Source organism: Pseudolactococcus yaeyamensis (assembly GCF_054658615.1).
In genome coordinates this window covers 1-57671 of sequence record NZ_BAAGGP010000005.1, presented here as the reverse complement: position 1 = coordinate 57671, position 57671 = coordinate 1, and the positions used below count along the sequence as shown (strand labels likewise).

General features: G+C 37.2%; 54 protein-coding genes (1 of these 54 running past the window's edge). 5 read left to right on the top strand and 49 right to left on the bottom strand.

The features are described from left to right. The 8 genes from ACYQ21_RS02140 to ACYQ21_RS02105 form a co-directional block, all read right to left on the bottom strand. Window positions 1–626, bottom strand: the 5' portion of a protein-coding gene (locus ACYQ21_RS02140; RefSeq protein WP_460054657.1) for a ThiF family adenylyltransferase. It extends 211 nt beyond the left edge of the window; the window shows 626 of its 837 coding nt (coding positions 1–626); it begins with the start codon at window positions 624–626; the stop codon falls past the left edge of the window. 124 nt (window positions 627–750) lie between these two features. Then, window positions 751–1995, bottom strand: coding sequence for an MFS transporter (locus tag ACYQ21_RS02135; protein ID WP_460054656.1), 1245 nt, complete (start codon window positions 1993–1995; stop codon window positions 751–753). A 453-nt stretch (window positions 1996–2448) separates the two neighbouring features. Next, window positions 2449–3291 (bottom strand): Rgg family transcriptional regulator, encoded by an 843-nt coding sequence (locus tag ACYQ21_RS02130; RefSeq protein ID WP_460054655.1) that lies wholly within the window; start codon window positions 3289–3291, stop codon window positions 2449–2451. A gap of 269 nt (window positions 3292–3560) precedes the next feature. Continuing rightward, the gene (locus ACYQ21_RS02125; RefSeq protein WP_460054653.1) at window positions 3561–4979 is read right to left on the bottom strand and encodes an MFS transporter; all 1419 of its coding nucleotides are present in this window, start codon (window positions 4977–4979) and stop codon (window positions 3561–3563) included. Window positions 4980–4996: 17 nt separating this feature from the next. Beyond that, window positions 4997–6220: a tRNA uracil 4-sulfurtransferase ThiI gene (gene thiI / locus ACYQ21_RS02120; protein WP_460054652.1), complete on the bottom strand. Its 1224-nt coding sequence runs from the start codon at window positions 6218–6220 to the stop codon at window positions 4997–4999. 9 nt (window positions 6221–6229) lie between these two features. Beyond that, the gene (locus ACYQ21_RS02115) at window positions 6230–7372 is read right to left on the bottom strand and encodes a cysteine desulfurase family protein (RefSeq protein WP_460054651.1); all 1143 of its coding nucleotides are present in this window, start codon (window positions 7370–7372) and stop codon (window positions 6230–6232) included. Between the two features lie 146 nt (window positions 7373–7518). Beyond that, entirely contained in the window at window positions 7519–9570 is a 2052-nt protein-coding gene (locus ACYQ21_RS02110; RefSeq protein ID WP_460054649.1) for a cation:proton antiporter, read from the bottom strand. A 113-nt stretch (window positions 9571–9683) separates the two neighbouring features. After that, window positions 9684–9980, bottom strand: a complete 297-nt coding sequence (locus tag ACYQ21_RS02105; RefSeq protein ID WP_460054648.1) for a hypothetical protein — start codon at window positions 9978–9980, stop codon at window positions 9684–9686. Window positions 9981–10198: 218 nt separating this feature from the next. Here ACYQ21_RS02105 and ACYQ21_RS02100 point away from each other — a divergent pair, with 218 nt between their 5' ends. Continuing rightward, window positions 10199–10633: a universal stress protein gene (locus ACYQ21_RS02100; RefSeq protein WP_460054646.1), complete on the top strand. Its 435-nt coding sequence runs from the start codon at window positions 10199–10201 to the stop codon at window positions 10631–10633. 63 nt (window positions 10634–10696) lie between these two features. Here ACYQ21_RS02100 and pepT read toward each other — a convergent pair whose 3' ends face one another. The 4 genes from pepT to rplU all read right to left on the bottom strand — a co-directional run bounded on the left by pepT (window position 10697) and on the right by rplU (window position 13052). After that, entirely contained in the window at window positions 10697–11929 is a 1233-nt protein-coding gene (gene pepT, locus ACYQ21_RS02095) for a peptidase T (RefSeq protein ID WP_460054644.1), read from the bottom strand. 88 nt (window positions 11930–12017) lie between these two features. Continuing rightward, window positions 12018–12308 (bottom strand): 50S ribosomal protein L27, encoded by a 291-nt coding sequence (gene rpmA, locus ACYQ21_RS02090; protein WP_003137946.1) that lies wholly within the window; start codon window positions 12306–12308, stop codon window positions 12018–12020. 81 nt (window positions 12309–12389) lie between these two features. Then, a complete protein-coding gene (locus tag ACYQ21_RS02085) occupies window positions 12390–12722 on the bottom strand; it encodes a ribosomal-processing cysteine protease Prp (RefSeq protein ID WP_460054642.1) in 333 nt (110 codons plus the stop codon). A gap of 18 nt (window positions 12723–12740) precedes the next feature. Beyond that, window positions 12741–13052 carry a 50S ribosomal protein L21 gene (rplU, locus tag ACYQ21_RS02080; RefSeq protein WP_031366319.1) on the bottom strand — a complete coding sequence of 104 codons (312 nt, stop codon included), beginning with the start codon at window positions 13050–13052 and terminating at the stop codon, window positions 12741–12743. A 413-nt stretch (window positions 13053–13465) separates the two neighbouring features. Here rplU and ACYQ21_RS02075 point away from each other — a divergent pair, with 413 nt between their 5' ends. The 3 genes from ACYQ21_RS02075 to ACYQ21_RS02065 all read left to right on the top strand — a co-directional run bounded on the left by ACYQ21_RS02075 (window position 13466) and on the right by ACYQ21_RS02065 (window position 15482). Next, window positions 13466–13708 (top strand): hypothetical protein, encoded by a 243-nt coding sequence (locus ACYQ21_RS02075; RefSeq protein ID WP_460054639.1) that lies wholly within the window; start codon window positions 13466–13468, stop codon window positions 13706–13708. 198 nt (window positions 13709–13906) lie between these two features. Then, window positions 13907–14590 carry a response regulator transcription factor gene (locus ACYQ21_RS02070; RefSeq protein WP_460054638.1) on the top strand — a complete coding sequence of 228 codons (684 nt, stop codon included), beginning with the start codon at window positions 13907–13909 and terminating at the stop codon, window positions 14588–14590. A gap of 1 nt (window position 14591) precedes the next feature. Continuing rightward, complete coding sequence (locus ACYQ21_RS02065; RefSeq protein ID WP_460054636.1) at window positions 14592–15482, top strand: sensor histidine kinase; 891 nt, start codon at window positions 14592–14594, stop codon at window positions 15480–15482. 75 nt (window positions 15483–15557) lie between these two features. Here ACYQ21_RS02065 and ACYQ21_RS02060 read toward each other — a convergent pair whose 3' ends face one another. The 23 genes from ACYQ21_RS02060 to ACYQ21_RS01950 all read right to left on the bottom strand — a co-directional run bounded on the left by ACYQ21_RS02060 (window position 15558) and on the right by ACYQ21_RS01950 (window position 37454). Beyond that, window positions 15558–16331: a hypothetical protein gene (locus tag ACYQ21_RS02060; RefSeq protein WP_460054635.1), complete on the bottom strand. Its 774-nt coding sequence runs from the start codon at window positions 16329–16331 to the stop codon at window positions 15558–15560. Then, window positions 16332–17084 carry a hypothetical protein gene (locus ACYQ21_RS02055; protein WP_460054634.1) on the bottom strand — a complete coding sequence of 251 codons (753 nt, stop codon included), beginning with the start codon at window positions 17082–17084 and terminating at the stop codon, window positions 16332–16334. Further along, window positions 17077–17859, bottom strand: a complete 783-nt coding sequence (locus ACYQ21_RS02050; RefSeq protein WP_460054633.1) for an ABC transporter ATP-binding protein — start codon at window positions 17857–17859, stop codon at window positions 17077–17079. Before ACYQ21_RS02050 ends, ACYQ21_RS02055 begins: the two co-directional genes overlap by 8 nt. Before the next feature lie 109 nt (window positions 17860–17968). Further along, window positions 17969–18391 carry a hypothetical protein gene (locus tag ACYQ21_RS02045; RefSeq protein ID WP_460054630.1) on the bottom strand — a complete coding sequence of 141 codons (423 nt, stop codon included), beginning with the start codon at window positions 18389–18391 and terminating at the stop codon, window positions 17969–17971. 34 nt (window positions 18392–18425) lie between these two features. Continuing rightward, window positions 18426–19178, bottom strand: a complete 753-nt coding sequence (locus tag ACYQ21_RS02040) for a hypothetical protein (RefSeq protein WP_460054628.1) — start codon at window positions 19176–19178, stop codon at window positions 18426–18428. Then, a complete protein-coding gene (locus ACYQ21_RS02035) occupies window positions 19178–20104 on the bottom strand; it encodes an ATP-binding cassette domain-containing protein (RefSeq protein WP_460054626.1) in 927 nt (308 codons plus the stop codon). The genes ACYQ21_RS02040 and ACYQ21_RS02035 overlap by 1 nt, the downstream gene beginning before the upstream one ends. 159 nt (window positions 20105–20263) lie before the next feature. Next, window positions 20264–22795, bottom strand: coding sequence for a M1 family metallopeptidase (locus ACYQ21_RS02030; protein WP_460054624.1), 2532 nt, complete (start codon window positions 22793–22795; stop codon window positions 20264–20266). Window positions 22796–23031: 236 nt separating this feature from the next. Further along, window positions 23032–24108, bottom strand: a complete 1077-nt coding sequence (locus ACYQ21_RS02025; protein WP_460054623.1) for a DUF5105 domain-containing protein — start codon at window positions 24106–24108, stop codon at window positions 23032–23034. Between the two features lie 20 nt (window positions 24109–24128). Further along, window positions 24129–24539 (bottom strand): hypothetical protein, encoded by a 411-nt coding sequence (locus ACYQ21_RS02020; protein ID WP_460054621.1) that lies wholly within the window; start codon window positions 24537–24539, stop codon window positions 24129–24131. 20 nt (window positions 24540–24559) lie between these two features. Beyond that, entirely contained in the window at window positions 24560–24880 is a 321-nt protein-coding gene (locus ACYQ21_RS02015; RefSeq protein ID WP_460054691.1) for a phospholipid scramblase-related protein, read from the bottom strand. 15 nt (window positions 24881–24895) lie between these two features. Beyond that, a complete protein-coding gene (locus ACYQ21_RS02010; protein ID WP_460054620.1) occupies window positions 24896–25144 on the bottom strand; it encodes an LURP-one-related/scramblase family protein in 249 nt (82 codons plus the stop codon). 1 nt (window position 25145) lies between these two features. Then, window positions 25146–27491 (bottom strand): transglutaminase domain-containing protein, encoded by a 2346-nt coding sequence (locus ACYQ21_RS02005; RefSeq protein ID WP_460054617.1) that lies wholly within the window; start codon window positions 27489–27491, stop codon window positions 25146–25148. A 48-nt stretch (window positions 27492–27539) separates the two neighbouring features. After that, window positions 27540–28325, bottom strand: coding sequence for a hypothetical protein (locus tag ACYQ21_RS02000; protein WP_460054615.1), 786 nt, complete (start codon window positions 28323–28325; stop codon window positions 27540–27542). A 54-nt stretch (window positions 28326–28379) separates the two neighbouring features. Then, a complete protein-coding gene (locus tag ACYQ21_RS01995) occupies window positions 28380–28955 on the bottom strand; it encodes a hypothetical protein (protein WP_460054614.1) in 576 nt (191 codons plus the stop codon). Next, window positions 28945–29475 (bottom strand): RNA polymerase sigma factor, encoded by a 531-nt coding sequence (locus tag ACYQ21_RS01990; RefSeq protein ID WP_460054612.1) that lies wholly within the window; start codon window positions 29473–29475, stop codon window positions 28945–28947. The genes ACYQ21_RS01995 and ACYQ21_RS01990 overlap by 11 nt, the downstream gene beginning before the upstream one ends. Window positions 29476–30032: 557 nt before the next feature. Continuing rightward, the gene (locus ACYQ21_RS01985; RefSeq protein ID WP_460054610.1) at window positions 30033–31325 is read right to left on the bottom strand and encodes an adenylosuccinate synthase; all 1293 of its coding nucleotides are present in this window, start codon (window positions 31323–31325) and stop codon (window positions 30033–30035) included. A 697-nt stretch (window positions 31326–32022) separates the two neighbouring features. Continuing rightward, on the bottom strand, window positions 32023–33654 hold the full coding sequence (groL, locus tag ACYQ21_RS01980) for a chaperonin GroEL (protein ID WP_460054608.1): 1632 nt from the start codon (window positions 33652–33654) through the stop codon (window positions 32023–32025). Between the two features lie 36 nt (window positions 33655–33690). Beyond that, window positions 33691–33975, bottom strand: a complete 285-nt coding sequence (groES, locus tag ACYQ21_RS01975) for a co-chaperone GroES (RefSeq protein ID WP_460054607.1) — start codon at window positions 33973–33975, stop codon at window positions 33691–33693. A 165-nt stretch (window positions 33976–34140) separates the two neighbouring features. Further along, the gene (locus ACYQ21_RS01970; RefSeq protein WP_460054605.1) at window positions 34141–35694 is read right to left on the bottom strand and encodes a CHAP domain-containing protein; all 1554 of its coding nucleotides are present in this window, start codon (window positions 35692–35694) and stop codon (window positions 34141–34143) included. Window positions 35695–35725: 31 nt separating this feature from the next. Next, the gene (locus ACYQ21_RS01965) at window positions 35726–36121 is read right to left on the bottom strand and encodes a single-stranded DNA-binding protein (protein WP_460054604.1); all 396 of its coding nucleotides are present in this window, start codon (window positions 36119–36121) and stop codon (window positions 35726–35728) included. Between the two features lie 64 nt (window positions 36122–36185). Continuing rightward, on the bottom strand, window positions 36186–36809 hold the full coding sequence (gene ytpR, locus ACYQ21_RS01960; protein WP_460054601.1) for a YtpR family tRNA-binding protein: 624 nt from the start codon (window positions 36807–36809) through the stop codon (window positions 36186–36188). A 16-nt stretch (window positions 36810–36825) separates the two neighbouring features. Next, window positions 36826–37143 carry a thioredoxin family protein gene (locus tag ACYQ21_RS01955; protein ID WP_460054599.1) on the bottom strand — a complete coding sequence of 106 codons (318 nt, stop codon included), beginning with the start codon at window positions 37141–37143 and terminating at the stop codon, window positions 36826–36828. Further along, window positions 37140–37454 carry a hypothetical protein gene (locus tag ACYQ21_RS01950; protein ID WP_460054596.1) on the bottom strand — a complete coding sequence of 105 codons (315 nt, stop codon included), beginning with the start codon at window positions 37452–37454 and terminating at the stop codon, window positions 37140–37142. Before ACYQ21_RS01950 ends, ACYQ21_RS01955 begins: the two co-directional genes overlap by 4 nt. A gap of 144 nt (window positions 37455–37598) precedes the next feature. On the opposite strand from ACYQ21_RS01950, the gene pepA reads away from it, so the two are divergent. After that, the gene (gene pepA, locus ACYQ21_RS01945; RefSeq protein WP_460054594.1) at window positions 37599–38684 is read left to right on the top strand and encodes a glutamyl aminopeptidase; all 1086 of its coding nucleotides are present in this window, start codon (window positions 37599–37601) and stop codon (window positions 38682–38684) included. Between the two features lie 160 nt (window positions 38685–38844). On the opposite strand, the gene ACYQ21_RS01940 is transcribed toward pepA, so the two are convergent. The 14 genes from ACYQ21_RS01940 to cps2T form a co-directional block, all read right to left on the bottom strand. Then, entirely contained in the window at window positions 38845–40929 is a 2085-nt protein-coding gene (locus ACYQ21_RS01940; protein WP_460054591.1) for a glucosaminidase domain-containing protein, read from the bottom strand. Between the two features lie 244 nt (window positions 40930–41173). Then, complete coding sequence (locus ACYQ21_RS01935) at window positions 41174–42109, bottom strand: glycosyltransferase family 2 protein (protein WP_460054589.1); 936 nt, start codon at window positions 42107–42109, stop codon at window positions 41174–41176. Further along, the gene (locus ACYQ21_RS01930) at window positions 42106–43404 is read right to left on the bottom strand and encodes a DUF6056 family protein (RefSeq protein WP_460054586.1); all 1299 of its coding nucleotides are present in this window, start codon (window positions 43402–43404) and stop codon (window positions 42106–42108) included. Before ACYQ21_RS01930 ends, ACYQ21_RS01935 begins: the two co-directional genes overlap by 4 nt. A gap of 31 nt (window positions 43405–43435) precedes the next feature. Further along, the gene (locus tag ACYQ21_RS01925) at window positions 43436–45067 is read right to left on the bottom strand and encodes a sulfatase-like hydrolase/transferase (RefSeq protein WP_460054583.1); all 1632 of its coding nucleotides are present in this window, start codon (window positions 45065–45067) and stop codon (window positions 43436–43438) included. A gap of 27 nt (window positions 45068–45094) precedes the next feature. Beyond that, window positions 45095–46156 carry an acyltransferase family protein gene (locus tag ACYQ21_RS01920; RefSeq protein ID WP_460054581.1) on the bottom strand — a complete coding sequence of 354 codons (1062 nt, stop codon included), beginning with the start codon at window positions 46154–46156 and terminating at the stop codon, window positions 45095–45097. Then, entirely contained in the window at window positions 46149–46985 is an 837-nt protein-coding gene (locus ACYQ21_RS01915; RefSeq protein WP_460054578.1) for an NAD-dependent epimerase/dehydratase family protein, read from the bottom strand. Before ACYQ21_RS01915 ends, ACYQ21_RS01920 begins: the two co-directional genes overlap by 8 nt. After that, a complete protein-coding gene (locus ACYQ21_RS01910; RefSeq protein ID WP_460054576.1) occupies window positions 46982–48643 on the bottom strand; it encodes a glycosyltransferase in 1662 nt (553 codons plus the stop codon). Before ACYQ21_RS01910 ends, ACYQ21_RS01915 begins: the two co-directional genes overlap by 4 nt. A gap of 13 nt (window positions 48644–48656) precedes the next feature. Continuing rightward, window positions 48657–50537 carry a rhamnan synthesis F family protein gene (locus ACYQ21_RS01905; protein WP_460054573.1) on the bottom strand — a complete coding sequence of 627 codons (1881 nt, stop codon included), beginning with the start codon at window positions 50535–50537 and terminating at the stop codon, window positions 48657–48659. Between the two features lie 19 nt (window positions 50538–50556). Then, the gene (locus ACYQ21_RS01900; protein WP_460054571.1) at window positions 50557–51996 is read right to left on the bottom strand and encodes a glycosyltransferase; all 1440 of its coding nucleotides are present in this window, start codon (window positions 51994–51996) and stop codon (window positions 50557–50559) included. 36 nt (window positions 51997–52032) lie between these two features. Next, window positions 52033–53172 (bottom strand): polysaccharide pyruvyl transferase family protein, encoded by a 1140-nt coding sequence (locus ACYQ21_RS01895; RefSeq protein ID WP_460054570.1) that lies wholly within the window; start codon window positions 53170–53172, stop codon window positions 52033–52035. Between the two features lie 37 nt (window positions 53173–53209). After that, a complete protein-coding gene (locus ACYQ21_RS01890) occupies window positions 53210–54451 on the bottom strand; it encodes an ABC transporter ATP-binding protein (protein WP_460054567.1) in 1242 nt (413 codons plus the stop codon). Between the two features lie 3 nt (window positions 54452–54454). Then, window positions 54455–55255, bottom strand: coding sequence for an ABC transporter permease (locus tag ACYQ21_RS01885; RefSeq protein WP_460054566.1), 801 nt, complete (start codon window positions 55253–55255; stop codon window positions 54455–54457). Window positions 55256–55371: 116 nt separating this feature from the next. Further along, the gene (locus tag ACYQ21_RS01880) at window positions 55372–56316 is read right to left on the bottom strand and encodes a glycosyltransferase family 2 protein (RefSeq protein WP_460054564.1); all 945 of its coding nucleotides are present in this window, start codon (window positions 56314–56316) and stop codon (window positions 55372–55374) included. Further along, the gene (gene cps2T / locus ACYQ21_RS01875) at window positions 56306–57448 is read right to left on the bottom strand and encodes a beta 1-4 rhamnosyltransferase Cps2T (protein ID WP_460054563.1); all 1143 of its coding nucleotides are present in this window, start codon (window positions 57446–57448) and stop codon (window positions 56306–56308) included. The genes ACYQ21_RS01880 and cps2T overlap by 11 nt, the downstream gene beginning before the upstream one ends. Between the last annotated feature and the right edge of the window lie 223 nt (window positions 57449–57671).

Below are 57671 nucleotides of genomic sequence, written 5' to 3'. Positions count from 1 at the left end.
TGATTTTTAATCAAATATGCCGTTTGAGCTAAAACACCATAACCGCACACAAGAATAGGTCCATTAATTTTATTATCAACTTTGGCTTGAGTTATACTTAACATTAATTCATGATCATCAGAGGCATTTATGAGGATATCTGTATCCGTAAGCCCATCAACTAAGCTATTTAATTCTTTGTAGTTAGCTACAAATTTTGTGTGGACCATTATCTGAATTTTTTCGCCATACCTATCATTTAATACATCAACTTTATATTTTCCTATTTCATTTACTAAATAATTTTGTGCCTCTAAATTTTTTTCTTCAACACAGTCACCGTCAATTAAAACAAAATGATTGAATTTCAACTTACCCAGAACTTCAACCAAGTAACTGCCAGCTGTACCTAAACCGATAATAATAATTCTTTGTTCCGAAACTTTTATTTCATAGTCTTGATAGAATTTTTGCGGAAAAGTATTAACAAACATTTCAATTCTTGTTAATGGCTCCACTGTTCCAGAAATCCAGTATCCATAACCTTTGTTTTCTAAAAACAGAAGAATGTCATCTTTTTGCGTTTGTGATATTAATGTGTAGTCATTTACTTCTTCACTAGTTTTTGGTGTGCTAATAAACTGCAAAAATGAAAAAAGGCTTCATTATCATCAGTATTAATTGATGTATTTAAACAATTATTACCATGATATATCTCGATTCCTGATTCTTTTTTCATCCAAATCAATTCTGATTTCAATCTAAATTGTTTCATTTTTTACTCCTTTGATTAGTTGTTAATATTAAGGTAAGTGCCACTAGAGAGAACATAAAGAAAATACACCATGAAATTTTTACATGCCACAAGGTAAGACTTGTAAATATAACTGTCCCAACTGGAATTGATAACATGAACAGGGTATCAAGAAAAGCACCAGTTTGCGCCAATACTTCAGGTGCTAAAGCGTTCAATAATTGTGATGACAATTTAGGATTAATTTTACCTATCACATACCCGATAAAAGCGATAAATATTGTACTCATTAAAGGCGGAAACTGTAAGATATTTATCATTGAAAAAAATATTAAAATAGTCGATACAAGCGAAATTAATGTAGTGAGTGAGAATTTTGAAAAAACATCATTTGGCAATAGACTACTGATAATCACACCTAAAATATAAGAACTTTGCAAGATTAAAACAGAAGTACCAAATTGAAGATTGAAAATTGGCTTATCCAATAAAACAATATTAAAAATTGGCAAAATGGCACTACCTAATACATTAATCAGAATAATACAACCTAATATCCTAGCAAAACCAGTTGTCCCTTCTTTACCAAATATTTGCTTTGTGTTTGATAAAATTGCTTTCATTTTTGAAATAAGAGAACTTTTATTATCCTTACTAACAGCAGAGATAAATTCAAAAGACATCTCTTTTCGTATGACAATCAGTGCAAAAACTGACAATAAAAAAGTTATAGCATTTACAATAGCAACAAGTGAAAAATTTTGATAACTAGCAGTCAGTAGCCAAACCCCCAAAATTTGACCAAGTAAAGAACTGATATAAGTAATAAATTGCTTAAAAGAAAATGCCGACATCATCGCATCTTCTGAAACATTTTTTTGAATGATAGGCATTTTCAGACCACGCTCAAAATTACTAAATATATCAGATATGATATTAATAAAACACACTGCAGAAAAAGCAAGATAGGACATATTCCTTTGAAGTAAAGCGACTAAAATAAATAAAAATGCCTGAATAAAGCCAAGACTAATCGTCCACTTCACTTTTTTCTCAGTCTTATCAGCCTTTATCCCCACAGAGATTTGAAAAAATATAGGAATAAGCATAATCGCATTGGCAACAAAAACCATAAATTTTGGATTGGGTAGTGTTGCAGCAAAGATAACAAAAACAATATTATAGATTGAGGCACCCGAATTATTTAAGAAATCAGAAATTGTTAGCCACCTAAAAACTCTATTTTTTAAAAAAAGGTTCATGAATTCTCCATAGTAATTTGAAAAAGCGATGAATATAAATCACTTCATATTCATCGCCGTTTAATTTTATGCAATGATAGAAATCATAATATCTCCATTGCTATCCAATACATGTTTTTCTTCAAACTTCATATTTTTTTCCTCCTCCCCAACAATAATCTAGCTGTCACTCTTGTTCAGCTCTTGTAAGTCATTTCGAACTAACTTACAAAATAATTATATCACGCCAAACATCCCTATACGAAAAGTTGCTAACTTGCAACACTTTTTGTTATAAACCGTTGCAAGTTAGCAACATTACGTTTTCGCTTTTTAAATTTGATAAAATATGACTATCAATAGTAAAGGAAAGGAATTCTAATCATGATTTTTAAACTACTTAATCTGTTTGGTATTTTAGATTTTTAATTTAAACAAAACACCAGTATTTTAACAAGCTACTGGTATTTTTATTTAGGTATAGTTGACTAGAAGAATCTCAATTCTTTTCGCTAATACTGATGCATCTAATTTTTTTAAAAACTGAATATCCCTTTCAATATCCGTCAAAATCTCTGATTTTTCTTCTTGACGATAGCAAGAAATTTTTTTAAAAATAGAAACAGCAATTCTCTCTACTGTATCGTTTGGTTTTAATAGTACTTCAAGTTTCTTTTCAAACACATCTGCATAGCTAAACTTTCGATGAAGAATCATATGAACATATAGATTTACAACTGTTCGCTTAACGATATGAGCATTGTAAGGTAACTTTTTATAAAATTTATCTTTTTTCAATAAATTTAAACCAAGTTGGTACACTAAATTAATATCTAAAGTTTCCAAAACCATCGCAAAAACATTAACATCAAATACTGTCCACTCTTCAATATCTGTTAAATGTTTATCAATAAACAGACATTCCTCATCTGTTAGCAAATTTTTTCCCGACAAATCTTTGATTGCACACTTAGCCAAAATATTGAAAATCTTTTTCTCTTTTGTTCTAGGTTTTGGTAGAATCAGGGCTTTCAAGCCCTCTATATCTTGAGTAACAATATAAGACTGTAATTTTTCACCAAACCTATGTAAATTACCACCCTCAAAATTTCCGATTGTCAAGAAAAATTCGCTCGCAGTCATATTTAAACCGTTAATCGCATGCATAAAACCGTCTAACAATAACATTTGTGTCCCATTTTCAAATCTTGAAACCTGTGATTTATTCAGATGATCACTTGTGACGTCTCCCATAGTGTAACCCCTAGACTCCCGTACCTTTCGATAGTGAACACCTAAATCTTTAAAATCTAACATCTATCTTTCTCCATTATTTTACTTAACAAATACATATAAAATAGCATAACAGAACGAACACAAGCAGAGAAATAGTAACCGCTATCATTTACTGCCTACTGAAATTATACAAATTTTCAGAATATCTGTCAATTATTTATATCAAAATATTCAGACAATATATCATCAAATCATCTTAAAAATGATGTAATTTATGACTGTGACAAAAAACTGTATGAAATCTGCCCTTTTAAAAACAGATTTCATACAGTTTTAATTACTAATAACTTCTACATAACTGATGCAGATTTTTTCCGCGTCATTAAACGATAAACAGACAGTCCCCAAGCAAAGACGACCAAGGCGAGTGCCACATAGAAAGCCATGTGCATACCGTGAAGAAAGACTTGCGGTTGTGACTTGACATATCCGGACACGCGGTGTCCGATTTGTCCTGACATGGCAACAAATAAAACCGTTGTCGCTAAGGTTGTCCCTAAGACAAAGCCGAGGTTTCGTCCCAAGGCGTTGACTGACCCTGCAATTCCCAGATATTTGGTCTCCACCGTGGACATGACTAAGGCGTTGTTAGGGCTTTGGAAAAAGCCGACGCTGCCACCATGAATAAACAGGATTAACATCACGAGTGGTAATGCTGTGACCTGCCCAATCATGAGGTAGCCGAGTTGGACGATTAAGACACCTGAGATGGCAAAAAAAGTGATGTTTTCCTTGTCAAATTTATCAGACAAAACACCTGCTATCGGGCTGAAAATGAACATGCCAACAGGATAAGCCATCATCACCATCCCTGCAAAACCAGCAACAGCCCCACGGTAATCTTGCAGGTAGAAAGGCATGAGGATATTTACAAAACTACCTGCTGTAAACATGGTCATACTGGTCAAGACACTCATACTAAAGAGCTTGCTACTGAAAATATTGAGATTCAGCAAGGGTTTATCGACTGTTTTTTCTGTATGAATGAACCAAACAAAAAGTGCAATCATGGTAATAAAACTTAGGATAACTGGCAGGGTCATGAAACCTTTGGCTTGCCCCAGACTGACTGCGACGAAAAAGGCCACAATCATCAGAAACATCTGCGTTGCTCCAAGTAAATCAGCATCTTTCACGCTACCTGAGCCCGGATCTTCCGGCAAAGCTTTGCGACCGATGAGATAGGCAACGACGCCCAAAGGCACATTAATCCAGAAAATATATGACCAACTCGCAAATTGCAGAATAAACCCACCAATAGCAGGCCCCGCAATGGCACCAAGACTGACAAACATAGACATGATACTCATGGCTCTGGATCTCAAAGCCGGCTCAAAAAGCTGACTGGTGATGCCGAAACTATTAGACATGGTCATTGACGCACCAATCGCCTGAACAATTCTCGAAAACAGTAGAAAATGTAGTCCCAGATTAATTCCTGCGAGAAGTGAGCCTAGGGTAAAAATCAAACTACCCATACTAAAAATTCTCGTTTTACCGACCAAATCTCCGAGTCTGCCAAATAACAGAATCAAGCCTGAAATAACGACCAGATAAATGGTTACTGACCAAGTCACTTGCCCCATATCGAGGTGCATTTCCCGTGCCATACTTGGCAGGGCAATGTTGACAATTGACCCATCAAGGGTTGACATGAACGTGAAAATACCTAGCGCTAGTAGTCCCGGAAATTTTTCTTTGCTAAACATAACTGACCCACCTTTTTCTATAATAAATCTTGAATGGCTGCCTCAAGCGCATCAACCTGTGTTTCCCCTGTAATCTGACTGACCATCATCCCATCAACTGCTCGTTTGACTAGATTATCAATGTCCATACGCGCCTCGAATTTCTCAGCGTTTTCAAGCTTGGGATTGGTCTTAGGTTGTGGTGGCGCAAAAATCGTACAGCAGTCTTCAAATGGCTGAATGGAAATATTAAAGGTATCAATCTTCTCAGCTAATTCGATAATTTCCAGCTTATCCATGGTCACGACCGGTCGAATGACTGGCGTTGTCGTGACTGCATTGATAGCTGTCATTGAGCCTAATGTTTGACTGGCGACCTGACCCAGACTTTCCCCATTGATAATGACTTGACCATTGCGACGCGCCCGAATTTCATCGACGACACGCATCATAAAACGACGCATGACTGTCATCAAATAAGGCATGGGCACTTTTTCTTTGATTTCTTCTTGAATTTCAGTAAATGGTACTTCGATAAATTGAATATCGCCACCAAAAACAGTCAGCTTGCTGGCTAAATCTTTGGCTTTTTTGAGCGCACCGGGACTGGTATAAGGTGGGCTCGCAAAATGCACAGCCTCGATTTCAACGCCACGTTTCAACGCTAAATATCCCGCTACAGGCGAATCAATGCCACCAGACAACATCAACATCCCTTTACCAGCCGTTCCGACAGGTAAACCACCCGCGCCCTTAATTGTTTCATAACTCAGATAAGCAAAGTCAGGACGGATTTCAACACGCAAATCAATATCTGGCTTTTTCATCTGGACTTTGGCATGTGGTACTGCCATGATAACCGTATGCCCCAACTCGCGGTTTAACTCAGTACTATCCAGCTCGAAGTCATGGTCAGAACGCTTGGCTGTGATTTTAAAGGTCATGCCTTCTTGATAGACTTCAGTCATCAACGCAGCCACTGCTGCTTCAATCGCTGGCATATTTTTATCTACTTTGATGGCAGGCGAAAAATTTTGGATACCAAACACCTTGACTAATTTCTCAGCCAATGGACCATAGGCTGCACCATTAAGGAAGATATGCGCTCGGTCTCGCTCGGCCTTGACTGAAATCGTTGGAAATTCTGTTAAAACCTCCCGAATATTTTTAGCAAGTCGACCGATAAAGCGCATCCGATTCTTGCCCTTGGTTGACAGCTCGCCATAGCGAACCATAATTTCTGAATAATTTAAATTTGTCATGATTACTTTCTATTGTATTTTTTGAAATTTAGCGTGGAGTTGTTTGAAAATCGTCAAAAATTGCTCGATTTCCGCCATGTTATTGGTCTCATCTAGGGAAATGCGGACAGCTGATGTCGCAAGTTTAGGCGATACTTTCATCGCCGTTAGGGTACTTGACGCCAGCCCCGCCTTAGATGAACAGGCACTTGTCGTTGAGATGTAAATCTCGTGTGCTTCAAAACCATGCACCAAGACTTCCCCACGGACACCTTTGAGGCCAAACGTGATGATATTCGGTACAAAGTTATCCCGCTGACTAAAGACGACAACAGCCGAATATTCAGCCAGTGCTGTCAACAAGACTTCTTTCATCGCCGACAACTTCACAAGTTTAGTCTCTGAGTCTGCTAGCACCATACGTAAAGCCTTAGCTGTTGCTGCAATTCCTGCCACATTTTCCGTCGTTGAGCGTTGATTATTTTCTTGACCACCACCTGTTAACAGGGGTTGCAGTTTTTTCCCTTTTTTAATGTAGACAAAGCCCACACCGCGCGGACCATGAAACTTATGTGCTGAAAAAGTTGCAAAATCAACACGTTCAGGTAAAAACTCAAGCACGTCTAACTTACCAACCGCCTGCACCGCATCCACATGAAAAGAAATCGTTGGTTTATCCGCTAACAAGTCACCAATCTGACGAATTGGCTCAATGGTTCCAATCTCGTTATTGACAGCCATGATTGAGACTAAAATCGTTTCTTTTTTGATCAAGGCTGCAAGCACATCGAGTTTAACAAAACCATGGCTATCAACAGGGGCAAAATCCACCTCAAAGCCTTGTGTGGCAAGCCATTCTGCAGATGCTTTAACAGCAGGGTGTTCAACACTTGAGACAATGATATGGTTACCATAGACACGCTTTTCAAATGCCACACCTTTTAAAATCCAGTTATCGCCCTCTGTGCCGCCTGAGGTAAAGTAAATTTCCGATGCTGCTTTGCCGAGTAAGTCGGCAATTTGCTTGCGAGCTGCCTCTAGCATTCGCCCAGCGACTGTCCCTAGATTATGTAAACTAGACGGATTGCCCATGATTTTGGTGGCAACGTCAGTATAGGTTTTCAGGACTGCGGGATTAATTGCCGTCGTCGCTGAATTATCGAAATAAATCATGTTTCTTCCTTTTTATTAAAATTTCAAGCTAATTTCTGTCAAAATAGATATTAACAAGCCTGTGCAAGTTCAGAAATTTACGCTACGTCACATACTGCTTTCACTATTATATTTTGAACTTGAAAATAACTGCGAGTTCGCAGTTTTTATTTGGGTCTATACTCTAGGAAATCATAGAGTAAGTTGGATTGATTATCATTCATTGAATAGTTTTCTAGGGCATTGACATTTTTTCGCATCACTTTGGCTTCTCGCGCTGTCAGCAAGCCTTGCGCCTCATATTCAAAGATAAATTTTCGCTCTAGGTAGTAACCACGCATCATCTCGTCCAAATTATTCGGTCGTGTTTTAGTAATAATTCGGGTAATGAAACCTCCCGTTGCCACTTGCTCTGAGGCGCGCAAGCGTTCTGATTGAAGATAATTAATCAGATCAGCATTGTAGACCCCTTCCAAACTCTCTAAAGCATCCAAAATGAGGCTTGTATTATTGAAATAGAGGTCGCGAATTTCCGTTTTCGAGTCACCTACCAACTTCTGGATATTTTTTCGATTGCGTTTAAAATGAATATTAGTATGTAAAATATGACTTAAAACCAAGCGAATCGCCCGTAGAAAAATGGCGACTGCAAAGGCTAAACTTGAAACAAATCTATGAACAATTGAGCGTTCTAGCTCTTTCAAATACTGTTGGTAAATCCGATATGTCTTAATCGTAATCTCATTATTCCGAAAGGCATTTTCCAGACCTTCATTTTCAAGCCGAAGAATCAAGAGCTGTAAATCATTAAATTCTGCGGTCATTGTCGCTGATTCTTGATTAATAATCAATTTTTGAATTCTCGCCTGATAATTATCAATCGTTGCGATATAGCCAAGTTTATTACGACCTTTTTCGGACTCTTGTTCAAGTTTTTCAACGACGCTGGTCAAAATGGCAATTTTAGCGACATTATCAACCTTTTCTTCTTTTTTAGGCGCAATGATGGGTAACACCAAAATCCCCGTTAAGAAACTGGCAACGGTCACAGATGCTGCAAGAAAGATTAGCAATGAATACTTTTGAGCAACGGCTTCTGGTAACAATAAAATCGTCGCAATAGACACTGTCCCCTTGACACCAGAAAAAGTCAGAAGCAAAATATCATCAACATAACGCACAAATTTCTGACGACGTTTTTTAGCAATCACCGCATAATAGACACTTAAACTCACATAACGTAGCATAAATAAAGTCGCTGTTAAGACTAAAACCGTGAGGAGTAAGCGGAAATTATCATAATAAGCATTGCTAATAATGGGAGTCATGATTTGTTGCAATTCAATGCCTAAAAACAAAAAGACAATCGAGTTCAAAATGAAGGTCACGGCATTCCAAACGGTTTTCGAGACACTTTCGACCTGAGCATCAAATAGCGTGATTTTTTTGAAACCACTAGCCTGCATGACACCGGCGACAACAACAGCAATAATCCCTGAAACATGAAATTCTTCTGCTAGGAAAAAAGCCAGTAAGGGGAGCATAATCTCCAACATCAGATAACCCGTGACATCCTGCGCCGCGACATCTTCCATCAGGGTCAGAACAGTCCGATTCAACCAAGCCACGAGAAAACCAACTAGTGCTCCCCCAATGGCTGACAGTGCTAAGCTACCAACGGCTTTCCCAAGAGAAAACTCTCCTGTGGTCAACGCTAATATCGCAAACTGAAAGGCGATAATACCCGAGGCGTCGTTAAAAAGTCCTTCGCCTTTTAAGACAGCAATAATCCGTTTTTGAAAATCGAAACGCTCAGAAAGCGAACTCACTGCCACTGCATCCGTCGGTCCCAAACTGGCACCGAGGGCAAAACAGGCAGTTAAAGGAATGGCGGCATAGAAATTGTGGCTAATCATCCCGACGATAAAGGTTGTCAAAAAAACAACAGGGAAAACAAGTAGCGTTACCGTGCGGCCATGCTTGATAATCCCTCTGACATCGGCTTCTTCCCCCTCCCTAAATAAAAGGGGACCAATGACAAAGGCCAAAAAAAGCTCCGAATTGAGCCGCAACACATTTCCTGCCCCAAAAACACCTAAAATCAGACCAAAGACAACTTGAATCAAGGGGAGAGGAAGTTTAGGAAAAACCTTATTGATGACATTGGAAACAATGAGTGCGACAAAAAATATAATGACATAAAATACCGTATGAATCACTCGTTTATGCGCTCCTTTCACTCTTTATCTTAGCGAGCAATTACGCTCACTTGCTTGCTAATCTGAATAACTCATCCTAATGTATCACTTTAATAGCACGCTAAAAGCATGCCTTAGTGGTTATTTTTCTCGTCCAATAATTTTTTGAACAAGGCTTTTTTCATGGCTAACTTTTGATCAAATTTTTGAGCTGATTTTTTATCCAAAGTCGCCCGACAGCGTTTAATTTCTAATTCTGATAATTGTCGTCGCAAACGTGCTTTTTGATTATCTCGACTGCGAAAGCGATCTAAAAATGATAATTTAGCTGCCATAGCAGTCTTTAATTCACTTTTATCATGATTTTCTAGATAAAGCTCGCGCATATGTTGAATTCTTTGTTCAAATTCATCATCAGACAACTTTTTCATTTCTTCTCTCCATATGATTGATTGATAAGGCTTATTATAGCACAAAAGGAACCTACACGCCAACGCCAGAACACGCTAGACTCCAAAATCTCCTAAACTAGTTTTTCTTTTACTTTTCCACAAAATGAGCATATAATAAAAGTAGAGGGTATGACTGGTTTCTACCCCATTACCAAGCTCAAAAGGCAACACAAACAGAATACATGGAGGAAAAAGCTATGCTTCAAGAATATAAGAAAATTTTGGTGGGGATTGATGGTTCTGTTGAGTCTGCCAATGCTTTTGATCGTGCAGTTGCTGTCGCACTCAGAAATGATGCAGAACTTTTACTCGTCAATATCATTGATTTGCGCGCCTTCCAGAGCATCTCAACCTACGATACGATGGTCGCCGAAGACACTAAAAAGGGAGCGGAACAACTCATCGCCGACTTTGCCGAAGAAGCAAAAAAAGCTGGTGTCAATCAAGTTCATAGCCGAGTCGAATTCGGCTCTCCAAAAGTCATGATGTCAACGACAATTCCTAAAGAAGAAAACGTTGATCTGATTATGATTGGTGCGACCGGCTTGAGCTATATTGAACGCTTGTTCATCGGATCTGTTGCGCAATATGTTGCCACTCACGCCAAATGCGATATCCTAATCGTCCGTTAAAAATGAAATCAGAACTCGAAAAAAGTTCTGATTTTTTTGATAGAGAGGCACAGATCCTCAGACTTAAAGTTGTGTGCTGTTTAATTTAGCAATCTCAATAATGGTATCAACTGCTGCCTGCATGGTTTGCACGCTCACGAACTCAAAACGACCGTGCATATTTTCACCACCCGCAAAAATATTCGGCGTTGGAATACCCATAAATGAAATTTTAGATCCATCTGTCCCACCACGGACAGGCTCAATTTTCGGTGTGATCCCTAAGTTTGTCATCGCAGTTTCAGCAAGTGTGACAATCGACATATCTTTCTCAATCACTTCAGCCATGTTGTAATATTGATCTTTCAAGACAACATTGACACGGTCTTCATCATAAGTCGCATTCATTTTTTCAGCAATTGCTAGAAGGTCTGATTTCATTTGCTCGAAAGTCGTCCGATCATGGTCGCGAATGATGTAAGTCATCGTCGCAGCTTCTGGCGAACCAGTCAAAGTTGCCAAGTGGTAGAAACCTTGACGACCATCAGTCAGTTCCGGACGTGCTGTTTCTGGCAACTGATTATGGAAATCATTAGCCAACTGCAAGGCATTAATCATCTGATTTTTAGCTGTCCCCGGGTGGACATTACGCCCCGTAATCGTGATGACAGCTGATGCGGCATTGAAAGTTTCGTATTCCAACTCGCCAAGCGGACCACCGTCGATGGTGTAGGCAAAGTCAACATCGAAATCAGCAACGTCAAATAAATCAGCACCTGTCCCGATTTCTTCATCTGGTCCGAAGCCAACACGAATTTCACCATGTTCAATCTCAGGGTGTTGAATCAAGAAATCGGCTGCTGTCATGATCTCAGCAATACCTGCTTTGTCATCAGCACCAAGCAAAGTTGTCCCATCTGTTGTAATTAAGGTTTGGCCTTTATAATTGGCTAGATTAGAAAAGTCTTTAGCATCCAATGCGTAACCACTTGTCCCAAGTGGGATTGGATTGCCATCATAATTTTCGATGATTTGTGGCTTGATACCGTCAGCGTTAAAATCTGCTGTATCCACATGGGCAATCAAACCTATTTTACGGACTGGTTTAGCAGTCGTCGCTGGAATTGTCCCAATGACATAGCCATTGCTTTCTAAATAATGGACATTCTCTAAGCCGATTTCACGCATTTCATCAGCCAACATGGCTGTGAAGTCGACTTGTGACTGTGTCGTTGGAACTGTTGTACTTGTTTCGTCAGAGCGCGTATTGATTTTGACGTAACGTAAAAAACGGTCTAACATCATATTTTCTGTCATCATTTTCCTCATTTCTTAGGTGTTCATACCCCATTTGCATGAAAAAACTTTCAACCCTGAAGTCGAAAGTTTTCATTTTTATGCTTGATTAAGCTTTTTTAGCGACTGGGTAAACAGATACTTTTTTCTTATCGCGACCGAAACGTTCGAATTTTACAACGCCTTCGATTTTAGCGAAAAGTGTATCGTCACCACCACGGCCAACGTTTTCACCTGGATGGATTTTAGTACCGCGTTGACGGTAAAGGATTGAACCGCCAGTCACAGTTTGTCCGTCAGCAGCTTTAGAGCCAAGACGTTTAGATTGTGAATCACGACCATTGGAAGTTGAACCACCACCTTTTTTGTGGGCGAACAACGATAGATTCATTTTCAACATAGGGTTTTTCCTCCTTGATTTAATGTAGGATATTGTTTTGCTCTCAAAATCTAACCAAAACAATTCACTTGATAGATACCCTTAGGTAACTTTGATGAAACTGCTATATTCTGCTTCTTGGGCAATGGCGCTAACACCATTTTCAAAGTTTTGCAATAATATCTGAGCAATCTCAGCTTGTTTGTCGGATAAATCTGACAAGATTTCACAATCGAGAAAGCCACCTTCGACTTCGTCCACCTCAACTAAAGGTTGAAAATGAGCGATTGTCTCCAGCGAATTTACCGTTGTAATCGCAAGACTTGAAACGCCAGCACAAACAATGTCGTGCGCCATTTTGCCATTAAAGGCGTGTCCTGTGATTACAAAACGTGTAATCTGGTCATCTTTTCGACTAAACTTGATGTTAATCATCTGACTAAAATCCCACGATTAAGCGTTGATTTCTTTGATGACAACTTTTGTATACGGTTGACGGTGACCTTGTTTACGGTGTGAGTGTTTTTTAGGTTTGTATTTGAAAGTCACAACTTTCTTTTGTTTACCTTGTTTCTCAACTTCTGCGACAACAGTTGCACCAGATACGAATGGTGCCCCAATCACAGTTTTTTCACCGCCAACAAGTACAACTTCGTCAAAAGTGACAGTAGCACCAGCTTCAACGTCCAATTTCTCAACGTAGATTGCTTGTCCTACTTCAACTTTGACTTGTTTCCCGCCAGTTTTTACGATTGCATAAGTCATTTGCGTGTTTCCTCCTTATATAATATGTTAGACTCGCCTTGGTAGGTGGAATGACTTCACTTAAGTATAGCTCTGGAAATTGCTTTTGTTCAGTTTGAGATAAAATTTTCTTAGACAAGGAAATCCGCCGAAGGCTTGCTAGTGCAAGTCAAGAAGGATTAACGACGGCTAAGGAGATCTTAGCAAAAATGGGCAAAACTGAATTTTAAGGGCTATACTTATACCTAACTTCGTGCGGTTGTACTCTTGAAAGCTATGAAACTCACAAAGACAACGTCATTATTATACCAAAAACAAATGACCTTGGCAAGTATTTTAAAAAATAAATAAATAAAACAGCAGTTTTAAATATCTCTTGTAATTTGTTATAATGGTAGTAATTATCAGTAAATATGAACCTTTAGAAAAACTATTTGAAACTTCAGGAAAAAGATGAAGTTACCTTAACCTTTTTAGAAATCGAAACTATCTTGGATGACGAATTACCAGACTCTCTGAGAAACAAGTCTTTTGGTTGGCTCGGAACAGCAGAAAAAGCACCTACACATGTCTGGAAAAAAGCTTGGGAAAATGCTGGTTATAGACCACTTTACCCTACTGACATCATAACAGATAAAAGAGTCACATTTAAAAAAATTTCAGACCTATACAAGTGAGTGACACAATAAATCATCTATCAAAAAAACTTACATGGATAAAAAAGATTATCTTGGTTAGGTTGCATTAATCGACAATTATTATTAAACAAAATAATATCACAACCAATTTTCCCAAACGAAAACTTGACTGGTACATCTGGTCACAAAATCGAAAAAGTAACACAATAACATTATCTCGCCAGCAAGGAGCTAACATTGCGCAAAATACTCATCATTGAAGACGACACTAACATCTGTCAATTACTTGATTTATTATTAAAAGACAGCTACCAACTCACGATTGCTCATACAGGAACTGAAGGGTTATTGCAAGTCACGCAAGGACAGTTTGACTTGATTTTGCTTGATTTGATGTTGCCCGGTGTGACTGGCGAAAGTGTCTTGACGACGATTCGTAAAGCAAGTCAGACACCGATTATTATCACGACGGCGATTGATGATAAAGCGAAAATCGTTGAGTTGCTGAAAAATGGTGCTGATGATTATATCACGAAACCTTTTAATCTGGATGAATTGCAGGCACGGATTGAGGTACAGCTCCGTAAAAGCAGTCATGAATTACCACAAAAGCAAACGCTGTCCTATAAAAATCTATGCTTAGATGCTGAAAATCTAGCACTTAAAATTGGCGAAAACCAACTGACCGTTGCCCAAAAAGAATATCAAATCATGGCACTGCTCATCAATCACCCGACTAAGATTTTTACCAAAGAAACACTTTACGAGCGAGTCTGGCAAGAAAGTTATCTGGGTGGCGAAAATACCTTGAACGTTCATCTCAGCAATCTGCGTAAGAAACTAAAGGCTGCTGATCCAGATAATGACTACATCGAAACCGTTTGGGGCATGGGCATTCGCCTAGTAAAAGAAAGGGGTTGATATGATCATTTTCCTAGCAATTCTCCTTTTTCTCATCGTCATTTTGGTCGCTTATCTGGTGCTTGTCCTCATTGATTTACAGCAAATCACGCGCCAAATCACTTTTATTGCCGAAAAAGAAACGAATGCCGAAATCACGTCAACAACGAAAAATCCTTGGATTAAAAATTTGTTGAACGAAAACAATCGTTTGATTCGCAAAAATAAGACCTTTCACCGTGAACAAGTCAAGAAAGATAAACTCCTCCATGAGCTTTTGACCAACTTGACACACGACTTGAAAACACCGCTAACGGTCGCGTCTGGCTACACGCAGCTGCTTGAAAAAACGCTCCCCGCTGAAAATCGTGACATTGTGACTAAAATCGACGGTAGCCTTGCAAGTATTAAGCGCTATGTTGACTATCTCATGAGTTATAATATGATTCAGGAAAAAAATATCGCCCTTCGTTTGGAGAAGGCAAATATTTCTGAAATCTTGCGCGAAAGTCTTTTTCTCTATTACGAAAGTTTTGAGGAACGCCTGATGACACCGCAGTTTGAGCTACTCGAGCAGCACTATGCCATTATTGATGTCATCATCTTACAACGGATTTTTCAAAATATCCTTGGCAATGTCCTGAATCACGGTAAAGATTTCCTCAAAGTCAGCATGACCCAACCCGATGATCAGCACCTAAAACTCAGTTTTTCAAATGGTTTACAAGCCAAAATTGACAATCCTGAGCTGCTATTGGAACGTTTCAAAACAAATGACTCTTCTCGTACCAACAAAAGTACTGGACTTGGACTCAATATTATTCAAGAACTCTGCCATCTGATTAATATCACGCCTGCGATTGGAACAAGTGATACTGAGTTTAAAATTGAGCTTGTTTTGCAAGTCAATTAAACAGTCATACAGAAAAAATCGCAAGCCAGACATTTTCTAAAATGTCTGGCTTGCGATTTTTGATTCAATTATTCGTTAAAACTCCCTTTTCTGGAAATTCCGATAAGCCATAAATACAATCACGCCTGTAATGGCGACTAGATAAATGACTTGAAAAATGGCAATGCCGATGATATTACCTTGATTTGCTAGCGCACTATCATAGACTAAACACCCTGGAATCCAACGAGCAATTTTCTCAACATTAGTCAACTGAATAGATAAAAGATTGGTAATAAAAATTATCACTAATACCGCATTCCCTTTTTTGATGAAAGAAAGACTTGCAATCACAAGCATTAAACAAACATAGTAAATGATATTGTAACTTGTGATAACTATTATTCCCCATATACTGAATCCACTTACTCTAGAAAAATATTCACTGCCAACGATAAAAAGTTGATAGCCTAGTCCTGTCATGAGCATACAAATCAAAAGAAATGTAAGGGTGATAAGAACTGTCGTCCAGAGTTTACTCATAAAAATACGCTTTTTTTGTTGAGGTCCGATGATTTGATAAATAATTTTATCTGTCTTAATCTCATCTGAAATATAAGTATTAATATAAAGTACTAAAAACAAGAGAAAGATAAAAATTTGCCAGATCAAGGAGAAAGAGATGTTTGTGATATACTCAAAAAGTGTGAGTTGAGCAACCTCTCCATTTGTAGCATCTAAAGAGAAACTTTCCTTGGCATAAATAAAACAAAACGAAATTAGTATGGGTATCGTCGTCAAGACTAGTCCAACATAAGTCAATTTATTTTTTAAAATTTTATATAATTCCGCTGAAATTAAAGTTTTCATTTAAAACTCCCTCTTTAAAAATTTCGTTCGACTGATAAAGATAAATAGTAAAGCAATAAAAGTCAAAAGTAGATACTGATTCGCCATAATATCTGATATATTAGGATTTTTTTCTATTAAATCGCTAATTGCAATAGAACCAGGAAAATAAGTATAAAGTTTAGCATTTTGAGATAGATTTGCTGTCACAATCGCTAATAAAAACATAACACAAACCATGACTTTTTCCATACCCAAGAACGACAAGGAAATAGCAATAATCTGAAAACAAACCACATAGAACAAGTAAAAAAATAACATTTTTCCGTAATAACGGTCATCACTAGAACCCGCAATCTCAGTATTAAAGATAAAAACGTAATAACCAATGATTGCAAAAAGACTTGTCAAAAGATTAAAGGTAAGCGTCACACCAATCCCTAAAAGCATTTTAACTGCGTAAAGTTTTGCCTTCATCTTTTTACCAATCACTTGATAAATAATTCTATCCGAATTAATCTCTTCAGAAATAAAGGAGTTAAAACACAGGGCTAATAAAATAGTACCAATTGGCATATCGTAAGATAGAACAGTAATTGTGCCACTAACATAACGTAATAAACTAAATGTTCCTTTACCACCAAATTCAATTCCTTTAAAATCACTCACAAAAATTGCTGAGAGTAAAAAGGGAATAATCGAGGCAAATAATAAGCCTAGTAAAAGTTTATTGCCTTTTAATTTATAAAATTCAGCTTTAAGCAGATTAATCATTTAAAAACACCTCATCTATAATATTTTCTTGATTTTCTATTTTGATAATCTCAATATCCTGAGCAGCCAATTCGACAACTTTTTCAACCAAGGCTTTGACATGTTTAAAGCGCATTTGACTACCACCTTTTAAGGTCATCTGATAGCTATCTTCATTTTGCACACCTTCAAGTAAATTATGATTTTTGATAAAATAGTAACTATCAAAAAGTTTCGACATTTCAGCAATCTGGTGAGTTGAGATGACAATACTTGTATTTTGCATTTTAGCAATGTCTTGGATTGTAGCCAAGAAATCAGCGATTCCATTTGGATCTAGACCAACCAAAGGTTCGTCAAGAATCAACAGTTTACGTGGGACAATAATCGCTGCCGCAAGTCGTAAACGTTGTTTCATACCAAATGAGAATGCGCCGACTTTTTTCTTCCCTGTCTCTGCAAGACCAACTTTGGTTAAAACGTTAGCGATTTCTTCTTTAGTATAGTCATAACCCGCATAGTAGCCTAGAATTTTTAAATTTTCAGCAGCTGATAGGTAATTAAATAAATCAATTTCAAGTAAGAAACCAACGTCCTTTTTAATATCTAAACCTGTAATGATTTCACCTTCTGATAGTTTGATAACGTCCAATATTGCCTTAAACAATGTCGTTTTCCCACTACCATTTGCCCCGATAAGACCGATAATCTTTCCAGATTCAATCTGTAAATTCAAATTTTCCCAGATAAGCTTGTCGCCAAAAACTTTTTTACCATTTTTAATTTCTAAAATCATATCTTCTCCTATGTAAATAGCCAAGTGAGCAAGTACTCACTTGGCTATCTCTATTCCTAATTTATTTCATTTAATTTAAATCGTCTAACGCAATGGTCTTGACTCATGTCTAATTCTTTTTTGACACCAGACGGTTAACACCTGAACATAGAAGTGTCAACAAATAAAATGGTACAAAACTATAAACAAGTCTTTCAATCATGCTTTGGTTGGCATCTGATGTGCTGACGGCATCTAATTGCCCCATATTAGCAATCATTTTATTCGTGTCAAACCCTTTCTCGTAAAGCATAACCGCTAGAACCTCAACACTAACGATGAGCAAAAATGCGACTAGTTTCGTTTTGACATCGTATTTTTTAAATAAGCTCATGTTCAGTAAAGCAAACAGTAAAGTAATCAAGGATAAAACACCAATATAAACCAAGAAACTAATAGATCCCCGATTAAGAAAGAGTGTCCCCATGGCAAACATTAAAACAAGCGCAACACATTTTTCAAACAGACCAACTGATAATTTTTCTAAAGTCATTTTTCTTTTTCTCCTAATAATTTTTCATACGATGTTATAATTCTTTATGTTTAATCACAAAGACACTTCCGACTATTGACAGTAGGATAGTAATACTCCCGACAACAAGATATGGGATACTCTCATTTAGCGTCAGCTGATTCAAGCCAATCATTTGAGCAAAGCCAAAGAAATCAAAGTATTTGATATTTTCCCATTTTGTTACAGATGCAGTAATTTGCATAATTAAAGGATACATGACAGTGAAGACCGCAGCAAGCACTGAACTTTGTACCGAGATTAAAATCAAGGTCGCCAAACCAAATAGAACACTTATCATGATTCCCGTCATAACTGAAGAGAGTAACATATCCGAAAAGATAGAAAATAAGTCAGCACCTGCTAGGCCATATTTCATTACACCAGCCACAAGAACGGCCATAAAAAATAGGAAGGTAGCTAAAACCAAAACAAGTAATTCAGTCACGTATTTGGCTAAGAGAAAAGTTAATCTGCTCGTTCCTGCTGTCAAACTATTCTTGTAGGTTTTTAAAGAAAATTCGTGACCGATTAAAATGATAAAAATACTGATAAAAACATAAGTTAAAATAGGGCTTGCCATGACCGCGTTTTTCATCAAATAGGGTAGCGTCCAAGTTCTTGCAATATCCTCTACATTGACACCGACAGAAATCGATGCTTCCGAAACAACGCTTAGCACGCCTAAAGCAACGACTGCCAACAAAGTCATATATAGCCCAACTGTTTTGCTTAAGCGATAAAAATCTGCTTTCATTAAACGTATCATTATTTATTCTCCCCTACTGTTTTTACCAAATTCGTATAATAATCTTCCAAACTAGACTCTTGCTTAGCGATGCCTTCGACATGCACATCATTTAAAATCAATAACTTATTAATCTCTGCAACCGTCAAAGTCGTCCCAGTAATTCTAATTTCCTGCTCGTTCAACACGTTAAAGCCATCCGTCAAATGCTCATTCAAGACCACCGCCGCCTGTGTCGTATCTGCTACCTTAACGATAATGCCATCTGTCACAAGCGCATCAAAAGCCTCTTTTGTAAGCTCCTGAATCATTCTCCCCTCATGAATAAAACCAAATCGTGTCGACACTTGATATAATTCGGTCAAGATATGACTCGAAATGAAAACCGTTGTCTCTCTTTCGCGGTTAATTTTCTCAATCAAGTCTCGAAGTTCCACAATGGCAATCGGGTCTAGGCCATTAACCGGCTCATCTAAAATCAGGAAATCTGGTTGATTGACAAGCGCCATGGCAATCCCTAAGCGTTGTTTCATGCCAAGTGAAAATTGCTTAAATTTTTTCTTGCCCATGTCTGCTAGATTGACAAATTTCAAGGTTTCATCAATTACGGACAAATCATGAATGCCACGTTGTAGGCAAATAATTTTCATATTTTGATAGGCTGTCAAGGTATTAAAAGCCACTGGCGACTCAATGACTGAGCCAATCCGATTTAAGGCTTGTGCATACTTGCTTGACTCTTTTGGCTGTCCTAAAAGGGTAATTTGACCTGACGTTTCTTTCGACAAGTCCACAATCAATTTCATAATCGTTGTCTTACCTGAACCATTTCGCCCAATTAAACCATAAATATCACCTTTTTTAACTTCAAGTGACACATTATCAAGTGCCAGCTGTTTACCAAATTTTTTGGTCACATTTTTTAAAGATAGGATTGTATCTGTCATCTCTATTCTCGCTTTCCTTTTGTTGATAGTCTTATGATATCATGCAAGTATTAAGTCGTCTCTTAAGTAACTATTAAATCTTTCTTAAATCTCAATCTATAATTTGATGCAAGAAAAAAGCGACTCAATCTGAGCGCTTTTTCATTGATTAACCAAAGCTTAAATCGTTTCAAACAAAGCCACAACTTTTGCTTTTTGATCGGCTAACAAGGCGATTTTAGCAGCAATTTGTGTTTTAGCCATTTCGATGATTCGTTTAAAGGCTGGTTCATTTTTGAATGGCTCTGTGAAGTCGATAAAGGCTTGCAGTTTTGCTTCTGTGTCAAAGCTATTGCCAATGACTTTGATAAAGTCACCAGACGCCATATCGCCACCTAGCTTTTCTTGCACCCAGTCCCAATTTTCTACCAACCAATCGAAGGCGGCAGCCTGTGAAAAGTTGCGGCTGACAAGTGATGAGAACCAGAAACGCAAGTCTTGTGGTTTTACCAAATCAGTGTTGCGATATTGTGAGATGATCGTTTCAACTGTCGTCATTTTCTTCGTGCTAGACACGGCAACATTCAACTCACGTTGGAAGGTTTGGTCAGTCGTTTTAGCATAAGCATCGAAATACTTTTGAACTAAGTCGTCTGTTTCATTTTCAGCGATTTCATTTTTTAGGACAACTTGTCTGATATCAGCCGGAATACTGTGGATATCAGCAGCGTGTTGGCTAAAGACCTCTGATGATTGGGCGACAGCATCCGCATTTTCAGCGTAGACTTCCCATGAAATTGGTAAAGCACGTAATTGCTCATCATTGAATGATTCGCCCTCAACTTTAGTCCAACCTAAACGGTTGTATTGTTTGTCAAACAAACGGGCAACAAATTTCTTAAAGTTGACTTCTGAATCAGTTGATTCGTCGATGAAAATTTTCAGAGCATTGAGCGCTTGTGACATGGCCAAGTTGACCACGTTTGACGGTTCATTATCAAATGTCGCCAATAAGTTGACCAAGTCAGCGTAGTCAGACAAGCCACCTTCTGCCAATTTCAAGGCAGATTGGATGAGTTGCACTTTTGTAATCGTATCAAAAGTTGGGACTGCTGCGGTTACTTTTTCAGTCAATGCGGCATCGTATTTGACCAAATAGTGTGCGGCATTTTGCGCATTAAAGAGGAGTGGTTTGTCGCCATTTCCAGCTGATAAAGCCGCAAAACCAGGGATTCTAATTTCTGCTTCTGACAAGACATCAGGCAGACCAGTCCAGTTCGTGTTAAGCGGGATTTGCCATAAACGACCTTGGTCCACGCCCTCACCTGTGAAGAATTGTTGTTGGCGTAAAACGAGTTCATCGTTTTCTACAGACACGCTTAATACAGGATAACCAGGCTGCTCGATCCACGATGTCATAAAGGCTGAGACATCACGTCCTGATGCTGCTGACAATGCATCCCACAAATCGCGACCAACAGTATTGCCATACTGATGCACTTCGAAATAGGCATGAAGGCCGGCTGAAAAGTCAGTGTCGCCGAGCCATTTGCGGAGCATGACCATGAGACGGGCACCTTTGGCATAGACGATGGCGCCGTCAAAGAGTGTGTTGATTTCGTCAGGATGGTTGACAGCAACATGGACTGATTGGACGCCGTCGATGGCATCACGATTAAGGGCCATAGGGGCTTCAGATACTGAGAACTGCTCCCAGATATGCCAGTCAGGCTCGATCGCATCAATGGCAACATATTCCATCATGTTAGCGAATGATTCATTCAACCAGAGGTCATCCCACCACTCCATGGTTACTAAGTCACCAAACCATTGGTGCGCAAGCTCATGCGCGATGACAAGTGCCACGTATTGGCGGCTGGCAAGGGTTGAGTTGTCTGGTTCAGCAAGCAAGGCGACTTCACGATAGGTGATTGCGCCCCAGTTTTCCATCGCACCCGCCGAAAAGTCAGGCAGACCGATATGCCATGAATGTGGCAATGGATAGGCAACTTTGAAGTAATCCTCGTAAAATTCGATAACACGAATGGCGATATCTAAAGGAAAATCAAGCGCTTGCGCTTTGTGGGCTTTGGTTGCAAAGACACCAACTTGTGTCCCGTTCTTCGTTTTGCCAAGTTTTGACTGCATATCGCCAAAGACGAAGGCTAAAAGGTAAGACGACATCTTAACGGTAGTATCAAAGGTATGCACGCCATTTTCATTTGAAACTTCTGGCATATTTGACACGATTGCTTCGCCGTCTTTTTCGTCAAATTTGACTGACAAGTCAAAGGTTGCTTTGGCTGCTGGCTCATCAATTGATGGGAAGGCTTGGCGGGCAAAATGCGTCTCAAATTGTGTCCCGACCAATTGTTTTTTCTCACCGTCAACGTCATAATATGACGGGTAAATACCTGTCATATTGTCTGTCAAGGCTGCAGCGTAAGTGAAGTCAACTGTCGTTTCACCAATTGCTGGGACTTTAAAGGCTACTGTTTCAGATGCTCCATCCAAGCTGAAATCGACTGCTTGACCATTGACGGTAACTGATGTAATCTCTAAATCTTTTTGGTGAAATGCAATCTCAGTCGTCAGACTCTCACCTGTTACAGTTACTTGACCTTCAAACCGTTTTGTTTCTCGGTTAACGTCCAGAAAAATTTTATAATTTTCTGGTTTAAAATCATCGTATAAATGCTTAAATTCGCTCATGTTCATCTCCGCTATCCTTCATTATTCTGTATCATTATATCAAAAAAGACTGGGCTTGACAAAATTTGGTAGTTGGTTTAATTTTTAGCTAAGATAACAAATAAAAAGGTTGAGACAAAAGTCGAAAATTAGCATGATTTGGCTAATTATAAAATAGACAAACCGCATGCCTTCAAAAACAAAGACCTGCGGTTTGTTTAGCTTTAAAACTTTTGTCCCTGTCTTTTTTCGATGGCTTAATAATCCATCACATCCCCAATATAACTTTCCATAAGGTATTCATTCCGAGAATCATCCACATTTTTCGCCTTGATGTCCCATTTACCGTTTTTTAGAGTCATACTGATATTTAATTTATCGCTTGATTCTACTAAGTCTGATTTTTCGAGAATTTCTTTGTATTTATTGAAAGCATCTTCTTCAGCCTTTTTGTAGTCATAATCATCCGTCGTATCAAGATAAGCTGTCTCATAATCGCCAATAACTCGATTGATATTCTGTCTAGATAAGGCATCTAGTTTGATATTGACAATTGCTTTGCTGTCGTAAAAGCCAACAGTTGTCAGTTCATAAGATGACCGTTTATCTTGAACTTCACGAAATTGATTGTAAGCGGCACTGACTTGTTCATCACTTGGTCTAAAGTCCATGAAATCATCTTTGAAGTTTTTGGCAAACGCCTTTTGAGCTGCCTCAATGGCTTCATCTTTATCAGTTGATATTAATTTCTCATACGCATCGTTTGCCTTATTTAAAAAGACAACATCGATATAGGCTGCCAAAGCATCCTCAGCTTTTGTAAAATTTGATTTCGTTTTCTCATATTTTTTCAGGTCAACCGGAATCTTAACATCTTTTGATTCTTGCATTGAGCCAAGAGATGTTTTCGAGACTTCTAACTGGTATGTTTTGCCTTTTTTAACTTCAAACAACAATGTACCCGTCGTGCTTTTACCTTCTGAAAGCTCTGTAAGCAATGTATCTTTATAGTCATAAGATGTTGCGAACTCATACGATTCTTCTGGTTTTATTTTTTCATCTTCACCCTTTTGATACAAGCCAAAATTTTCTTTAGTTAGGTAAATTTTCTTGTCACTCGTATTTTTAACATTGACCTCAAGTGCGATAAATTCAGTATCATCGCTCGCTTCTTTCTTATCAGAAAGTGCAAGATAGCCGCTTTTAACCTTAACGTCTAAACCTGCCGCTTTCCCCTCATCTTTCGTCTCTTTTTTAGCCCCATTTGCACCACAACCTGTGACTAATAAGACTGATGTCAATGCTAGAGCGATGATTCCTATTTTCTTTTTCATAATTTCTCCCGTTTTTTATTCTACTTACTGTTTGAAATAGTTGTGTCTTTTGGCTTAATAGCAAAGGCTAGGATAAAGAAGATGCTACCTGCCACCTGTGATAAGGTCAAAAGTATATTCATGCCTTCCATACCCACCATCAAACCACTGAGTATCGTAAGTCCCGCACTGATTCCCCCGAGAATACCGATAACCAGTAAGAATATTTTCCACCCCTTATCATTCACCTTACCAATCATCACATAAGCAACCCAAGTGAAGATACGCAAGGTTAGAGTTATCCCCAGACCGATGAAAACACCTATTGTAAAAGCAGTAGCTACCACCGCATCAGCTGAAGATAGATTAACTGATAGAGTTGTAAAAGCTGATATCAGAAAAGTTAAAGTTGTTAAAATATTGCCCACTAAAGCACTCTGTTTATTTGTCATTTTTTCTCCGTAAAATATTTCTATGCCTCTTTTATAATCATATCAATCGCAATAGCCGTTGAGGCAATTGCCTGGCGTTTTGTTTCGTCCAATAAATCATCTGACATTTCGACAAAATATTTATCCGCCGTCGTAAATAATTCTTTCATCGCACCATTCCACTTCTTAGTGACGATACCAATCTGACCAGTCTCATCGGTTATGACAAAATTCCAGCCTTTCCAATCCCCATTGATTTCAGCTATTTCAATATCCTGAGCATCTAAAATTTTAAAACAGGCTTTCATCACTTTAAATTTGGTTTGCAAAGTCGCAATTTGACGATCATTGCCACCTAAAATTGCAACTTTTGAGCGTCAAAATGTCCAACCACGTTGAAGTGTTACTAACTTATTACCTGCCATATCTTTGATATGCATTGTAAACGGCATGAGTGGTTTTAAATTAGCAAATAGACGCAATATTTTATGCCAAGCTGAAATCTTCACCTGTTCAACAACGCCAATCTGCACACCTTGATTATCAAAAATTTTATAATCATTGACAAATTTCAATACTGCTACTTTTTCGTCAATAACAAAAACATTGTGTTCAAAAAAATTCAAGTTACTCTCCTTCAGTCGTCAAATAAATCACACCCATCCAATAAAAACCTTTCAATCCTTCATTTTGAATTGTCTCTGCAACCTTTTGACCAATAGTCCCAAATTGTGCATCGTCCAGTTCATATGTCGTCCGAAGTGTTGCTTTACCATCTTTATTTAACATAGCAATCAATTCCGTAGCGATTTTATCTTGATTATAGAATTTCTTCTCAACATGGTAAAATTCTTTATCAGTATCTGAGTCGCTTGCTTTATAAGTTGCAAGTTTACTATTAATCGCATAACGATCATCTTCGACCAAAACTTTCTGAGATGATTTACTTGGTAGATTGAGTAGGGCATTAGTTACCATGTCATTATCGTTATTGGTTGCATCTACAATCGCCCACTCATCACCAATTTTGACTTTGTTCCAAGCATGTGGTACTTCACCATCAAGATAACCTGTCACGACAATCGTATCCAATTTCGCCTCATCTGCTAACAGTTTGAAAGCAGAGGCATAACTGGCACAAACACCAACCTTATTAATCAAGACACCATAAGGGGTAAAGGAATCATTGAATTTTTCATCAACTTTTTTAAAGTCATTTTTCTCCGCATTTTCAAGCGCTGCATCATCATACTCAGCAATCTTTGTCAAATAAGCATTAATCGCATATTCTTTTTGCAAATCTGTCATGTCTGGCTTGATGATTTCCTTGACCACTTTGGTCACTTCTTTTTTAATCTCATCTTGCTTTTTCAACATATCAGTTGGACTGTCTTCATAAGAAACGAGCATCGTTTTGCCATCTAATGACAGTCTGGCGCCATCAACACCTAAAATCAAAGGATTTTGATAAGTCGCTTCTTGCCAAGCATCCACTAAAACTTCCTCAGATTGAGCTTCTGGAAAGTCTGATAAATCAATTAACGTTTCACCGCCCATCATCATTACTGCCAAATACTCACTCAAAGCACTATTAGCAGTGATTTTTTGATCATCTGAAATTTCTGTTCCTGTGCTTTTAGCTTTATCTTTTGATGTATCATCAGATTCTGTTGTTACAGTCGCATCTTTACTACCACCTTTATTGGCCAATTGATCTTGACGTACTTTCAAGGCTTTTAAATCTGCTTTGACTGTCTTTTTATCGTAATCTTGAACTCTACCATGACCGGTATAGCCCGTGCCTGAAATTTGGTAAGGAATGTCGACAATGTCAACTTTTGTCGCCTTGAGGTCTGACATATCTTCTTTTTCATATTCGCCCCAAGTTTCAGTCTTTTCTTCGGCTTTATCAAATTTATAGTCAATCCATTTTTGAACAAGCGATCCATCACACATGGTCACCCAAGCATAAGCAGGTAATTTTTGATAATCATCAACTAATGACTTGCCTTCTTCTTCACTGGTCAAGCCAACTTCCTGTGTGTAAACAATCCGTTTAGCCATCTCATTTTTGCTCAAGGCATTACTTAACGCAGATGTGCCTTTACTTGACACAGCAATGACCGCATAATGTATATCATCAGACGTACTACTCTCTTGCTGAATCGGCTCATCTCCCTTGCCGTATTTTTTTATATTCTCAGCATCACGACGTTCTAACTCGGATACCTTATAAGTTCTCAGATGAGTTGCATCTTTAGGTGACCAGCTCAGCTTATCGGTCCGCCCTTGTACAAAAGCCTGTTGATTGTTGTAACCTTTTGCATTTGAATAATCAAGTGATATGACATAATAGTAATCTGCACCTTTAACTTTATCCCAAGAAAAAACAGGTAGACCATCATCGCCAATTGTCATCTTAACCTTGACCTCTTGTTCAATTTCATTTTTAACATTAATCGGTGTTACGATTGGCTTATCTAACTTCTCACCTGTTTCCAAGTCAACATAAACTGCCATATAAAGCATCGGCAGATTTCCCCAGTCTTTTCCATCACCTTTATCAAAAAGATGAAGCGCTCCTGTTTCATTGCCATCAACATCTTGTTTCAAATCAAGCGTACTAATCGCCGCTACTGGTGTCTTCCAAGGTTTAACTTGAATTTCTGTATGATCGTCGTTAAGTTCAAACTGAGTGCTAAAAGCTTGCGTTAAATCTGGATCTTGAAAAACTTCAACTACTTCTGTGAAATTCTTCATACCCTCTTTTTCAGGGTCAAAACCGATGTCAAGTTTCAGAGCTTCATCACGTTTAACCTCTAACTTCTCTCCAGAATAGTCAGCTTTACTGTCATCCTCATATTTACCACGTACACGTGTTGCGAGTTGCTCTACATTGACAGTCTTGCCTGTTTTAGTTGCTGACTTATCTTCTGATTTTTGACAACCAACTAAAAATAAAGTTGACAGCAAGAGTCCTGCAATAATTGTTTTTTTTATCGTCGTCTTCCTTTTCCTTTTCTACTCATCCTTGTTTGATTTAAATGTCCCTGCAATCAAGTAATAGATGTCGCTAACATTGGTATTAAAATCATCTGATGTATTATCCTCAGGTTTGGTACCTGAGATTGAAAAGACATGATAGCTCCCTTTGTCATCATCAATAATAATAATCGTATAGTCCAACTCTTTTTTACCTTTAGAAGTCACACTAAAGGCAAATTCACGATTATTCGTTTGGGTACTTTCGATATAGTAAGCCATCGCATTAAGCTGCTCTAATTCACCATACTGCGAAACAAAACCACCATAAAGTTGACTAGCTAAATCATTGATGCTTTCAAATTCATCCGCGGGATAAGTCTGTGCGATAATTGCCACATCCGTCTTTGAATCTTTTAAAATAGCAACTTTTTTATCGCTTTTTAGCATCATTGTTTTAGGCAAGGTCACATAGCCTATTTCATCATTACCAGTCTGAGTTAAGTTTTTAGCACCTCGCTCATCTGTAATTTCTGCCACCGCATTGGTAAGTTCTTTTACTTGCGTTTCTTGGTCTGCTTTCTTTTTTAAATCAGAGTCCGATTCAGGATTGATATCAAAAAATGGTGTTTCTGACATTTTTACTTCTTTTAAGCTTAACTTCGGTACTTTTACTTTAGGAAGTTCTGTATTAACTTGTTTAGATACCTTCCCTTTGTCAGCAGGCTTTGATTGGCAACCAACCAATAGTATAATAGCCACTAAAGCACTTAATAATGTCCAAAATTGCCTGTTTTTCAACCGCTTCTTTGCATGCGTCAGCATAAATCTCTCCTTTATTCTTTTTCACACTTTTAATACCTTTGACTTTGACAAAGGTTACAAGTTTTTTAGTATATTTTTGAGAAATTGGATAAAAGCATCTTGCGTGACATCTTTTCCTGTCACAAAATAATACTGTTTATGCTTAGAAAACGCAGCATAGTAGACATTACCATTTTGAGCTAGTTGAATTTTTTGTCCATTGAGCTTACTTGGGGCAACTTCCGCCATAAAGTCAGGGATAATCGTTGCATCCTCACTTTCTACTAGTTCAATTGGTGTACTCTTCTTTGCTTGATAAGAGGAATCAAATTTTCCAAAATCTTTATTCATCGAAAACTGATTTTCCTTGACTGCGACGATTTGAATCTGATCCGTCTGTTGATAATACAAAAAGCTGCCACCAATAACAAACACAACCACCGCGGCTAAGATGAGTCTGCTGTACGGAAATTTGACTTTTATCACTTTTGGAGAAAAATTCGGCTGACTTGTCTTGGATAAGTCAGCTCCCATCTCCATTTTTGTTTGGTCAATTAAATGGCGCGGCGCTTTAATGTCACGCATTTCAGCTACATAATCGTCTCTCAAGTCTTTATCAAACTCACTTTTATCAAAGTCTTTACCCAACATGTGTCCCCCCTCCTTCCAACTTTTTCTTCAAGGCAACTCTTGCTCGCGACAATCTCGTTTTTACTGCTGATTCTGACAGATTAATCAAATGACTAATTTCTCGAACCGAGTAATCTTCAAAATAAAACAAGTGTAAAATCGTTTTTTGATCCTCTGGCAATTTTAAAATGCTTGAAAGCAGATTATCCGTTGTCTCTTGTTGCTTATCAGTCATCAACTCATCATCTGAATAGCTATTTCCCAAAGACTTCTCAAACTGATAATCTGATAAGTCAGTTCGTTTTTTATGCCAAGCCAAATCAAATTGTTTCTTACAGCAATTGATAGTCACACGAATCAACCACGCCTTCAGATGTGTTTCATCTTTGATTTTTTCCTGATAATGTACCAACCTTAAAAAGACCTCTTGAAAAATATCTTCAGCATCACTCTTATTCTTCATTCGGACAAAAGCAATCCGATAAACCATATCAGCATAAGATTCAATTAATTCATCTAATTCCTCCGCTGAAAATCCCAACTCCCTCATCTCACTCCTTATATGTAATACCTTTTAGTAGGTCAAAAAGTTACACTCAATTTAGAATTTAACACCTGTTAACTCATTTTATACTATTAACATGCTACCTACTATTATATCATCATTCTAAGCAAATCATTACAAGACTTCACTTATTTTTCATATCCTAACACCATTTACTCTAAACATACTCATTTACTATACTCGTTTAAGTTTATAGAGTATACGCAACTTTTGAACTAGATTCACCAATTCGGTCAACGGCGAAGCGGTTGACCAGCGACTAAGATTTTTTTCAAAAATCAAGGCTACTATACATAGTATACACGTCATGCCAATGCCCAAACCGCCAAGCCATGTTGCCCATAGCTTTTTTCGTAAGCCGCCAAAGCGACACTTCAAAGCCATAGGCGATAAGGCGTACAGGTGTCCGTTAAGACTTATCGACAACGAAGTGGCGGAAAATAGGCGAAAGTATCTACTTTTATATGCTTAAACGAGTCCATCACATTTCTTTTCAATTAAAAAAGCCAAGGATTATCCTCAGCTTTTCAGCCTTACAAAACGCCCCAAACACTTTCCAACACATTTGTCTGATCGCGACCAGGACCAACTGAGAAAGTCGAAATTTTCACGCCTACGAGTTCAGAGACGCGGCGAACATAATTTTTCGCTGTTTCAGGTAAATCATCCAAATGACGGACACCCGTGATGTCTTCTGACCATCCTGACATTGTTTCATAGATTGGTGTACAACGTTGTAGTGTTTCAAGACTTGCTGGATAGTAATCAATCCGCTCACCATCAAGATCGTAAGCCACACAAATTTTAACCTCATCAAGACCTGTCAAAACATCGATTGAGTTAAGAGACAGATTTGTCAAACCAGACACACGACGTGAATGACGCATGACCACTGAGTCAAACCAACCGACACGGCGCGGACGACCAGTTGTTGTGCCATATTCATGACCCACTTCACGAATTTGATGACCGACTTCATCGTTCAATTCCGTTGGAAATGGGCCATCGCCAACACGTGATGTATAGGCTTTACAGACCCCAACGACTTTAGAAATCTTAGATGGTCCAACACCTGAACCAATCGTCACACCACCTGCGACAGGATTTGAAGAGGTGACATAAGGGTAAGTCCCTTGGTCAATATCGAGCATGACCCCTTGCGCCCCTTCAAAAAGGACACGTTTACCAGCGTCTAAAGCATCATTCAAGATCACAGATGTGTCTGTCACGTACTTCTTGATTTGCTGACCGTAGTCATAATATTCATCAAAAATGTCTTGGAAATCAACGGGGTCAACTTCATACATCTTCGTAAATTCACGATTTTTTTGTTCGAGATTGATTTTCAAACGCTCAGCGAAAATCTCTTTATCAAGTAAATCGGCAATTCGAATCCCAACACGCGCAGCCTTATCCATATAAGCTGGACCAATACCTTTAATCGTTGTCCCGATTTTGTTATCGCCTTTCGAGTCCTCTTGGAGCTGATCCAGCTTGATATGGTAAGGCAAAATTACATGCGCCCGATCAGAAATCCGAAGATTATCTGTCGTAATGCCCGCATCATGCAGGTAAGCCAACTCTTTAACCAATGATTTCGGATTAACCACCACGCCATTCCCGATGACAGAAATCTTCTCCGGATAAAAAATCCCTGACGGAATCAAATGTAATTTATATTTAGTTCCCTCGATAACAATGGTATGTCCAGCATTATCGCCACCTTGATAGCGTGCGATAACTTCCGCATTTTCACTGAGGAAATCCGTAATTTTCCCCTTACCTTCATCACCCCATTGGGTCCCAACAACAACTACTGATGACATATCTTCTCCTTCAAGATTCAAGCCCTACAGGCATCGCTAGAGATACCTGTAACTCGATACTCTTTAAAAACTTGCTCAAATTGCAACACTTTATTATAGCAAATCTACATAGAGATTGCTACCTCCCCCCCATTTTTACCTGACTATGTGTCTGAAAAGTTCGGAAATGGCTAAACCTTTATGCAAGTTACGGCTTTGAATCCACTGGCTCTGAAAAAGAAATATTTTAGCCATTTAAAACACTTTTTTTGCTCCCTGCCACTGCATTATTGACAGGACTAAGCGCTTGTAGCCTCAAAACTTCAACAGACAAAAATCTGAAGAAAAGGACATCAGCTTTCTAAAACCGACCATACTGAGTTGGCTAATATCACAATCACGCCAGAAGATGAGGCTGGGACAAAAGTCTTCAAAAATGAATAGACTAAATGATACTAATTTTCGACTTTTCACAGGTTCTTGATTTTTTCAATGGTAGCAGCGCTTTTCTTGCTAATTTCGTATTCTTTTGACAAAACAATACCAAATTCACACAAAAATAAGCTATGAACGTTTTCGATTAACACGGAAATCGTTCATAGCCTACTTTTTAGAGGACTTTTGTCCCAACCTCTTATCTAAAATAGAAAATAGCAAAAACCGCAAATCTGCCTAGCATAATCTGAGGTTTTACTATTTTTATCTGTATTAAGAGTTATTACATCATGCCGCCCATCATTGATGGGTCCATACCAGCAGGCATTCCTGCAGGAGGTGCTGATTCTGGTTTATTGGCGACAACAGCTTCTGTTGTCAAGATTAAGCTAGCAACTGATGCCGCATTTTGAAGGGCTGAACGCGTCACTTTGACTGGGTCAATAATCCCTGTCTCAATCATATCCACCCATTCGCCTGTTGCAGCATTAAAGCCTGTGCCTGTTTCAGATTGTTTGAGTTTATCAATCACGACAGACCCTTCATAACCGGCATTTTTAGCGATTTGACGAACTGGTTCTTCAAGGGCACGTAGGACGATGTTACGCCCTGTCAATTCATCACCGGTCAACTCGATGTCAGCAACTTGCGCAATGACATTGACAAGCGCTGTCCCACCACCAGCGACAATCCCTTCTTCAACTGCTGCGCGTGTGGCATTCAGAGCATCTTCGATACGGAGCTTCATTTCTTTCAGCTCAGTTTCAGTAGCTGCACCGACTTTAATCACGGCCACACCACCTGATAACTTAGCCAGACGTTCTTGTAATTTTTCGCGATCGAAGTCAGACGTTGTCTGCTCAATCTGTGATTTAATAACGGCAGTCCGATCAGCGATGGTGTCTTTCCCGCCAGCGCCTTCAACGATGGTCGTTGTATCTTTATCAACAGTTACTTTGCTTGCTTGACCAAGCGACTCAACTGTCGCATCTTTCAAGTCAAGACCAAGGTCTTCAGTAATGACCGTACCACCTGTAAGAATGGCAATGTCTTCAAGCATGGCTTTGCGACGGTCGCCAAAACCGGGTGCTTTGACTGCCACGACATTGAAAGTCCCACGGATTTTGTTCAAGACAAGTGTCGGTAAAGCTTCTCCGTCAACATCATCCGCAATAATCAGAAGCGGACGGTTTTGTTGCAAGATTTGTTCCAATAACGGTAGCACATCTTGGATATTTGAAATCTTTTTATCTGTGATGAGAATGTAGGGATTATCCAAATCAGAGACCATTTTTTCGTTGTCTGTTACCATGTATTGAGACAAGTAACCACGGTCAAATTGCATGCCTTCAACGACATCCAGTTCAGTTTCCATCCCTTTTGATTCTTCAATGGTAATCACACCGTCATTGCCAACTTTTTCCATGGCTTCAGAAATGTAGTCGCCGACTTTTTCTGAGCGAGAAGAAACAGCAGCCACTTGCGCAATCGCTTCTTTACCAGAAACTGGGATCGCGATAGCTTTCAAAGCGTCTACAGCAGTCGCGACAGACGTTTCAATCCCACGACGAATGCCGATTGGGTTAGCACCTGCCGTGACATTTTTCAAACCTTCGCGGACAATCGCTTGTGTCAAGACAGTCGCCGTCGTCGTCCCGTCACCTGCGATATCATTTGTTTTTGATGCCACTTCACTAACGAGTTTAGCCCCCATATTTTCAAAATGGTCTTCCAACTCGATTTCTTTTGCGATAGTTACGCCATCATTGGTGATTAAAGGTGAACCAAATGATTTTTCCAAAACCACATTGCGACCCTTTGGTCCAAGCGTTACTTTCACTGTATCTGCTAAAATATCGACACCACGTACCATTGCAGCTCGCGCATCTGATGAAAATTTAATATCTTTTGACACTTCTTTTACCTCCTATTTATAAGTTGTGCTGATTGTCTATTCTACGATTGCTAAAATGTCGTCTTCACGCACAATCAGCAATGTATCAGAATCGTCCTTGATTTCAGTCCCTGCAAATTTTTCAAAAACGACAACATCGCCAACGGTCACGCTAGGATCAATAATATGCCCGTGATGTGTGTGACGCCCTTTACCAACGGCGACAACTTCTGCTGTTGACGGCTTTTCTTGCGCACTTGTCGTCAGAACGATGCCACCGATAGACTTCTCTTCTTCTTTTTTAACACGTAAAACAATACGATCACCTAATGGTTTTAACATCTGGTAAGCCTCCAATTATTTTTAATTTTTGGCACTCTGTGTGTTCGAGTGCTAACACTTCTATTATACTCAGTTGGTCAGGAATAGTCAAGGATTTTTGATTGTTAGATGCAAAAAAAATATGAGAGCGTACCTCGCTCCCACCTCTTTAAACATTTCCAAATATTATTTTGGAATAAATTGAAATTGTATCGCTTCAATCCTTTTAGATTGACCTGTTGTCCCCGCTACTTCTCCTTCATTTTGCCACTCTTGCCAACCAATATTTTGGACATGGACACGATATTTAACCGTATATTTCTTAGACAAGTCATCTTTAAAGTTTATTTTAACCGCTTCCAAGCGTTTTTCTTGACCTGTTGTTCCGACAGCACCTAAATATTTCTGCCAACCAATACCTTGAACATGCCCCTCAATTTGGATATCCTCTTTTCTACCTTGATATAAGAGTTCAAAAGCTTCCAAGCGTTTCGCGATACCAACAGTTCCTGAAACCGCATTATGCTCTACATAACCTAACCAACCAAAGTCTTGAATATGGGAACGATAAGAAAATTCGGTATTTGACGGATTAGGACTTCCTTGGAAAGAATTTTTAGGAACTAATTTGAATTGAAGCGCTTCAATTCTCTTGCTTTGTCCAGTCGTACCTGCAGTTTGACCGTTTTTCATCCAACCTTGCCAGCCAATATTCTGAACATGTGCTCGATACTCAATATCATAATAATCTGATACACCATTATTCAAAATAATCTCAACAGCCTCAACACGTCTAGTTTGACCAGTTGTACCTGCAATTTGACCTGATTTCTGCCAATCCTGCCAACCAATATCTTGAACATGAGCTCTGTACTGTACAGCTTTATCAATTGAAGCGTTCCCTGAAGAAAGTCGCAACGCTTCAACAGCTAGTCCATATCCTGTTGACCCAGAAAGTGCACCGTCTGCAACATTGTTCATCCACCCCACCTTACTCACATGGGTTTCATAATTAATACCTACAGATATAGCTTGTGCCAAATTCTTTACGGGTAATTTGACAGGTGGAGATGCTGAAGTTGTCGAAAAATTTCCCAAATAGATGTAACCTTGGAATCCGGCTCCCATACTATTTTTATCAAGTTGTCTAGTTCTAAAGAAAAAACCGTCCCAACTTGATTCCGATATTGTTAGAGTATCCCCATTTATTTCTTCAACGATTGCAACATGACCATAGCCACCGCCTTCTGGATGCCCCCAACAAGCAACTGCCCCAAGTTGCGGTGTCTGACCTGAAGCATATTTTCCAACATTATAATCCCACCATTGATACGCATTACCAGTTGAAAGATTAGGTCTGGAATCTAGTATTTCATAAGCCCTCCCCCATGCATAAGCTGTACAGTTAGGCATTCCATACCCAGATTGATAGAATACATTTTGACTGAAATAGTAGCCATTTGAAGTCGTTGGAGCAGTCACACGAGATTTAAAGCTAGCAATAAAATTTTCACTTAATAAAACACTCGACACTTGTGTCAAGTATGCTTCTTGTAATTTTTGTGGAATCCCAATTCCTGTTCTTTCGCTATTTACCTCACGCTCATTCACAACCTCAGCTGATGAGCTTTGGCTCATTACAGCTCTAACTATTCCAACTGATGTTAAGATAGGTGCAAATAATCCCAATACCACAGTCGAAGCAACTGCAGCTTGTCTTAAATTTCTCTTTACTTGCATTTTAACTCTCCATTTTTAGGCAACACTCAAATTAAAACGGTAACTCCTCATCCTCCAGCATCACATCTGAAACATCATCAACTTGGTTTTCTCTTAAAGCAACAGCTGCGCGACTTTCTAGCAAATTGAACTGCTGGCATAAGACTTCAGTCACATAGTGGGTCACACCAGTCTTGTCTTCATAGCGTCGTGTTCGAAGCTCTCCCTCAATTGAGACGAGGCTGCCTTTTTTAGCATAGGATGCGAACAACTCTGCAGATTTTCCCCAAATGACAATGGTTAAAAAATCCGCCTCACGTTGACCTTCTGCATTTTTAAATTGCCGACTAACGGCTAAGCTCACACGTAAAACAGATTTATCCGTTGGCGTTTTTTTCACTTCCGGCTGCGCAGTCAAACGACCAATTAACAAACTTTTATTTAACATATAAAAAATCCTCCTATTTACCTTTACGTAATATAGAAAGATTTTGCTCATATTATTTTATTTTTTATTTCTGCCAGTGTTTAGTCGGTTCAAAAGCCGTTCCCGGGATTTCGTTAGCCCCAAGTTCAATAATCCCACGTTTCTGGGGGGCATTTGCCAAAGCTAATTCTCGTGGACTTGCCATCATACCAAAGCTAGGTTCACTGCGAAGTTGGCCTGCAAAAATCAAGGCACCGCTTGGCATCATGGCACCCGGTAGGGCTACGATTGTTTTCAGCCCTACCCGTGCGTTAGGGGCACCTGCTACGATTTGAATCGTTTTATCCTCAGCTACCTTAACTTGTGCGATATTGAGGTGGTCAGAATCTGGGTGTGGGATAAGGTCTACAATTTCACCAACCACAAATTTAGGCGCATGATCAGAAACTAAGACATCTTCAAAGCCAGCGGCTTCAATGGCACCGTTGAGTGCGTCAACATCGGCATCTGAAAGGTCAACTTGACCATTGCCCGTGATTGGAAACAAAGTTGATGCGTCAAAAAAGTTCCACGCGACGACTTGACCGTTGTCCTCACGCATGACTTTAGCGACGTTGTCCTTGCGTGTTGCTGTTAATTTTTCCCCCTGATTATCCCCTGTAATTAACATCAAGACATCATTTAAGTTGGTGTTATAAATCGCAATCATTGTATTTTATACTCCTTTAACCTTTGACACTAGTCAAAAATGCGTTCACTTCTTCTTTTGTTTTCCGTAATTTATTGACCAAACGGTCTGTTTCTTTGCCATTTTCAATCACAACAAAGCTAGGAATGCCCATAATCCCCCATTCAATGGCAACGTCGATATAAACATCTCGGTCAACTTCGATAAAGGTATAGTCTGGATGCGCTGCTTCAATCTCTGGCATGGCTGGTTTAATAAAAGAACAGTCCCCACACCAATCTGCTGTGAAAAAGAAAACGTTACGACCTTTTTCGACATATGTTGCTAATTCTTCTACACTGTTCGGAATGATCATTTTACTTCTCCTCTAGCTACTATAGTCTCTTCTGACTCGTGTGTTTCAACAATTCGCAAAGTGTCAGCATCAATTTCAAACGTTATAACGGTGCCATCCTGACGAATGATGCCACCTTCATGAACATGAAAAAGAATTGGCTCCATCACGATCCAACTGGTTAATAGATCATCAAACATAAAATGCTGTTTAGCCAAAGCCAAGAGCTTGCTTAGATTTTTATCTTTGCGCTTCTGATAGAGTGCGCTGACACTGATGACCAGACTTGCACCGACAAGTGCGCCCACGCCCATTTTCAAAATTTTCTTCATACATTATATTCTAGCATAAATTTTAGCCACTCGCTAACCGATTCTATTTTTTACCCCATCTCAGCATTATTTTGGTATGATGGAAAATGAATAAAAAGCTAATTTATCTCAAGTTAGCTGAGCGACTTAAGGAGAAATCACAACATGTCGATTACATTTGACAAAATCAAAGCGATTACTGAAATTCAAGCAACATCAGGTTTTGAGCGCCCCATGCAAGACTTCATGCGCCAGAACATCACCCCTCACGTCGATGAGGTGCAAACCGATGGCCTAGGCGGGATTTTTGGTATCAAATACGCCTCAGATGCAGCTGCTCCACATATCATGGTGGCCGGTCACATGGACGAAGTTGGCTTCATGGTCAGTAAAATTAAGCCTGACGGCACCCTTCGCGTCGTTTCGTTCGGCGGCTGGAACCCTCTCGTCATCTCTGCACAGCGCTTTACTTTATTTGCCAGAAATGGTGTTGCAATGCCAGTCATCACAGGTGGCGTACCGCCACATTTGATGAGAGGAGCAGGTGGAGCCCCTGCCATGCCACAAGTTGAAGATATTATTTTCGATGCAGGCTTTGCAAATAGAGTAGAGGCTGAAAGATTTGGCGTCCATCCCGGTGCTGTCATCGTGCCTCAAACTGAAGCCATTCTGACCACCAACAAAAAAAATGTCATCAGCAAATCTTGGGATAATCGCTACGGCTGTCTCATGGTGACTGAGCTTTTAGCCCATCTCAGCGATAACAAAATTCAACTGCCAAATACCCTCATCGCAGGCGCCAATGTCCAAGAAGAAGTTGGCCTCCGTGGTGCACACGTTTCGACAACTCAGTTCAATCCTGATTTGTTCTTTGCTGTGGATTGTTCGCCTGCCCAAGATACTTTTGATGCGAGTGCTGATGGACGTATTGGCGACGGCACATTGATGAGAATATTCGATCCTGGTCATATTTTATTACCAACTATGCGTGATTTCTTGCTGGATACCGCAGAATCAGCTGGTGTCAAATATCAATACTACGTTTCAAAAGGTGGCACAGATGCTGGTGCTGCTCATCTGAAACACAGTGGCATTCCATCGACAACAATCGGTGTTTGCGCCCGTTATATCCACAGCCATCAAACCCTCTTTTCACTGGAAGATTTCGATACGGCGCAAGCTTTCTTGCAAGAGATTGTACAACGCTTGGATCGGTCAACTGTTGACTTGATTCGGGGAACTGGGGTGTAACATATAAAAAAAAGAGGGTGGGACAAAAGTCAGAAATTGCTTATTTTTGACAATTTTTGAAACTGAAAAACCGTATGAAATCAACGTTTCTAGAAACGAATTTCATGCGGTTTTCGTATTTCTGATACTTTTGTCCCAGCATCATTTTTTTATATGTCGATTAGTCTAGTGTGTCTAATCTGTAATTGACTATTCGATTAATCAAATTTATTGGGTAGTTTGGATCTGTCGCATAGCCTCCATCTTTCAAGGCTTGGGCTGCATTTTGATAGGTTTTTGCATTGCTACGCCATACACCTTGATAGCGATAGGCAGAACCATTTTTAGTTGTTTTGATTTTTGTCACGTAATCTTTCAAAGATTCAGCCTGACTCGAATATTTACGAAAATCAGCCATGACTTGAACAGTTTGACCGTTAATCACTTCCTTAGTTAGGGCTGCATATTTAGCACCTTTCCAGCTTGCATCAGCTTTAATACCAAAAAGATTATTAGCTTTCGTTGCTAATTCACTCTGTCCCCAAGCACTTTCGGCAATCACTTGACTCATCATAATCGATGGGAAGAGATCGTTGACCTTTGCTAATTTTTGAGCCTCTGGATAGATGGTATTAAGCCAGGCTTTTTGGGTATCGTTAACTCCCGACAAACTAAATACTGGTATTGGTGAGGTAGGTATCGGATCTTTTTTAGGAATAGGAGGTGTCCCAACTTTAATAACACTGATATTAAACCTGTAAAGGAAAGCAGCCATTTCTTCTCGTCGAGTTGTATCCTCTGCTACGAAGAAAAGACCGTCGTTCAGTTGTCTTCCTATCGTAACTTTAGTCTCTGCTAACCACCAAATTTCATTTGCGAACATACTATTGATACTGACATCTTTAAATTGTGTTTTTTGCGCTTCTGTAGGTGTAAATGATGGGGAGCCCACATAGCGGTATAAAAATGCCGCTATTTCTCCACGTGTTGTCCGATCATCTGGAGCAAAAGTAACCACATTATTGATATTTCTCCCTGTTGTTATCCCTGTTGACGCTAACCACCAAATTTCCTTGGCAAACATTGTCCCACTGCTCACATCTTTAAATTGAGATTGAACAGATGCACTTGATGTAAATGACGGAGAACCTGCGTAACGATATAGAAATGCAGCCATCTCTCCACGTGTTATTTTATCAGTAGATGCAAAAATCAGTCCCAGATCAGTCCCTCGACCAATAGTAATCCCAGTAGATGCCAACCAATTGATTTCTTTACTAAGATAGTATTTACTTGATACATCCCCAAATAGTACATTTTCAACGTTTACTTGTAAATTATCACTTACAGAACGACCATCTGTAACATTCCCTTTTGCATCAAATGCATAGGCTAAAACATGGTAGCGACCAGACTCATAATTGTGTTTAGAAGCATCAAATAATGCAAAGTATTCTCCATCTCTAACTTTTCTAGCCTCATACCATGCAAGATCATCTTGACCATTTCTATCAGAATAGATCGGAACTTTAACTGACGCTGGATTTCCGTTTGTCCTAACACGAACTCCAAAATGTCCAGTATCCAGATACCCCTCAATATTAGCTCCCGTTATTGTCGGAAGAGACATATAGTAATAGGCAACCAAATCTCGAAATTGATTCATATCATAGCCAAACCTTGCCCAATAAGCATCCGGATCAACATGGTCAGTTGTCTGATTAAACTTATAAGCAATCATTTTATGACTAGCTAAATTACCATCAGGCTTGCTTGATAAATCATTCTTTTGAGGGCTGCTAGGACTTGACATTAATTTTGGTGCACCCATATCATATTTAACTAGTTGATCTGCAGTCCATTTTGCCAGTGTAGCAATTTGTTTATAAAACGCGGTACTCGTGGTCACACGCATTTGCTCAATCTGGATACCATACTGGTTCCCCCAACCACCTGAACCCCAAGATTTTTTTGCTTTGTCCGCTATAGTGATAAGTTGTGACCCATCAACAAATGAGTGAACAAAAGCTGAATCCTGCGTTCTAACCATGTAGTCAATGGAGCCATTAATTGCCCCGCCATCAACACCAACTTCATGGATAATCACCATCTTTGGTTTACCACCGGTATAATCCATATTAGTGCCACCATTTCTGTTTGGATCTTGATTATAAATTCTACCAAGCGATAATGTTTCTCCAGCAGGCTTAACATTATTGTTAATGATATAATTATTGACTGCACTTGCAGATACTTTAAATGACATTAACGTTCCAAATGTAACTATAATTAATCCTATCACTTTTATGGCTATTTTATTTTTGATTTTACTCAAGCTACACCTCGTTCATTCTAATAATTTCATTATACCATAGCTCCATGATTTTACAAAATAAATAACATATACAGTTTATATTTTACTTAATAAAATGTAATCTAGTTTAGCCATCTAAAAATAAAGGCTACCTCAGTCTACTTTTGCTGAAACAGTCTCCTCTCCTCATTGTTTTTCAATTTTTATTATCTAAACTAGATTCCTTAATGATATAATTAGGACGCTTTTTGACTTCCAAAAAAATTTTTCCTATATATTTTCCAACAATCCCCAAACAGAACAATTGAAGGCCACCTAAGAAAAGAATGATGCAAATCAGTGACGGCCAACCAGGTACGGGATTTTGAGTTATTAAATTGCTTAAAAAGAAATATAACATAGACAAAATAGATAAAACACAACTCAAAAAGCCAATAAATGTTGCGATGGTAAGCGGTGCTTCTGAAAAATTGATAATACCTTCAAGTGAGTACTTAAATAATGACCAAAAATTCCAAGTCGTTTCTCCTGCTGAGCGTTCACGATTTTCATAAGAAATATAATAGGTATCAAAACCGACCCATGAAAATAAACCTTTTGAAAAACGATTCACTTCATTCAACTCTAAGATTGCATCAATAACTTGACGTGTCATCAAGCGAAAATCACGCGCACCATCAATCATTTTAACATTAGAAATATTATTGATGATTTTATAGAAACTTTTAGCAAAAAAAGAACGAATAACTGGCTCTCCAACTCTATCAGAACGTCTCGTACCAACAATGTCGTAGCCTTCTTGAATCTTTTGATACATCTCAGGAAGTAGTTCAGGTGGGTCTTGCAAATCTACATCCATCACGGTTACAAAATCTCCTGTCGCTGCTTTAAGGCCTGCTATAAGTGCTGCTTCTTTACCAAAATTTCTTGAGAAAGAAATATAATTAATATTTTCTTTCAAGCTTGCTGCATTTCTCAAAACTCTCAAAGTCTCATCACTTGAACCATCATTGACAAAGATATATTCAAATTTAAGTAGCATATCAGTTTCTACTTTCTCCATCTCTCGGATAAAGAGCTCCACCGTTTCTTGTTCGTTGTAGCAAGGTACAACAATAGATAATTTTTTCATTTTACAGTCACATCCTCAGGTATTTTATAATAAGTTTTATAACTATTTATCCAAGCTGGTCCAATTAATGGCCCATTTGCATCAAAATAATAATATTGATAATATTCTGGTTTCATCTCTGAATAATTTATATCTATGTTTCGAGAGATTGCTTTCTTATTTGCATCATTAAGCTTAATATTCCACTTTGTCATGTCAACAAAAAATAAAGTTGGAAATGCTAAACTACAAACAAATATTCCCCCAATAAAACGATTTACATTTTTTTTATTTGGCATCTCACTTTCAATAAAACTAAATAATACAAGACCGCTAACAATTAAAACAACAGTGCTAGGGAAAAAGACACGATCATTTATCACGTTAGGAGATAAAATAACTAATTGATAGGCAGGACAAAGAAAACTCAAAATTATTTGCGCTGTTATAAAATGATATAAAAGTCGCTCCTTTTTTATAGTTATTTTTGGGAGAATTCTTATTAAAAATACCAAAAATAATGAAGATACAACCATAAATAGAAACACATCATTATGAAATAAGTTATCTATAATCATAAAATGAACATTTTTTATATTTTGAACTAAATCAGCAAAAGAGTTAAAAGATGTCATACTGTAACCATCTTTATTAGTAAAACGTTCAGAATGTAGCATCATAATCCCAAAAGAAAGAATAGATACCACAACACTTAGTAGGCTATAAATTATATTTTTTCTATAAAATATCCAGTTTAAAATAAACTCCGTTGCCAAATAGAACACTATCGTAGTTGATAAATTTTCCAAAAAAAATCCTGAAGCAAAAATAAGAACTAATGCAAAGAATTTTAAAATATTATTATTTATCTTACTATAATTATCATTTTTCAATCTTTGATTAATCAAAATAACAGGTAAAATCAAAGCAAAAGGTAAGGTATAGTTAACAAATCCAGCTGTCCATAAAAATGATTCGTAAACTATTCTCATACTTGTTAATAAAAACAAAGTATTGAAAACAATTAGCCTAGTGACATCCACTTTTCCACTGATGAGACAAATTATGAAACAGATAAAAGTTAGGACAAGTCCCTTAAACAAACCATTTAAAATTTGATTATGTGTCCCTGCTAAAATCATCTCAAAAAAATTACCGATAAAACGACCTCCGTAACTAACGGTATCTTTTCCTAGCTTATAAGTTCCCCATCCCCAATCATCTAGATAAAATGGACTTTGCATTGCAACAAGTGACCACGATATAAACATTAAAATAAAGCCAAATAATGTTGTCTTTTTATAGCTCAATGTCATTTCTCTACCTTCTTTTCTTTTACCGATTTATTTAATTATTCAAGGATACTTTATTAAAATCCATAATCTTATCTATAACTTCTTCATCATCAAAAGAGGTGAACTTATCATTTTTTGTTGTATAAAAATCTGATCCAAATTCCGAAACATGTTGATAAGATGATGTAATATTTGTGAATAAGCTGTTACCTAAAAAATAATTCTTATTATTCTCTAAACCTAAAATATCCAATATCGTAGGTGCTAAGGAAAGGCTATTTTTTCCTCCTGCATTCAAAGTTTTTTGTGTATTTTTTGGATAATAAATCAAAAGTGGTATTTTATCTAAAAATGGATTATAAGATTCATTGAAATTTTTCATATAGTCTGGATCAGTATATGTTGTATGATCCGTTGTAAAAACAACGACCGTATTATCATACATTGAACTTTCCTTAAACTTTTTCCAAAAACTACCAAAAGCTAAATCCATACTATAGAAACGGTTATAGATATCAATTTTACCATCATTATATTTTTCATCCCCCTTCAACTTTACATGTGTACCAAAAGAATATGTGGTAAGTAGGAAAGGATTCCCTAAATTTGATAATTGTTCTGATTTCTCGAATAGCAAGTCATAATTTTTTTGATCCGATAATGTTTTTTCACTACCTACTTTGACTAGATCTTTTTTCTTTCCAGTAATAACTTTATCAAACCCCAAAGTATTGAGATAATTTGAAAATGAGACATGAGTAGGTTCTGGGTTGATAAAATTAGATACATAACCATTTTCTCTAAGAACATCTGGTAATGATACAAGATGAGTATCTGTCATAGAGTAAAGTCCACCGCTTTCCCCTTTTTCATATCCTTCCTGATATTGATATGCTGAATACAGTTGACCTCTTATCCCACGAAAAGTTGCTGCTGTATGATTAAAGTAATTTTGAACATTTGTTACCCCTGGTTCCACTAAGAAGCTGTCAAGATTAGGAGTCAAATTGAGCTTCAAATTATTATTGACATCTAGAACTCGGCTAGATATTCCTTCCGCAAAGATAAGAATGACATTCATTTTTTCTACATCGGTCTCAACACCACTGATAATATTATCCTTTGTGAACTCTTTAAGTATCTCCTTCTTTTCAGACCTTGATGCCTTTAAAAACGAAACTCTTTCATCAGCAATTTTTATCTCATGCTTTAACTCAATAAAACTGCCAATAGGTGTTGTTAAATTTAACAAAATGAAAATAATAATGTAAAGCAAGTCAATACAATAGAAAACTAAAACTTTACTAATAGTTTTATCTCTGAATAACCCAAATGTCATTGGCATAAAAGATACGGTGGCTGCTAGTATTAAAGCAGATATATATTTAGGTAGAGATTCACCCAGAGCTGATATATTAGTCACATTATTATACATGATATAAGATATATAATTACCAGATGCTATAAAAGTACCAATATTCAAAAGCACAAAAAAATATGCAATTGATGAGAGCAAATAAGCAATAATCTGTAACCTTCTACTAAACAGCTGCGCTAAGAAAAAAATAGCATAGATTTCTATTAAACCCAGTATCATATTTGGATGATAACCATTATAAAAAATTGAAACTAAACTTACCATTGTCAGTAAGCTGATCTTTAATATCATTATTTTTTTCAACATTATTTACTCCTTTAAAAAAATCAAATGTTACTTATTATTTTTCCTTTCCTCATAAAAAAGGGTTTTTCCTGAATTTGTCAAGTTTAACAATATCCAACTAAAGAAAAAGATAATAGGTAAGGTCATCAAAAATAACAAATAACTATTTTTGACACTAATTGATTGTATATCAAAATAACTTACCACTTTATTTGTAATAAAATGATGTGTCAAAAAAATTGGATAAGAGTATTTACTAATAACATCAACTACATTTTTAATTACAATTCCTTCAAACAATGATGATATATTTAAAATAATAATAAAAAAAGCTAAACTTACATAAAGCATTTGGATTTTTGCTGGTACCATATCCAATTTTAAAACTGTATTTAAAATAAGAAGCACTAAACTTAGTAGTATCAGTAACTTATTTTTAAAAAAGGTAAGATGTTTTTGAAGTAACATTCCTAATATAAAAATCGGAACAAATCCAATCGTCAATTGAAGAAAATGCCACATCTTGCTATCTATTGAAATTGGTAAATTAAATCCAACAAGTAAGATGATTGATAATACTATTGAACCAATTTCTTTTTCTATCACTAATTTCTTTAACACTGGAAATAAAAAATAGATAGTGATAATCATGCCAATGAACCATTCGCCAACTAACATAAAATTTTGAACACCAATCGTTGCCATGAGAGAATCAAAGCCAAATAAGGTGCTGATAAAATATTTCACCGAAACATGATTAGTCGAAAATCCCTTATTCTGTAAAAAGTTAAAAAAGAAAGCGCCTAAATATGCGATGTAAAACATTGGCAAAATTGACAACAACCTTTTTTTGACAAATGAAAAATAATTTATCTTTTTATTTCCATATACATGCCACATCGCTGCACCCGAAATCAACATAAATAAGCCAACACCTAAATCTCCCAGATAAATGCCAAAAGGATACTCAGTTAAAACAATTTTATTAGGCTGTGGCGGGCCATTATAACCAATAAAATTAGCATTATAATGTGTTAGAACAACCATCATGACAGCCATTGCTCTAATAAAATCCAGATAAAATAATCTTTCTTTTTTTATGTTAGGCATGACTATCTCCCATTATTTGTTTAATTTTTGTTGCATCTCCCCAAACACCAGGACTATCATAAGGACGGTCTGAAAACGCACCGTACTCTAATTTTATATCCCAATTGTGATCCTTAATATACCATTCAATTTGATCAGCAAGCGATTTTGGCTGACCTGTTGAAACATTAATAACTCCCGTGACCTTACTCTGAGTTGATGCCGCAACAATCATTTTCCCCAGTTCTTGAACAGATATAAAATCAAATTTATTTTTTCCTGTCGTAAATGGAAAAGTTTTCTTTCCTTCATCTGCTGCTAGTGTTAGTTTGGCAAAAATTGAACTACCAACACGGTCATCACCAAATATATAATAGGCACGTAACCAATAAAGATTGAAATCCAATTCTGAAGTAGCTAGTAGCAACGATTGACGCATCGCATTTTTAGCAACACCATACTGAGACAATGGATTACAAGGGGTACTTTCATCAATCGCCCCTTCATGATAGCCAATCTCATGCATACTACCCATGACAGCAACATTTTTTCCACCATGTTTTACAAAGTTTCTAACAAATGTTACATGGTCCGAAAGATTTTTCATATGTTGCTCTGAATTATGAATAAAGCCATCCCGCCATGCCAAATGAATCAAAACATCCGGTTCATTCATTTCTTTATAAACATCTTTTTGATGATCAAAAATGTTCAGCTCAATCCTTTTTGCTTCATTTGGCACATTTTTAAAGTTAAAGTCAATTGCATAAACTTCATGTTCTGCAGCTAACGCCGCATTAACAACATGCCGCCCAATATAACCATTAGCTCCTGTGATCGCAATTTTCATATCTTTTCACCTCGTTTATAATTCCGTTCAATTTCTAAAAAATTGGTATTAGTCGTTTTATCTCGAAATCCAACCAAGTCATCATATTTTCCAAAAGACTTATTGAGGGGTACGAGACTATTATTTTTTATCTGAACATCACTTACAAAGACATTATAACTGTTATTTTGACTCACTTCAATAGACTTCCTAACAACATCTTCAGTCTCATCAAATAAATCCTTTGAAACCATATAACAATTAGGATTGACCCCAGTTACATAATGATGGGTTGTAAGATGAATATGCTCTGTTAAAGTTCTATGTCCTAAGGTATTAAAACTATTTAATAAATTAAGTACTTCACCATTTTGGGTAACTGCAAGTCCAACACTTTCAATATAATTATGTTCTCGTCTGACAATTCTCGGCATAACATAAGCAATGCCATCTCTTTGAGCTTGTCCTAGCATTTTTTCAATCCAATCGAAAGTTAAAATTTCAAAATCAGGATTAATGACAATGACATAATCGCCAGTAATAGTCTCTGTTAAGTTATCGTGCTTTACTTTGTATTTATCAGATATGTCATTAGCATTTTTTACAATCACTTCAAAATTAAAATAAGAAGTTTTAATAAAGATAGAGTTTAACAGTTCTTCTAAATGCTTCGTTGATTCTGAAGCATCAATTAAGATACTAACAAGCGGATTGCCAATAATAGGATATTGGAACAACCATTGTCCTAAAGCTTCATAGTTTTCATAAACTTTTACACCAAATTGTTTACGATTCTCCAAATCTTTACGCAATAAATTACGCTGTGCTTCTGGTACGTATGGTTTAGCTCCAGTTTCCATAGCTGTTGAGCCACTATGAACTCGCCACGAATAAATGACTTTGTCAATGTGATAAATTTCTTTAGGTGACAAGTCATTCGTGAGACGCATCACAAATTCCCAATCCTGAGCACCATTATATTTAGCATCTTCCCCGTCAAATTCTAACCAAAGTTCTTTTTTAAAGAGTACAAAATGCGTAATAATATTCATACAACGTAGAAAATCAAAATTGAAGTCAGGTTTCAAATACGCATCGAAATGCCTATTCCCGAGCTCATCAATTTTATCTTCATCAGAATATAGAAATTTGATTTTAGGATATTGATTAATCGCCTTAACATTTTCATATAAAGCATTAGGATAGAGATAATCATCATGATCAAATAGCGCAATATAGTCACCTTGAGCAATCTTGAAACCTTGATTGGTTGCACCAGCAATATGATGATTTTCAGACAAGAAAATTGATTTTATTCGATTGTCTTTTGCTACATAATTCGAAATACTTTCCCGAACGATTTGATTTGGTGAGCAATCATCAACAATAATCAATTCCCAATTTGAGTAGACCTGTAGCTGAACTGACTTTATTGCTTCATCCAACATTTTTAAGTCCGTATTATAAGTTGGCATAATAACAGAAATTAACGGTTGAAATGCAAAATGTTTACTTTCACTCGCCATCTGATCAAGTTCCGTGCTAGTTGGCATCATTGACATTAGTAAGTCATCCTGATACTTAGTCATCGGGGTGTAAAATTGATTACCCTTTAACCTCATATATTGTTTTCTCACAAAGGGAATTTGAGCTAACTTTTGTTTCAATCTTCTTTTCATTCCTTATCCTTACTTATCTGCGATTCAACTTTCTCATCGCAAAACGTTTTACACGTGACAGAAAATGTCTCACTTTACTAATTCTAACAGCCTGTTTATTTTGATTAACAATGGTTGTCAGCTGTGTTATCGCACCTAACTTCCCAGCCAAAGTTCCCTGTTGGTCAAAGGCTGGAAAGACAGCAAGTTGCTTAGTTAGCTGTCTCAAGTAAAACTTAAGGTTTAAATACTCAACAGCTGCATATCTGTCAGTCATAATAGTTTTTGTATAAAAATTAGCATCTTGTGCGATAAACGGATATGAACGCTCAATAGCGTGAGAAATCGTACCATCCACAGGTAAAGGCTCATCTGGAAAATCTGAATACTCCCATTCAACATCAAACAATTTTTTCATTGCTTTTGGTCTGAACCAGAACACTGACCCAAGTGGCGCAACAACCTGATGTTCCCCGTCTATCGGAACATGGACGTCCAACTTATTTAGAAGGTTTTGGGTATTTTTGACATTATTAGGATCTGGTGTCCATTCTTTTTGAACTGTCCAGAAAAAATCCCCATGATTTGGTTCCGGTGCAACCGCTAAACCAAGCTGTTTGTCTTGTTGGAATAACGATACAACATTTTGTACATAGGCTTTTGTACCATAAATATTTTCATTACATTTGTGCGCAAAACTGTAACCAACGGTTTGATTACCTAACTGAGTTGTTTTCTTATCATGTGCATAGCATATCAAATCGTATGTCCCATTAGAAATAATTTCACGTGCGCCAACTAACAAGGCTGAAACATCACGCCCTCTATTATTAACTAGTATAACTTTAACTTGATTAGATAAAGTTTCAAATTTCCTTTGAATCGTTGACACTAAGTTTTCTTGACTCGTTGTAATAAAAATATCCACATTTTCAGGCATATTGGCTGCATAAGTCAAGTAATCATCTAACAAATCTTCAAAATAAAGGTGTAAGATGAAGGCCACTTTCAACTTACTTTCGCCCACTTGTGAATAATCTGCTGGCATAATCGCAACATTTGCCATATTTTTATATATATCATAATAATGATAATTTGGTAGCACTGCCGGCGCGATTAACTCAAATGGATAAGAGGTATGATTTTTTATATATTCAAATAGTTCTGGATTCTGCTCACCACTCCCTTGTTCAACATATTGTTGTAAATCATTAAATGTCGCTCTTTTCTTAAAAATCGGACATCTTAGTTTTTCAACCATTAAATGTGGAATATAGTAAATTGGCGCCACAGTCTGCGGATAAAACTCTGTTGTATCAACAGAAACTTTCCATTGATATCCTAAATCTGAAAAATACCTAGTAAATACAGTTTCATGTCTACCGACACTCATGTCATAGGATGTAATTTCAGGCATTTCCGCCCAATATTTTTTCCAGTCTTCTGTATTAAACATACTTGACCGAATTGCAATCCAATGTGACTGGATATGCTCAGGATAGTAACCATAATAAGCGGTTTTAAGCAAATGTGGTGGCAACTGCATTTCACCCATTTTTGAGATTCCCCAAAAGTTAATCTCTGAGAATTGATCCATTTTATCAAATGTTTCAGCGAATGGGTAAAGTGGCCCCATGATTGTATTATTGAGTAAAATCAGCTCATCATAGTCAGAAAGTGACTCACCAATAGTTGCTATACCAGCTTGATATGCACCTACATCTAAACCACTATTCTTACGTTCCAACACTTCACCAAACTTTAACAATTTAGTTTTATTTTGTTCGTCTAATTTCCCATTGACAACAATCAAAATGTTCTCAACATTTTTTTTCAAATCTGTTAAGAAATAATCCACATAATCGTGAACAATACCTTGTTTATCATAAAAAAAGTAAACCGCTATTCTTTTCATCATTTTTTCCTTTGTTGATTCACAACAACCTTAACTTCTTGCCAATTTTAAACCATATACTTTGCTCAATCATCGCTAGTTTTTCTTGCTGTTCTTCTATTATGCTCAGACGTTCTACCAATAATTTGTCTTTTCCCATATTTAAACTTCGCTGCTCGTCTAAAAGTTCATCTTTTTTAATTATCAATTCCAGACGCTCACGAAATACTTCGCCTTGCTGATTAATAATTTCTAAACGTTCTTCCAATACTTGCCGCTCTTCATCAATAACTTGCATTCGCACGTTTAGTTCTTCGACTACAGCAATCGTTTGTTGCTTGAAATAGCGCAACTCTTTACGTGGGTTTTCATTATATTTTTCAATAGCAGTAACAAGCGATTGCGTAATCTTCTCAAGCGATTGCTCCCTTAAAACTTTTTTCTGTAATAAAGTAGTATGTTGTTTTGCTAAATCAAAATGATTCAATTTAACAGAAATCTTTTCAACAGCATCCGTTATATTTCCTAGCTCATATACATCCTCAGGTGATAAGTAACCTAAAGATAGCATCGATTTTGCAGCATAATTATCAGCAACAACTGTCGTCACACCTAATTTCAAGCTCTCAATAATCGTCAAGCTAAAAGTTTCCATCGCCGAAGTATTGACAAAGATATCCGAAGAACTAACATTTCCCCAATTTGCAGTGTAATCGTCTAAGAAACTAACATCTTGAATATGATGATTAGAAATATATTTTTTCAATTCGTCATAGTATGCCTTATCAATAATGGAACCAGTTATCACTAACTCTAAACTAGGAAAACTGAGCTTTAGTTGTTCGTAAATTCTAATCAATTCATCGGTATTCTTCCGTTTACCATTTACCGTATTAACTGACACAATTCGTGGTGTATTACTAGAGGATGCCAAAACAATGTCCGAAACGTCTGTAAAAGGATAAAAATAATGAACTGGTATCTTATAGGATAACTTAGTAATTTCTTCAGCTAATACATCGCTAGCAGTCAATATTTCATTTGAAAAAGAACTTATAAAATCATATTTTTCAAGTGTATAGGCAAATTCGCCTTCTGGAAATTCATGAACCAGCCAAAGATGTGGAATGTCACAAAATGCTGCCGCAAACGCTAATTGGGGAATATTAGCAGTATTAGTCACTGCAATATCGATTTTTTCCTGTATAATAATCGTTGCAATATCACTAATAGCTTTTACGTTTCTAATGGCATCCTGACTACTCTGCAAGCTATCATCTCGCCACCAAGTATAATCCAATAGATAATGTTTGATCCTGTTTTGCTTCAAAAACTCCGAAAATGTACTCGTATTAGGTGCGGTAGTTATCAAATGAATATCGTAACCTAACTGATTCAGATAGCTCATCTGATGATTCATTGCAATATCTGCACCATTTTCAGTCCCACCAAGTGGAGATAATATCAGAACCTTTTTCATAAATTTGACTCCTCTAGATATTAGACGCTTGTGCAATCAACTCCCCTTAAAATGAGAGAAAATTTTGTCAAGAAATGTTTTATTTTTTGACAATTTTTGTTTCAAATCTGCATTTTCTTGTTCAATCTTTAATTTTTCTTGCAACAAAATTCCATAATGCGCTGCAATCTCATCTTTTTGATATCGTAATGTATTGCGCTCTTGAAATTGTACAAATGACGTACTCATAAATTTCTGGACTAACTGAATAAAGTTTAAATCATAACCTATATTCGTAAAATCAACACTCGTATAAGAGATTCCTAACTTCGCCGCATCATATCCTGTATAAGTACTTATATCATCAGTTAATTTTTTACGAATTCTTAAATACTCAGATGAATTTTCTCCTGGAGTATCAACATCAAATAAATCATAATTAGATAAATACTCTTCTTCTGTCGTATGTCTAACCAGTTCTTCCAGCCCTGCATAACGAGATTTCTGATACTTTCCTTTTGTTTCGATGAATAAAACAGGAGTATTGAATGCTAATGATGGCAACATACAATGTAATCTTGATGTAACAATAGCATGAGCTGATTGATATAAAAACAAGAAATACTCAGCCATCAGAAAGCGTTCTTCTTTTGTCAAGTCAACTTCAAAATACGGAGACATTCGGATAATTTCTCTGTTAGTATGTAATTTCAAATAATCATAGATTTCATCAGAAATATCAACAGCTAGAATAAAGTCTTGTTGTTTAAAACGTTCATCTTTCTTCAACGTCAACGTGACACAACCAGACCAGTATGAAGGGATGCCATGTTCTTGAAACAACTGTTCTGTTACTTTATCACGCGCCCCTATGGATGATCCATAGTTAGTCAAATATTTTTTTGAAGCATCACTAAAGAAAGTTTTTTCAACCTCAGGATCACGAACATCAATGAACATTGACAATAAAAGCGGAGATAAATTTTCATCTCTAGGTGGCCATGCATAGGGTGAATGCATATACCAACCATTTCCTATCAATTTAATTTCATCATCATTTCGTTCATCTATAAACTCACCTACACTATCTCGGTTAATATAATAGTCAACCTGAGGAATAAATCTTTTGGCAGCGAGCGACTGAATTTCATCCCCAATATTCCCTGTAGAATAGGTATATAAAGCAAATTTTGTCACGACATCGTCCTTCTTTTTATTTCTATCAATAAAAGCACTAATTCAAGCTACTCCAATTACCTTTTTCTTGTAACAAAGGATTTGTTTTGTTGGTGCTGGCAACAAAGAAACGTAAAGAGCGTTCCGCATCCGTATAAGCAATATTTTCAGCCTTACCATCTTTTAAATTGAATAGTGTCACAACTACTTTGAAATTCCCCTTGTTAAGGGTATCAGTTGGCAATGTCCACTTAAATGAATAGTGACCTTTTTCAGTACTTCTGATAATGAATTGACCTTTTTCATCACGTCCTCCACTATCAATAATTGAACCTGGTATATCATCCGAAACTAGAGAAAGTCCCATGACAACAGGTAAGGGTTTTGTTACTTCATACTCTATGATACAAGAGAAATCTTCTCCTGATTTCAAATTTTGTTTACTTTCTGAAATTATTTTTAAATCTGGAACAAGTTCACTCAGCCCCAACGGAAAATGATGTTTCTCACCATCAATGTCTTCTTTTTCTACCTTTTTTGTTTCTTGTTTATCTACCGACTCGTAATTATCCAAGGTGTATTGTGATGCGACATCCTCAGGTGAACCTTCTATAACGATTTTACCACCACGAATTAAGACAGCCTTATTACAATATTTTCTGACAGAACTCATATCATGCGTCACCAAAATAATTGTTTTACCTTCTTTTTTGGCTTGTAAAAAGTAGTCATTACACTTTCTTTGAAACGCTTCATCGCCCACAGCAAGAATTTCATCTAGTACTAGAATTTCTGATTTAGCTTGTATTGCCACTGAAAAAGCTAGACGTACTTGCATGCCTGATGAATAATTCTTTAACTTTTGATTCATAAAATCATGAAGTTCAGCAAAATCAACGATATCATCATACATTTCGTCAATTTCTTGAGTTGAAAAACCTAATAGAGCACCATTTAAATAAACATTTTCAATACCTGTTAATTCCGGATTAAACCCAACACCTAGTTCAATAAAAGAAACCAAGCGACCATTAATCTCAACAGATCCTTTTTCAGGAACATATATTTCTGAAATAATTTTAAGTAATGTTGACTTACCACTTCCGTTTCGACCAACAATACCAAAAAAGTCTCCCTTTTCAACTTCAAAAGAAATATCTTTTAAAACCTCTTGCTCTTTGTATCCTTTAATACCTCTAAAATAATTAACCAAAGTTGTTCTTAAACTATTTGTACGTTCAGTAGGTAATCGAAATGATTTTTTAACATTTTCTACCTTAACAGCTATGTTTTCTTTCATTTTTTAAATAATCTCCGCAAATCTTTTCGAATTATGTTTAAAGACAGTGTACCCTATAGCAAAAACAACAAAAGGTATCACGTATGGAATATAAACAAATTTCCATGATAACAATTGACCAACAATAACATTTTGATCACTAATAAGCATAAATCTAATGTCTTGAATAATTTGAGCTAAAGGATTTAGCATCATAATTTTTGCTGCAATCAGACTTTTTTCTGATACCATAGAGATTGGATAAATAATAGGCGTCGCATACATTCCTGCTTGCATCGCTACTTCCCAAATTGGTGAAATATCTCTAAAGCGAGCAAATAATGTCGCTAGTAAGAATGCTACACCTAAGGAAAACACATACAGTTCAACTAGAAGTAGAGGAACCAGCAAAGCATACTTAGAAACATCTACATCGTTAATGAGAGCAAAAATTAATACAACAACCAAGTTAATTAAAAAGTTAATAAAGGCGTTAACAGAAACTGCCACAACAATAATCTCTTTAGGAAAACTTAGTTTTCTGAGCAAATCTCCTCTAGCAACAATGGAAGTTAATCCCATAACTGTCGTTTCCTGGAAAAAAGTCCAAATAACCATCCCCAAAAGTAAGGCAACTGCAAAGTGAGGGATACCATCACCAAATCTCAAAAAGTGGATAAAAACCATATACATAACGCTAAATAGCATAATTGGTTTCAAAATAGACCATAGATGCCCCATTACACTGCCTTGGTAACGCAATTTAAAATCAGTTTTTACTAATTCTTTCAGTAAAATCCAGTTTCTACTGTTCATTATTTTCATACCTCTTTTTGTCACAACAAATACTTTATAAATGTGCGAATTCTTCTATTATTCTATTATTCTATTTCTCTTTAAAAATAGTCTTTATCATCTAAGCAAAATAATTTATGATGTCATTATTTTTGGTTATTATACAAGTTAGTCAAAATCAATAACTTTAAAACAATACAATGTTTCAATTGATTTTTTGTAAATTTATATTTGATAAGTCGCTTAACTCGTTCAATCAAGTGTTGTTGATCAATATCTGAAAATTTCAAAATCAATTCGATATCTTTTGAAGATATCTCACTCCTAGCTTCTTCGACAATTTTTAAAGCCTGTGCCTGTGAATCATGAATAAGCTGCCAATAGCGTGTAAAAATTTTCTTAGGGCCTTTTCTTAACAATTCAAAGCGTTTTCTATTTGTCCTTGCACCCAAAACATTATTCTCATGTTGTCGATAAAGCTCGCCTGGCTGATCAATATAGACAAGTTCACCAGTCGCTGTCGCAAGTAATGCCAAGTACCAGTCATGCATAATAAGCTGCTCCGTACTGCGCCATCTGCTCGCCAAAGCTTGATTGATCATAGCTACGCCACCGGTAACTGTGTTTTCAGTTAACTCTGGTAGTAAAGTCGTATTGGCATGATGACTTTGACTTCGAATCATTGACGGTTGCGTTACAACTAAATTTTGATCCACGACGGATAAATCCATATAAACCATTAAGGGTTTAGCTTGATCATGCTTTTGCGCCTCATCTAACATGGTTGCCATTTTGTTTGGCAACCAGACATCATCCTGATCACTGAAAAAATAATAATCAGCCAGTTCAAACTTAACAAGCGTGAAAAAGTTTTTGATGACTCCAAAATTTTCTCGATTATCTGCGTTAATGAACTTGATGCGCTTATCTGCTATCGCAAATTGCTCAATGATTTGTGGCGTCTCATCTGTCGAGCCATCATCGCGTATCAGCAACTGCCAGTCTGTAAAGGTCTGTTTTTGAATACTCTCAATCTGCTCAGCTAAGAATTTAGCCCCGTTGTAAGTCGAGAGAATAATATTAACTTTCATTCAAAAACAACCTCTCATACTGTGCCACAATCCGTTCCCAAGTATATTTTTCAGCAATAATCACACGCGCCTGTTCTGCTAACCGAATAATTTCCAACGTCTCAAGTTTTTCAGCTTGAGCTATTAACGCCGTCAAATTATCCAATTGCCAAAATAAAGCTGAATCCAAAGCCACATTGCGATTAAAACTCACATCATAGACCAAATTCAAATCCGTTGCACGCATTGCCTCAAGTAAACCAGGATTTGTCCCACCGACCGCATGACCATGGATATAAGCAAAGGCTTGCTGTCGAATCGCAGTCAGTGTTTCTTTATCGTAAATCGTCCCGACGAATTTGACGCGCTTATCCTGCTCAAATCCAGTGATTTCCCGTAGTTTATCAAAGTAGGGATTACCTTGATGATTGGTAATAATCACCAAATCACGTGTCGTATCAGACGCCATGAAATTTCGAATGATTGCCTCGTAATTGTTTTCCGGTACAAAACGTCCAACTATCAAATAATAGTCTTTTAGTTTGACTCCTTGCGCATCAAACCACGTCATATCTATCGCCATATCACGCACGACAGGATTCGTCCCATAAGCAATCACCGTTGATGTCACATCACCATACTCGGCCTTCAAATAATCCTCAATCCCCTGATTATCCGAAATAATCAAATCAGCTATCTTAGCCATCTTCTGCTCGGAAAATTTGAGATACATCTGAATCGGTTTAATCCATTTGCTTCGTTTCCATTCAAGACCATCTGGATTTACCAGTAACTTCCCGCCAATCTTGTGAATCTTCTTGGCATAATGCCCTATAAAAGCACCCAATGTATTCCCTAAAATATAGAATATCGGGTTCTTAATCTTATTTTCTTTAATATAGCTTAACGCATAGTTTATTGCATCTCGATCATAAAAAATGACATTTGCTGGACCAAAATGTCTAGCCTTAATATCAAAAACATCCGCAGTCTTATAGTCAGAATGTTTACCACTTGCACCTCTTGAAAGATTGGCAACATGATATTTAATTTGATCTGACTGTTGATGACTAACCAGTTCATCAACAAATGTTTCAAAGCCACCATATTGGGCCGGCAAACCGCGCGCCCCAATTATAAACACATGTTGCATTTCTCACCTAATTTCTCAAGATATTCCTTACTATTATAGCACAAATGGCTATACTTGTCATTTTACACAGGTTACAAACACGACAAACGCATGACTCTCTCTCTCTCAATCTCAAAATAGGAAGCGTGTTTTTAAAAATAACAGCTCTCACATTGAAAACAACTGTGCCAAATAATCTGGAAAAGTCATTGATAACGAAAAACGTTTGAGACGAATGCTCATC

Excerpts from the sequence above, each read along its gene's own strand:
- ACYQ21_RS02130 (WP_460054655.1), bottom strand. The coding sequence starts at position 3,291 with ATGTTAGATTTTAAAGATTTAGGTGTTCACTATCGAAAGGTACGGGAG.
- ACYQ21_RS01915 (WP_460054578.1), bottom strand. The coding sequence starts at position 46,985 with ATGAAAATTGCGATCACAGGAGCTAATGGTTATATTGGGCGGCATGTT.
- ACYQ21_RS02055 (WP_460054634.1), bottom strand. The coding sequence starts at position 17,084 with ATGATTAATCTGCTTAAAGCTGAATTTTATAAATTAAAAGGCAATAAA.
- ACYQ21_RS01935 (WP_460054589.1), bottom strand. The coding sequence starts at position 42,109 with ATGAAAAAATTATCTATTGTTGTACCTTGCTACAACGAACAAGAAACG.
- ACYQ21_RS02030 (WP_460054624.1), bottom strand. The coding sequence starts at position 22,795 with ATGAGCGAATTTAAGCATTTATACGATGATTTTAAACCAGAAAATTAT.
- ACYQ21_RS01900 (WP_460054571.1), bottom strand. The coding sequence starts at position 51,996 with ATGAAAAAGGTTCTGATATTATCTCCACTTGGTGGGACTGAAAATGGT.
- ACYQ21_RS01925 (WP_460054583.1), bottom strand. The coding sequence starts at position 45,067 with ATGTTGAAAAAAATAATGATATTAAAGATCAGCTTACTGACAATGGTA.
- groES (WP_460054607.1), bottom strand. The coding sequence starts at position 33,975 with ATGTTAAAACCATTAGGTGATCGTATTGTTTTACGTGTTAAAAAAGAA.
- ACYQ21_RS02045 (WP_460054630.1), bottom strand. The coding sequence starts at position 18,391 with ATGACTTTAGAAAAATTATCAGTTGGTCTGTTTGAAAAATGTGTTGCG.
- ACYQ21_RS01920 (WP_460054581.1), bottom strand. The coding sequence starts at position 46,156 with ATGCCTAACATAAAAAAAGAAAGATTATTTTATCTGGATTTTATTAGA.
- ACYQ21_RS01995 (WP_460054614.1), bottom strand. The coding sequence starts at position 28,955 with ATGTTGGGTAAAGACTTTGATAAAAGTGAGTTTGATAAAGACTTGAGA.
- ACYQ21_RS02050 (WP_460054633.1), bottom strand. The coding sequence starts at position 17,859 with ATGATTTTAGAAATTAAAAATGGTAAAAAAGTTTTTGGCGACAAGCTT.
- ACYQ21_RS02115 (WP_460054651.1), bottom strand. The coding sequence starts at position 7,372 with ATGATTTATTTCGATAATTCAGCGACGACGGCAATTAATCCCGCAGTC.
- ACYQ21_RS01940 (WP_460054591.1), bottom strand. The coding sequence starts at position 40,929 with ATGTCATTTAAAGTATCTGCAAGTGCAGTCAATAATTATATCATTAAC.
- ACYQ21_RS02085 (WP_460054642.1), bottom strand. The coding sequence starts at position 12,722 with ATGATTAACATCAAGTTTAGTCGAAAAGATGACCAGATTACACGTTTT.
- ACYQ21_RS01950 (WP_460054596.1), bottom strand. The coding sequence starts at position 37,454 with ATGAAGAAAATTTTGAAAATGGGCGTGGGCGCACTTGTCGGTGCAAGT.
- ACYQ21_RS02040 (WP_460054628.1), bottom strand. The coding sequence starts at position 19,178 with ATGATACGTTTAATGAAAGCAGATTTTTATCGCTTAAGCAAAACAGTT.
- rplU (WP_031366319.1), bottom strand. The coding sequence starts at position 13,052 with ATGACTTATGCAATCGTAAAAACTGGCGGGAAACAAGTCAAAGTTGAA.
- pepT (WP_460054644.1), bottom strand. The coding sequence starts at position 11,929 with ATGACAGAAAATATGATGTTAGACCGTTTTTTACGTTACGTCAAAATC.
- ACYQ21_RS01955 (WP_460054599.1), bottom strand. The coding sequence starts at position 37,143 with ATGATCATTCCGAACAGTGTAGAAGAATTAGCAACATATGTCGAAAAA.
- ACYQ21_RS02035 (WP_460054626.1), bottom strand. The coding sequence starts at position 20,104 with ATGACAGATACAATCCTATCTTTAAAAAATGTGACCAAAAAATTTGGT.
- ACYQ21_RS02105 (WP_460054648.1), bottom strand. The coding sequence starts at position 9,980 with ATGAAAAAGTTGTCTGATGATGAATTTGAACAAAGAATTCAACATATG.
- ACYQ21_RS01930 (WP_460054586.1), bottom strand. The coding sequence starts at position 43,404 with ATGACATTGAGCTATAAAAAGACAACATTATTTGGCTTTATTTTAATG.
- ACYQ21_RS01965 (WP_460054604.1), bottom strand. The coding sequence starts at position 36,121 with ATGTTAAATAAAAGTTTGTTAATTGGTCGTTTGACTGCGCAGCCGGAA.
- ACYQ21_RS01985 (WP_460054610.1), bottom strand. The coding sequence starts at position 31,325 with ATGTCATCAGTAGTTGTTGTTGGGACCCAATGGGGTGATGAAGGTAAG.
- ACYQ21_RS01890 (WP_460054567.1), bottom strand. The coding sequence starts at position 54,451 with ATGAAAGAAAACATAGCTGTTAAGGTAGAAAATGTTAAAAAATCATTT.
- ACYQ21_RS02135 (WP_460054656.1), bottom strand. The coding sequence starts at position 1,995 with ATGAACCTTTTTTTAAAAAATAGAGTTTTTAGGTGGCTAACAATTTCT.
- ACYQ21_RS02020 (WP_460054621.1), bottom strand. The coding sequence starts at position 24,539 with ATGACAAATAAACAGAGTGCTTTAGTGGGCAATATTTTAACAACTTTA.
- ACYQ21_RS02025 (WP_460054623.1), bottom strand. The coding sequence starts at position 24,108 with ATGAAAAAGAAAATAGGAATCATCGCTCTAGCATTGACATCAGTCTTA.
- ACYQ21_RS02065 (WP_460054636.1), top strand. The coding sequence starts at position 14,592 with ATGATCATTTTCCTAGCAATTCTCCTTTTTCTCATCGTCATTTTGGTC.
- ACYQ21_RS02100 (WP_460054646.1), top strand. The coding sequence starts at position 10,199 with ATGCTTCAAGAATATAAGAAAATTTTGGTGGGGATTGATGGTTCTGTT.
- ACYQ21_RS02000 (WP_460054615.1), bottom strand. The coding sequence starts at position 28,325 with ATGCTGACGCATGCAAAGAAGCGGTTGAAAAACAGGCAATTTTGGACA.
- thiI (WP_460054652.1), bottom strand. The coding sequence starts at position 6,220 with ATGACAAATTTAAATTATTCAGAAATTATGGTTCGCTATGGCGAGCTG.
- ytpR (WP_460054601.1), bottom strand. The coding sequence starts at position 36,809 with ATGATTGCGATTTATAACACCAACTTAAATGATGTCTTGATGTTAATT.
- cps2T (WP_460054563.1), bottom strand. The coding sequence starts at position 57,448 with ATGCAACATGTGTTTATAATTGGGGCGCGCGGTTTGCCGGCCCAATAT.
- ACYQ21_RS01970 (WP_460054605.1), bottom strand. The coding sequence starts at position 35,694 with ATGCAAGTAAAGAGAAATTTAAGACAAGCTGCAGTTGCTTCGACTGTG.
- rpmA (WP_003137946.1), bottom strand. The coding sequence starts at position 12,308 with ATGTTGAAAATGAATCTATCGTTGTTCGCCCACAAAAAAGGTGGTGGT.
- ACYQ21_RS01905 (WP_460054573.1), bottom strand. The coding sequence starts at position 50,537 with ATGAAAAGAATAGCGGTTTACTTTTTTTATGATAAACAAGGTATTGTT.
- ACYQ21_RS01885 (WP_460054566.1), bottom strand. The coding sequence starts at position 55,255 with ATGAAAATAATGAACAGTAGAAACTGGATTTTACTGAAAGAATTAGTA.
- ACYQ21_RS02125 (WP_460054653.1), bottom strand. The coding sequence starts at position 4,979 with ATGTTTAGCAAAGAAAAATTTCCGGGACTACTAGCGCTAGGTATTTTC.
- pepA (WP_460054594.1), top strand. The coding sequence starts at position 37,599 with ATGTCGATTACATTTGACAAAATCAAAGCGATTACTGAAATTCAAGCA.
- ACYQ21_RS01910 (WP_460054576.1), bottom strand. The coding sequence starts at position 48,643 with ATGAAAAGAAGATTGAAACAAAAGTTAGCTCAAATTCCCTTTGTGAGA.
- ACYQ21_RS02060 (WP_460054635.1), bottom strand. The coding sequence starts at position 16,331 with ATGAAAACTTTAATTTCAGCGGAATTATATAAAATTTTAAAAAATAAA.
- ACYQ21_RS01880 (WP_460054564.1), bottom strand. The coding sequence starts at position 56,316 with ATGAAAGTTAATATTATTCTCTCGACTTACAACGGGGCTAAATTCTTA.